Origin of the sequence: Thermanaerosceptrum fracticalcis (assembly GCF_000746025.2) — a bacterium.
Classification (GTDB): domain Bacteria; phylum Bacillota; class Peptococcia; order DRI-13; family DRI-13; genus Thermanaerosceptrum; species Thermanaerosceptrum fracticalcis.
This window is the reverse complement of record NZ_CP045798.1, coordinates 3,531,466-3,589,136: the sequence shown is the minus strand read 5'-3', so window position 1 is coordinate 3,589,136 and position 57,671 is coordinate 3,531,466. Positions and strand designations below refer to the sequence as shown.

Sequence of the window (57,671 nt, the reverse complement as noted above, 5' to 3'; positions counted from 1 at the left end):
CCGGGACATTATAGGCTTCCAGGCCCAGGCGGGCAATTAACCTGTTGCTAGGGATTTTATGCCAGCCCCTGGAGGCTTCCGGTTTTAGTTCGTTGCGTCCGTGGGGGTTTCTGATACCGGCCTTACCCATTTCCTGTTTTAACATGCTGTTGAGCTGCCGGGGAGATAAACCCATGGGACAGGCAAACTTATCACAGGCCCCGCATTCGGAACAGAGAAAAGCCTGGGTAAGCTCCTTGGTCAAAGAACCAGCACCAAGGGCCCGCATAATCTTATGAGGCTCCAGCCCATGGCCTAAAAGATAACGGGGACAAAGATCAGTACAAATCCGGCACTGGCAGCAGGCAGCCCTGGCCCTTAAAATGTTTAGCCGCACACTCTCGTTTTTATGCTGGAGCAAGGGATGGTGGACAGGTAAGACAATGACGCCGCCCGTAGTCTTGGTTACCACATCCCCGGCAGCCACTGCTTTACCCATCATGGGGCCGCCCTCGATTATTCCATATTTTTCTATTAACGATCCCCCCGCCAATTCCAGTAAAGCGCTAATCCTGGTTCCGAGAGGAACGGAGGCAGTCAGGGGTTTTCTCACAGCCCCTGTAACAGTAACGAATTTATGGGTTACGGGCACACCCCGGACAGCCCCTAATACATTGAGCAGGGTTTCCACATTGATCACCACACAACCCACTTTCAGGGGAATCCCGCCCTCCGGTACAATACGGCCTGTGACTTCATGGACCAGTACGTGTTCATCACCTGCGGGATAAAAATCATCCAATAAATGAATCCCGTATACTCCTTCCCTGGGCTGGCAACTCTCCAGGGCGGCGCGCGCCTGTTCATATTTTATCTTAAGGGCGATAATCCCCTTCCGTGCCCCTGTATGCTCAACAACCAGCCGGAGAGCCTGCCAGAGTTCCTGGGCATATTTAGCCAGCATTTGCTGGTTTGCCCTTAATAAGGGCTCGCATTCCGCTCCGTTCACCAGGACATATTCCACACGGGCATTGAGCTTGATGTGGGTGGGAAACCCAGCCCCGCCTGCGCCTACCACTCCGGCCTCTTTAACCTGTGCTAGCAAATCAGTCATACTTGTTCACACCTTTACGCATTATACAATGGATAAGGCATCAACCAGGACACATCTCCTCTGCCTGGTAAAGGTCCGGGCCGAGGTAAGCCCTTCGCCCGTGGGCCCTGCAATAGTGAAGGTGGTAAAGCCTTCGCCTCCAACGCCTATACCGGCATAAGAAGGAGCATTCTTTACAAAGATGGTGGTCTGAATGGCTTTAGCGAAACGGGTCATATGATCCACATTCTTGGAATGCATAATGGCCGTATGCCTATTTCCATGCTCCACCTTGACAGCCAGGGCTATAGCTTCATCAATGTTTTTGACCTGTACCAGCGGTAAGATAGGCATCATCAGCTCTACCATGACAAAAGGATGGTGGGCCTCGACTAGAGCCACAATCCCCCGGATCTCCTCACCTGCCCGGATACCGATTTTCTCCAGGATATACCTGGCATCCTTACCCACATACTGCTTACTGGGCACATATTTGCTCTTACCGGGTTCAACTATTTTTTCCTGGAGGACCAGCTTTTCTAAGTCTCTCAGGTGCGTCCCCTGTATGAGGTAAGCGCCATGTTTCTGCATGTTGGCCAGGAGCAGATCGGCCACACTTCCCACCACAATGATAGACTTTTCGGCAATACAGGGTAAGTTGTTATCAAAAGTCCCGCCATCGACAATGTCTTTGGCCGCCTTCTCGATATCTGCCGTCTCATCAACGACCACGGGGGGATTACCTGCGCCAGCGCCAATGGCTTTTTTCCCCGAGCTCAGCACAGCCCTGACCACATCGGGGCCTCCCGTGGCTACCAGCAGGTTAACCTTGGGATGGTTCATGAGCTCCTGGACCGCTTTCAGACTGGGTTCTTTGATGGTACAGAGGATGTCTTGGGGGCCTCCCCTGGAGATGATGGCTTTATTCAGGATCTCCACCGTTTTTAAAGAAGTATCCCGGGCGCTGGGATGGGGGCAGAAGACTACGGAATTGCCCGCAGCAATCATGCCGATACTGTTGTTGATGATGGTGGCGGCCGGGTTTGTCACCGGGGTAATCGCCCCAATGACCCCAAAAGGCGCCATTTCTACGATAGTTAACCCTCTATCGCCTGTGTAAGCCTCTGTTTTTAAATCTTCTGTTCCCGGCGTTTTCAGGGCTGCGAGCCTATTTTTTATGATTTTGTCGGCGACCCGCCCCATGCCCGTTTCTTTCACCGCCATTTCCGCCAGAAATTCGGCATGGGCTAGGGCCGCTTCCCGCATAGCTGTAATAAATTCTGCCCTTTTTTCTAAGGAAAAGGTCATCAATTGTTTTTGCGCAAGGGAAGCGTCCTCCACCGCCCTGACAATACAATCGAACACGCCGTAGGCGTTAGGAGAAGAAGTCCCACTGCTTTTCAACACTTCCTTTACAACTGCAGCCACAAGCTTTTCCATCTCTACATTGGCCAGGTTCATTTTATTCCTCCTTCCAACAGCCCCAGCGCCTTGGCCAGGGCCGCTTCGGCAACCTGCATATCCTGTTTCACGGTACCGCCTGAAACTCCCAGTCCGCCTATGAGCTCACCATTTTGATAGATGGGATAACCGCCGCCAAAAATAACAATCCTGCCCCTGTTGGTGGCCTCAATGCCATAAAGAGGCTGGCCGGGCAAAGACAAACCTGCCAATTGGTGGGTGGGAAGCTTGACGGCCACCGCCGTATAGGCCTTGTTCACGGCAATGTCGATACTGGCCAGTAAGGCTTCATCCATGCGGTGGACGAGGACCAGGTTCCCGCCTTGATCCACCACAGCCATGACCATAGGCACACCTAGGGATTGGGCGGCTTCTTCAGCAGCCTGGGCCAGTTCTTTGGCTAAGGCCAGTGTTTTATTTTCCAATATACCTGACATTTTTTTGATCACCTCCCTGGTAACCTGCTTAATGAAGGCTTCGTGTTCATCGACACGGGCCATGACAAAGAGTAAGTCGGATAATCTATTCAAATACTTCAAGACAAAAGGATTTACGGCTTCTTCCCTGGCCAAGGCGGTACACAGGCGTTCCGCCCGGCGCACTATGGTCCTGGCCAGGTCAAAAGCGCCTGCCGCTGCCGTTCCCCCCGGAAGCACAAACCCTTTTTGTTTAGGCTTCTTTACTTCCAACTGGTCGATTAACTCTTCCAGCCTGGTCACATCTTCCTCCCCCACAGGTGTAACCGGAACCGTGCTGCCCTCAGCCCGGGCCAGGTCAGCCCCCACCACCAAAAGCCGTTCTTGAATTTCCCGGGCAATGTCCTGCAAAAAAGGGAGGGAGCAGAGACTTCCGGCCAGCCCTAAAGCCGAATTTGCTTCATCTACCGTCCCGTAAGTCTCCACTCTGGGATGATCCTTTTTAACGCGCTTCCCGCCTAAAAGGCTGGTCTGTCCTGCATCTCCGGTCCGAGTGTAAATTTTCACCAAGCGTTCCACCTCCTGGGCCTTTAACCCTGGTGCAGTTCCATGGCGTCCACTATCCCCACCACAGCCGCATCGGCCACGGTGTGGGCTTTAGTGGCATTACGTGCGGAACTGCCTGTGGCTACCAGGACAGTTTCTCCCGCCCCTGCCCCGATGGCATCCACAGCAATAATGGGACCACCTGTTTTTTGCCCCGGTAATAACTCCAGGGGCTGGATTATCAGTAATTTGCTGCCCACCAGGGTCTCATCCTTTTGGGTAGCCACCACATTGCCAATGACTTTAGCAATAAACATCTTTTCACGTCCCTTCCCCGATAAACAACTACTCATGGTAAATAACCAGACCATGAGACTGGATCAGGTCCTGGGCTAAGGGGGTCAGTATAGCGTTGGCAGGAACCCGTAAACTTCCTTGCCGGATGACCTCCTGGGTGATATCCTCCTGGGTGATAACCTCTCTTTTTCCTCCTCCTGCCGGTTTAACCGGCTCTCCGGAGAACGCGAGGGCCCTAGCCCGCTCTGCCAGCTGGCTCACGTCCACTACCTCGATGCCTAAAACCTCCAGTTTTTTTAAATACTCGTTGGCCAACTGCAAGAGCCCCGGGCTGCACCTGTACATACTGAGGCTTTTTCTTTCCTGGTCCTGGAGATTGGCTGCGTTTTTAGCCGCCACCACCGGGGTGCCCGACATCAGGCAGTGCATCACAATATTCAAGATAAGGGTATCAGAGATGCCCACCGCCAGTTTGGCCAGGCTGTTAAAGGTAAGTACGGGAACCGTCACAATCCCTACACCATCCAGTAACTTGTGCAGGGAAACCCTGTTACCCTCTTTAATGACCGGTAGGTCGGAGAAACTGCCAAAGATTTGCTCATCGGGATAAATTTCTGAAGCTGTTCGGGAAAGGACCACTTGAACTTGGGCCCATTGGGCCAGTCTTTCCATTTCCCGGAGGCTTTGCTTAAAACCAATACTTCCACCTGTAAAGAGAGCCAGGAGCCGGGGACGAGAAGAATGGGTTTCCCTACTTCCCTCCTCAGCCTGAAGCTGCTTAAGTACCTCCCGGGTGATAATTTTTACCAAATGATCTATATCCACAGCAGTCAACTCCCTTCCTGCCGTAACAGTAAGATCCCGGTATCGCCGTTTCGCACCCCTGCAGCATTGGCTTCATCCGTATCAATGTGCATCTCCAAACGGTAATTTTCATTAACCCTTGCCAGCACGTTGTCAAAAACCAGGGCCCGGTCACCCTGGATTTTTACCGCAAGCCTGTCACCATCCCGTATCCCCATTCTTTCAGCATCGGCAGGATGAAAGTGGATATGCCGGGCGGCACAGATCACACCTTCTGTGATTTTCAGGCATCCTGCAGGGCCCACCAGCACCAGTCCCGGTGTCCCCTGCAAAAACCCCGAATCCCTAACAGGGGGAAATACCCCCAGAGTAAAACCGTCGGTACGGGATATCTCTACCTGGGTAAGCCTGCGGGCCGGTCCTAAAACCCTAACCTTGGCCAGGGACCCTTTGGGCCCCACCAGGGTTAAGGTTTCGGCGGCAGCAAATTGGCCTGGCTGTAATTCCTTGACGGGAGTCAACTGGTAACCAGGTCCAAAAAGGACTTCTACATGGGCCTGGGAAAGATGAACGTGACGGTTTGATATGCCTATGGAGACCGGGTAGGAAGGGCTGGCAGGGATACATGGTGGGTTAGACGCTAACTTTTCCTGTATCTTTTCTACAACGAGCCGGATCAATTGTTCCTTATCCATCAAGGCCAGCCTCCCTCCTCAGGCTAAGTGAGCTTGGGAAGTATTTTTTCCACATCGGCATGGGGCCGGGGAATAACGTGGACGGAAACAACTTCTCCCACTTTCCGGGCGGCACTGGCACCGGCATCAGTAGCAGCTTTCACCGCTCCTACATCCCCTCTTACCATGACCGTTACCAAACCGGATCCAATCTTTTCATAACCTACCAGGTTAACATTGGCCGCCTTTACCATGGCATCAGCAGCTTCAATGGCCCCTACCAAACCCTTGGTCTCAACTAAACCCAACGCTTCTCCTCTCATGCTTCAGCCTCCTTATCTTTATAATGAAGACAATTCATTTTGGGCTCACCTTTCTTCCGGGGACACAGGGGATCTCCACAGAGATTGCACACCTCCCTGGGTCCTAGGACCCTGTCGGAGGGCTTCTCCCTCCCCCCTTCCCCCGCGGGGATAGTTCCGGCTTGCTCCTCCTCTTTTGCCTCCCCGGCCCAGAAAACAGGCTCTGGGACAGATTCCGGCAATTTTTCTCCTTTCACAGGCACCTCCACCGGAATCTCCGCGGTAGGGGAAACACCGGCAGAACAGCCGGTTGTTTCCGGAGTGGAAGGATAAACCATCTCCTCGGTACTCTGATGGGGACGGGGAATCACATGGGTAGCCCAGACCTTACCTACCTTTTCCGCTGCGGCGGCACCGGCGGCTACAGCAGCTTTAACGGCACCCACATCTCCTGTGAGTTTAACGACTACCAGGCCTCCTCCCCGGGTTAGTTCGTATCCGCTTAACTTTACATTGGCCGATTTCACGGCCGTATCGGCGGCCTCAATGGCTGCAGGCAGGCCGATGGCTTCAATCAGACCTAAGGCCCTGCTCAATATTTCACCTCCTCATTGAAACCTAAATCAGACATCACCCGCATGATTTCCGCAGTGATGCACGTTACAAGGGTTTCCAACTCCCGGGATCTTTCATCTTCCAGAACAAGGGTATTTTTAAAAGGCAGGCCTTTCACCAGCCTGGCCGCGTGGGACCCGTAAACCCGCCATAAAGTCCTGTTGCCCTGCAGTCTGGGAAGATAAAAGAGGGGTTCCTTTTCGGGCAAGCGGTGGAAGTGGATAGCCACGGAACCGTCCTTGCCAATGGCCACCCCTACCCCCAGAGGCGAGGCTTTAGCGCACTGGTAAGCCAGGCGGACAGCGTCCTCTTCCGGAAGCCCTTTTTCTTCCCAAGGTATGTTCTCCTCTTCCATACCTGCCCGCAGTTCCATGGCAATAACGCTGTTTTCCTCACTCTTCCAGGCCCCCAAGCCAATATGGGGCTTTAGGACTCTCTCGCGTATACTCATCTCATTCACCCTTTCCCATCCAAAAAGGAGAGTACCAGGCCTGTGGCTACGGCATTTCTAGGACCTTCCGTCCCCCTGATATTGCCTTGGCCACAAACAATACCATATTCGGCCAGAGCATCGGAAATCATTCCTGGTATCTCAAAATCCAGGGCTGATCCTCCCACCAGGACCACATATTCCAGGTGCCTGATGTTACCGGTAGGGGTAATTTCTTGCAGAGCCCTTAAGGCATTGGTAACAAAGACTTTTTTCTTGGCCTCCCGTCGCACGTTTCTAATTTTTTCCAGAGAATGCTGTGCAGGTATGGGGACCATGTCCTCGCCGTTTCGTATGATTACCACCCTGGCAAAGAGCTGTGGCGGCAGGCTTTTCTCAAAAAACCTCACCGTTCCGTCCTCCAAGCGCAGGTGAAAAAGACTCTCTACTTTACCCAGGGAGTATTTTTTAATTTCTTCAGCCAGATTAAGATCCTCCAGTCCCAATTCCGAATTAATAAGCATGGTCACCATATCGCCCGCCCCCGCCAGGTGCACCGCATGAACCTGGCCATCCCTGGTGATGAGGGCCCCATCACTGGATCCCCCGCCCAAATCCAGAATGGCCAGGGGTTTGGCCGTACCAGGGGTGGTTAAGGCTCCCTGTAAGGCCATATTGGCTTCCACTCCCGCGATGACCGTCTTGACTCCCAGTTCCCGGGTGAGCTGTGCAGCAATTTGCTCCATAGGCAGGCGGTTGGTCTTGACCATAGCCGCCAGACCGATGGCGCTTTCCATGGCAAATTCGCCCGCCACCCCTCCCCGGACCTTTTGGGGGACGATGGTGTCTACCGCCAGGATATCCTGAATTTTCATCTCCGAGCGGTCCTGGCCGGTAAGCGAACTCATGACAGAGCGTACTTTTTCCAGCATGCCCCCTACATTGGTACCCGGTTCACCGTAGACATCAGCCAAGGGAGCCAGTTTCTTGACTGTGGCCATGATGGCCTCACTGCCCTCTTCAATATCCACCGTCTCCTTATGTTTAGTTCCCTGGATGATGAGGGACCCGGCCGGAATTTTCCTCTCTTTGACATCTCCCCGGGGTGTACGGATGACCACGGCCGACCGGTTGCCCATCAAGGCCCGGGCTATAGGTACCACCATCTTCGTTTCTTCAGGGGACAATTTGAAAACTGTAGCAATCCCGTAAGGATTGGCTAAAGTCTGGACGGCCTGACCCGGTTCTGCCACTTCTACAGCGGCAGGCATGCCCAGGGGGACCCGTTCAATCTGGGAGACCTCATCGACCACAGGAATTTTCCCCTTGAGTCTGTTGACAATTAAGACAGCATCATCATTTTGGGCAACAGCTCCCCGGACCTGAATCCCCCGGGCCGTAGCTTCATTGATGAGAGCGGCGGCTTCCTCATAGTCCACTTCGGCGGGAATCACGCAGATAACCTCTTCTCCCTTGTTTTTAGCGGGCAGGTGTTTTATTAATGTGGTTATACCTGTTCCCAGCCCTATACCTCCGGGTGTGGCCGGATTATGGCCTATCATGGTTGACTCGGTAATAATGGTTTCCGTAATGGTTTCCATGGCAACATCGCCGATGACGGGTGTGGCTTCATTTAGCCTGATGAGGCTAAGATCTCTGGCTTGTATCCCCGCTTTCTCCAAAGCCTCCTGAATGGCCATAACCACCCCCGGCAGGTTATCCAGGGTTCCTTTAATTCCCGTGGTTTTCACCGTGGAACTGGCCAGGTAGTTCACCTGTCCCCCGGGATCAATGCTAGCCAAGCATACTTCCGTAGTGGAATTACCGATATCCACACCGGCAATGACTGTCATTCTTTTTCACCTTACTCTGCACGCAGCCTGTTCCGGCGGGCATACACCTCGGCAGCTTCCCTGACAAAGGCTGCATTGATTTTAGCCTGGTATTGGCTTTCCAGTTCATCGGCAATATCCAGGAGTTCCTGTTTGGTAGAACGGTAAGGACGCAGGGCATTATAGATTTCCAAAATACGCTGGTCGGGTACGGCCGTCAATTCTGCAGCCCTGCGCAGGTTGTTGGCAAACTGTACCCTCCCCACCCCTTCGGCAATCTGGGCCTGGATGCGCAGGGTTTCCGGCGTAATCCGCAGGTCTTCGGCTTTGATCTCGTTATTGATGACTTTCTCCAGGGTAATGTCCTTTAAGCCCTTACCCGTGGGAGTCTTAACCAGTTCGGGCCTTTTCACTGCCAGCGGATAGTCTTTCTCCGGGTCCAGGTCCTGGCTCCCGGTGGCCGGACTGGCAGTCGGTGCTGGTGTTACCACCAGGTTTTGTAGTACCTGACGCACTAGATCTTCTATCATCTTTTCCTGTATCATCTCTTCACCCCCCCTTAGTTAAACTCCACGGCTAATTCTACAGGTTTGGCCCCGGGTATTACGTGTTCCGTCTCCTTAATATGGAGCACAGCCGCTTGGGCCTGGTATTTTGGCCGGGCCATCTGGTCATTTCTCACCGGAACGGGGTTAGGTGATTCACCCTTGGCATACTTGGCCGCGTTCTTGCCGATAGCCCGGTAAGTGGCCAGATCCAGCAATGGTGCCTGGGGAAACAGTTCCAGGTTGGAGAGAGGAGCCAGGTCCTTCTGGTGGATCACCGTGGTTCCCTTGGACTGGAGGCCAATGGCAATACCCGACCCGGACAGTTTGGTCCCGTCATGGGCAGCAAAAGCCACATCAGAGGTCCTGAGGACTCTAATCACCCGGGCCCGTAAACCTTCTTCCTCAATGCCCGCAATGATTTCCCGTAACACCTCGGCATGGGGAATGTTCACAATGGTCTTCGTTTGATGAACACCAAAAGCCGGACACAGGGCGATCACGACTTCATCACTCTTCGTACTGGGTTGGGCCGGACCCAGTTCTTTGAGTGTTAACCTCCTAACCCCGGAAACCTTACTTGGTCCTTGTACGGATTGCTGCATGCCTAGGATAACCTTAGCCGCTATTTCTCTAATCAGTTGTTCACTGATTTGCATATATCTCACCCCTTTACCCCGTATTAAACATCAAATTGTTCGGGTCTTAAGGCCGAACCGATATTCTTAATCTCTTCCCATCTTTCCTTGCTAAGGCGGTAACCTGTCCCGGGTCCGCGATAGTCGTTTTTGTCATTGACGGCGCTGATGACATTAAAGTTGGCGTCAACAATGGCAGAAGTATGGAGATAATCGCCGGATACCCGTTGTTTCAGCATTCCTAAAACGTTTTCCGCCACGTCAGTAAAGCCGTGTTTGGCCAGAGCTTTCACAATATCCACACCCGTAATGCCTCGTTTCATCATATCTTCCGCAGCCTTCAGGTCTTCTACCACATTACGTTTGGGCATATCCTTGCTGCCATGGGCATAAGTGGCCGCTTCAATCTCTTCCTCGGTGATGGGGGGAAAACCTAATTCTTTAAAGACAGCCTGTAAAGCCCGCGCCCCTTTATTACGGATGGCGATAACTTCATCTTCCCGCACGGGACGTAAACCGCCATCGACCATCAGGTCCCTCTGCAGGGCCAGGTAATCGTCATAATCATCGGAGTCAAAGTTGGAACCGGCGAACATATTGTCATAGTTAGGTACGGCGCTGTACCCGGAGAAAATGAAATCGGTACCGGGAAGAAACTGCATCATGGTACGGGCGGTACGGCGAATATCCGAATGGGAGAAAGTCTGATCATTACCGGAGGCAACTTCCAAGTCAAGCATGGTGGTAACCAGGTTTTCCGCTAATACGGCCCTGATTCCCGAAGGTACGGCGCCGGGAACGCCGATACAACTAATGGAGCCGTTTTGTAACCCCTGCACCCCGGCAGCCTTGGTAACCAAGATACAACGAATCTCCAGGTATAACATGGATTTCCCTTCTGCGTAACCCATCTGTACTTCAGAACCTGTACCGGAAGTAAACCGCATCTTTAAGCCCCGGGAAGCATAAGCCGAGGCGAGAAAACCTTTGGACCAGGGTGTATCGTCACCGTCCACAAAGACTTGCTCCGTACCATAGACGGAAATAGTCTCGGCATAAGCGGTGATACCCCGCATACCCAGGAGCAGCTCGGTAGCCTCTTCCAGGGCACACTGGATGAGGACCCCGCCGCGGCCAACCTGCCCTCCCACCTGCAGAGACAGGGCATTGAAGGGCGCATACCGCACAATGCCTACAGTCGTTTCCATTTCATCAAAGCCCCGATAGGCTGCTTCAGCAGCATCAGCGGCAATGAGAACGGGGTTATCGGCCACGTTGGTCACATGGCACTGGTTGGACGGGGTTTTTCTGGCCCGCATCTTTTGCAGGGCCATCATCATTTCTACCACATTCAGCTTATCCATGATGGCAGCAATCTTGGCAGGCGTCATCCCCCGCACCAGTTTGACAATTTCTTCCCTGGGACAGCAGACATCACATAATTTTTTGGCAAATTCGGTTTCATCAATAGCCATAGCTTTTTCTGCAATCGATGTATCAATGGCATAATCGGCGATAAACTGGTCAATCATGTCAAACTGCTCTCTGGGCTTTCCATCCAGTTCCACCACCTTCCCGTTCACAATCTTAATGCTGGGTTTGGGGTCGTTGGGGCTGCCCATGGCAATAAGGCCCACTTCCGGCCACTCTTGGACAAACCCGTCCTGGTTTACCGGACGCTGGGCCAAAACTTCAAAGCGTTTAGACCTTTTCATGTGCTTCCCCCTCCTTAGATATATGGAACGGTTACCGGCTGGGCAGGGGCGGCCAGGGTATTCAGCAATTTGAGGCCGATTTCCCTGGCGGCGATCACAGACTGGCGGACAGCCCCCGAATCACCTGTGATCATAATAATAACCTCGTTGGAAAAGCTGGTGCCTTTGGCTGGGCTGGCATAAGCCACCACTTCCACATTGGCCGTTTTCACGGCTGTATCAGCCATGAGCACTCCTATGGCCGCAGGGGCGCCCACAATGAGACCAAAGGCCTTGCCTAAGGGAGCCCCAAAGGCTTTTTCGATGGCATAACTGGCCCGGGCCGTATACTGGAGTTCCAGGTGGCCCGCATCGTTGGCATACACATCGCCAAAAGTCCTGTTTAACTCTTTCAATGTCACTTCCACAGCCCGGCGGGCATCGGATACTTCTTCGGCGCCAAAGATGATGAGGCAGCCATGGCCGGCCCCGCCTTTCGTATCTCTGGCCAGTTCAATGGTGACAATTTCCGTATTGGTGGCTTTTACGGCTTCATCGGCCGCCATAATCTGTGGTCCGGCCCCGGTCCTGGCCCCGATAATGCCAATGGAACGGTATTTTTTATCCAGGTTCATTTTTTCATGGATCGCTGCATCCACATTGGCTATGACCAGACCGATGGTATCTCCAATGGCCGTCCCCACAAACTCGGTGATTCCGCAACCTGCCGCTTTTGGCCCTTTGGCTTCCTCCTTGGGAACATCGGAACGCTTCTTGATTTCCTCCACAACTTTTTCAATCAGTTGGTCAACTTGCATATTTTCCACCTCCGTAATTTATTAACCTAACTTTGGTAATATCTTCTCCACATCCCCATGAGGCCTGGGGATTACATGAACGGAAACCACTTCTCCCACCTTCTTGGCAGCAGCTGCACCTGAATCTGTGGCGGCCTTTACAGCCCCCACGTCGCCACGCACCATAACCGTTACCAGACCCGAGCCAATTTTTTCATACCCCACCAGGCTCACATTAGCCGCCTTGACCATGGCATCGGCGGCCTCGATGGCACCAACCAAACCTTTTGTCTCCACCATGCCTAAAGCCTCAAAACTCATTACTATTCCCCCTTAAGTACTAATATTGGTTTGATAGTGAGCAGGAAACCTGCTCACTATCTAGGTACTTTGTGCCTTATTGGATTTTGTTTTAAACCCTTCAGGCAAAATAACTGAAATGTATCCTAAAAATAAACCTATTAATAATGGTATAGCTGCTTTTAACGGATCCCCTACACCAAAGAATGTGGCACAGGCGGCAAAAGCTGCAGGTGCCGTTGCAAAAGCCGGAATATTCATCATAAAAGTCATTATAAAGGCAATTACGGCAACCAGAACAGCTAACAATACTGTACCCCCGGAAAAAGTGTTATTGACTAGCACACATAGATAGCCAAATATCACACCTGATAGCATGGGGGGAATATTCTTGGTAATTGATTCTTTATTCCCACCCCCCAGGAAAAAGAGAGCCCATCCAATAAAAGCAGGCCACGTCAAAATCCCAAAAACTATTGAGATATAGGTCCATAACCCCGCTAAAACGCCAATAGATAACGATATTGGCATAAACTGCATACCTCAAACCCCCTTAGTTTTTAAAGCTAGGCGTCCAATGGCATCTGCCGTGAGGATAGCAGCGTATACTTTGTCGGCATCCACAGGAAATGGCTCATTATGAATGGTCTCGCCCGGTGCTGTTGCTGCTTCAGCTACCTTACGGATTTCTTCTTTCTTGATCTCTAGAACGCCAATTTGTTCCAGTGTCACGGGCAAACCAACATCAATACAGAAGTTAACTACCTCGTTAATTTCTTCTGTAGACCTTTCTTCCAAAACTAATTGAACTAATGTACCAAAAGCAACCTTTTCACCATGGTAGGCATGATGGGTAGACTCTAAGACAGTCAAACCATTATGTACGGCATGGGCTGCAGCCAAACCGGAACTCTCAAACCCTAAACCACTAAGAAGGGTATTAGCCTCTACAATCTTTTCTACTGCAGGAGTAGCAACACCATTTTCTACCGCTAGCTTTGCTTGCAAGCCATATTCTAAAAGGATATCATAACAAAGCTTAGCCAGTGCTAAAGCTGCTGCGGTAGAATTACCACCTGGGATGTTACCCGCAAAAGCTTTCGCACATGCATCTGCTTCAAACCATGTAGCTAACGCATCTCCCATACCAGAAACTAATAAGCGTACAGGAGCTTCAGCAATAATTGCCGTATCAACTAAAACAAGATCGGGGTTGGTTGGTAAAACCAGGTACTCTTCAAAAACACCATCCTCGGTGTAAATAACTGACAGCGCACTGCAGGGAGCATCTGTAGCAGCAATAGTCGGAATGATAACAACCGGTTTCTTCATATAATAAGCAACAGCCTTGGCTGTATCTAAAGCCTTTCCTCCTCCAACACCGACGATAAAGTCAGCTCCCTCTCCTTCGGCCAGCTCTTTAAGTCTGGTTATTTCTTTTTTACTGCACTCACCGTTAAATTTCTCAAATATTACCTCTACGCCGCTTTGTGCCATACTTTGTTCTATAACGTCCTTAGTGCTGGAAATACCTCTCGTTCCCCCGGTAACTAACCCTTTTTTACCAAGAAGCGCACAATGTTTGCCAAGTTCTTTTAGAGCTCCCGGCCCCTGAACATAACGACTAGGGGCAATCATTACTTTAATCACACTAAACAACCTCCTTTTTTGTTTTTAAAATATTTTGACTTGAAATTACATTCTAGCAGTAATCACCTCCTTTTTACCCTTTTGTATGGTTGTTTCCACTTTTTATAGAATAATCCTTGGCAAATAATTGCGCTCAATTGGTAAATTATTGCCATTACAGCACACAATAAAAAAAATGGCCCTACTTACTTTAGGCCATTTTTTATCCGCCAGTCCCCCGGTGTGTATCCAGTTATTTTTTTGAAAACTTTACAAAAATAATTAGCATTTTGAAAACCAGTTTTTAAAGCTATTTTAGTAATATTCCAGTCCGTTTTGCTTAATAATTCTTTGCTTTTCTCTATACGAACATTAGTAACATATCTTATAAAATTCATCTTAGTCATTATTTTAAATTGGCGACTAAAATAATAAGGACTAAGGTAGATGAGATTCGCAACTTCTTCCAACGTAAGATTTTTCTCCAAATTTTCATGAATATAGTTTAGTGCTTTATTTATCAATTTTCTATTAAAGAAATCTTTCATCTGATGCATTTCTTCAAATATCACGTCAATCTGCTTTAAAGTGAGTCGCTCCAATTCTTCTATTGAATCACATTCAGCTAATTGTACTATCTGTTGAAGGTTTTCCATTTTATTACTAAATCCACGACTCAGTCTTTCATCGACATCTGACAAGAAAAACTGTAAAAGGAATAATTTCATTTCTGTTAGGCTGGAATAATTTTGCCCCTGAGCAAAAAAGCCTTTCATTTTATTTATAGCTTCTTGTTTTTCATGATCAAATATAGCTTTCATTAACTGCTTTTTTTCAAAAGCACTAAAAAATAGAGTTGGTCTATCTTCACTAATATCAGTTACATGAATAATTTGGTTAATATTACCCTTCTTACAAATAAGAGCTCTTTCTGCTTCTATATAGGATTGTGATATTTCCATTATTGATGGATAACGCTTTCCGATTCCTACCGCTACATATATGCTGTAAGTTCTGCTTAATATATCCATTATTTTTTCAGCTAATGCTAGGTCCGCCTCTTTAACAAATTCAGGTAATTCCTCATTCCCATACAGCAAAGCAAATCTGTGATTTCCTAAAAATGCCACTGTAACTAATGTGCCTTCAATTTTTTCTTCAAGTCTGGTAATAATTTGTTGTCTAAGAAATTGTCTCTTTACCTCAGAGATTTGTGCATTTTTTTTATCAATATCCGATATGTCAATTAAAAAAACAGTAGCTGGTACAACTTTTAACTTTAAAAATTCAGCCTTTTTTTTTATTTCATGTATATCTGAAATTTCTCCATAGATAAGATCTAAAAGAAATCCATTTTTAATTGCGGGAAGAAAGGTGGTTAGTTGTCTTCTTAGTAACTCTTCTTCCTCCTCTCTACGTTTTTCTTCTTCTAACGTTTCGATAATCGAATTTAGAGTTTTTAGCAATAATTGCGGTCTAACGGGTTTGAGTAAATATTCTGTGGCAGAAAATTTAACTGCTGCCCTGGCATAATCAAAATGATCGTAGGCAGATAATATAATTATTTTACTTTTAGGTAACAGATTTCTAATTTCTTCACTTGCTTCCACCCCAGATTTTTCAGGCATTTTAATGTCCATAAGAATAATATCTGGTTTTACTGTTACTGCTAACTCCACGGCCTCTGTACCATTCCGTGCTTCTCCCACCACTTCTATCAGGGTTAAATTTTGCTGGATGATTTGCCGTAAAGCCCTTCTTTCCAATTGTTCGTCATCAACAATCAAAAGTTTGTACATGAACTCCTCCCTACTCCAGGAACGGGATAGTCACCGTTACTTTAGTGCCGTGGGTCAAACGGCTTTCAATTTTCAAGCCATACTCTTCGCCAAAGTGGTATTGAATGCGCCGGTGCACGTTGGCAACACCTAATCCCGTGATCTGCCCACTACTGTTCATATCTTTCCGAATCAACAATTTCTCAACCTTTGAACGGGGTATCCCCATGCCCGTATCGCTGATTTCGATCATCACTTGATCGTCAGCACGCCGGGCTGTTATCCTCAAAATACCGCCATCTTTTTTAGGTTCCAGGCCATGAACAATAGCATTTTCCACCAGAGGCTGGAGGGTCATGCTGGGCAGCTTGGTTGTCAAGGTCTGATCATCAATATCAAAGAACACCTTAATCCTGTCACTAAAGCGGGTCTCCTGGATAAGTAAATATTCTTTGATGTATTTGATTTCTTCCTGCAGAGAAATGATCTTATCCGAGTTCTTCAGGCTGTTTCGTAAGAGGTCCGAAAGGGCATAAATCACTTCTTGCGTCTTATTAGCCCCTTCTGTCAGGGCTAACCGGGCAATGGTATTCAAACTGTTAAACAAGAAATGTGGATTTATTTGCGATTGTAAAGCCTTATACTCCGTTTCCCGCAAAATTCTTTCCAATTCCGTCTTTGCTTTCATTTCTGACATCAGCTGTTTTTGGACAATATTGGCGATACCCATCTCCACGATATAATTGGTCATGATAATTAGGAGTTCGGCAGCGGCTTTGATCTTGTTTTCCGTAGTCGTTTCAATTTCTTTAAATCTTTCTAGGAGAATTTCCCTGTCCAGGGCCAAACGTTTGTTTCTTTCCCAAATCACCTGGGGGTTATGCATAGGTGAGTCCGGAAGTAAGATCTGCCCGCATAAGAATACCCCCATATACTGGTTATTGACAATAATGGGGGCCGCCAGATCTGTTAAACCGGTATGGCAGGTATATACCACAGCCTCACGTCTTTGCATAGCCTCTCGGCCACCCTTGGCATCAGAATTCATACAGCATTTCAGGCCTGCAGGACTGGAGCGAATATATTGACAGAACTTACTAAAGTTACTCGGTTTGGTGACAGGTTTACCCTCGGCATTGGTTATGACAGCAGCCAGTCCCGTAACTTCAGCGAACTTATCCTGGATTTCCTGCAGGATTTTGATATTGATGATCTCCTCCAAACGAAAGCTGACAGGATTCACAAAAGTCCCCCCTCACCCAACTTTTGCGAAGTCACTTTTCTACCATAAAAATATCCTTATGTATATTTTACATTTGTAGAGCTTTTACCTGCCTGTGGGTAAATAATTTTGGGTAATTCGTAAAATACTTTCTGCCAGGTTCCTGGCATTATAGAACTGGACCTCTATAAAAATCTGCCAGTAAGTGGATATGGCCAGATGAAACTTGGCCATATCAAGGTTAGGCGGGAAACTGGACAATCCTCCCCTGGCCTGTCATGGCTCTCACCAGGTTTGCTGCCGGCCTTAATCCCCCGAAGGTTAGCAACGGGTAGAAAATGAAATTTTAGTTGGTCCTGTTAGAGCCATTCTTGAAGGTTTAGGACATGCTGTTGCGTATAACCCTGTCACCAACGAGGTACATGTTAATTAGTCAGAATATGCATAACCATACAAGTGATTCACTTAACTGCTTTTCTCAAGTTTTATGAGATTTTTTCACATTTTCTGTGAGACGCTACACCAACGCACCCAGGGTTGAAAGGGGGGAACTAGACGTGTCGGAAAATAAAGTGCTACTGGAAGTTAATAATTTAAAGATAAATAAAGGTTGTTGTTATTTGTCAAGTAATATAATACTATATATTTATAGATGTCTATATGTAAATCCATCATTATTATTTTAAGGAGTGATAAAATGAAGTTTGCCGTTATTGCCGACGTACATTCTAATATCTACGCCCTTAATGCTGCATTGGTAGATATAAAGCAAAGAGGTATTGAAAGAATATACTGCGCCGGCGATCTAGTAGGCTATGCCCCTTTTCCCAATGAAGTCATCCATACTATTAAAAAGGCTAACATCCCCACAGTTATGGGCAATTATGATGAAGCCACGGCCTATTTCAAACCTACCTGCGGCTGTGACTATCCTAATGATAAAGCCGCCGAAATAGGCAACCAATCCATAGCCTGGACTAAAAAACATACATCGGAAGAAAGCAAGGAATTTCTGAAAACACTGCCCTCTAAAATTGAATTTACGGAAAAAGGCAAGAAGGTTTTAATCGTACACGGAAGTCCCAGGCAAATAAATGAATATCTTTATGAGACCAGCCCCCAGGAAGAACTTGAGGAAATTATGAGCCAGGTAGATGCGGATATTCTCATCTGTGGTCATACCCACCTGCCCTATCACAAAGTTATCAACGAAAAACACTTAATCAATGCCGGCAGTGTAGGAAAACCCAAACACGGCGATCCCATGGGTACGTATGTGATCGTTGATATAGGCCAGGATGTACAGGTAGAAATCATTAAATTCCCTTATGACTACGAAACGACGGCCCAAGCTATTGAAGACTCTGAGCTACCCAACGAACTGGCCGCCTTGCTAAGAACAGGGGGAAGATAATATTTCTACATAATGTGTATTTCTTTATTGTTTTTTAAATCTGTATGCTATTTTGACTTATTTTCTCTATTTGAAATTTAGCATCTTCAATAAGCGATCCAGCTTTTTGCTCCGTGTTTCCTTCCCCTTGGCAATTCGATACTTAAAGCCGTTTAAGTCATCTCCCGGGGAGATGTTAACCCGTTTAATGGCCGTTAAAGTGTCCCCATACCGGTTCAGACCGTTCTTCACCGAGAGCTGCATCTTGTATCCGGCTTTCCGGGCCAGTGCTTGCACCTCATGGTTATATGCACCATAAGGATAGGCCAACGCAAAGACTTCCGTACCCAGTCGCTCCTCCAGAAGGTCTTTGGCTTTCTTTAAATCAGCCAGCACCCGTTCCCGGTACTCCTCCTTCGTTTCCCGGCGATTTTCCTCCGGTTTATAAAGGGGAGTGGTGAGTGCTGGTTTCATAATTCTATATTTCTCATCAACAGGACCATAGTAATGCTGGTTAAAGGTATGGGATTGAAAATCAATGAGACCACTGGCCTTCATTTCCTCAATCTGCTTCCAGGTTAAATAGGTGGTAATCTCGGGATTAAAAGGCACCGGATGCTCTTCCTTAATGTAGCTGACAATTAAGTTGATAGTAGCCTTGATATTGTATTTCTTAAGGATGGGGAAAACATATACGTAGTTACTCTCATAGCCATCATCCATGGTAATGACCAGAGTTTTGGGGGGCAGGGCCTGTCCCTTCTCCATGGCCTCTGCCAGGTCCCGTAAAGAAATTACATTATAGTGGTTTTCCACCAGATATCTCATCTGTGTTTCAAATTGTTCAGGGGTCAGCACTGCATTGTTATAATGAATGTTCAAGCCAGGGGGTGCAAAATGATGATATATTAAAACGGGAACGGCAAAACTCTTGCTTGCTCCTTTTTCTTGAGCAAAGGCTCCTGGCCCTGCAACCAGAATTACTCCTATAAAACTTAATACTAAAAATAATTGCAAAATTTTTTGTGCCTTCACGTTTTGCTCTCCTTCTACTGAAATTATCAATCAGCATGAAGGTTTTGCCACAAACGTTCCCTATCGGAGCATAGTTAAACAGACTTGACGAAGTGAGGTAGAAAAATCAGAGGGGCTGACACGAGGTCAGACCCAACCCGAAGCCAGTCCTCGGATGGACTGTTGAGGGTGGTCTGATTTTTCCCGAAACGAGTCTTAGTCTGTTCTATGCGAAGATCGGGTTACGTGGTGGCAAGCCTGAATAAATAATTTCATTATTCTGTTGGTGCTTCTGAATCTTTCCATTCGTCAGTTTTTACAGCGTCGTTAAGAGGGAATAAAGTCCGGTGGCCAGTACTAAAAGGGGCACCCCCCGCTGGAACTGCTGTTGGGGCACGAAAGGAAAAAGGTGCTGTCCTATCCTGCCGCCAAAAAAGGCAAAGGGCAGCAGGGACAGGGCCGTCAACACCGTGAGGGGAGTAATGGCGCCTAAGATAAAAAGCAGGATAAAACTTACGGGATAAACCAAGACAAAATACGCAGCGGTGGTGGCACGAAACTGGTCTTTGGGAAGACCGTGGTTATTAAGAAAAAGAATAATAGGCGGGCCGGGCATACCAATACACCCCGTAAGAAAGCCTGAGGCACTGCCGACCATCCTTTCAATCCAGTGGTTACTTTCACGGCCCAGGCGTATACCGCCCACCAAAATAAGACTTAGGATAATCGTCACAGCACTGATGAAAATCTTCAGGACATGGGTATCACTGTGAAAAAAGATATAAATACCCAAAGGGATACCAAAAGCAGCACCGTAGAACAAATTTTTCACCACGGGCCGCACCACGGATTCCCGTACTTTTAAGGTTAAGAGGACTAGAGAGAAGAAGGAAATGATCACATTTAAGCCCACTGCTGTTTTGGCATCATAGACCATCAATAACATGGGAACAGACAGGAGAGCAAAACCAAAGCCAGTAATAGACTGGAGGGCAGCAGCAAAAAGGACAATGCCCCCGGCTGCCAGCCAGGCGAGGAAACCAGTCATAATATCAGCCTCCAGCAATGATATCTAAAAAACTCTCAGTGTATTATACCATATGTAAAGATTTCATTCTTATGTTCTTGCTGTCCCTGCAATCTTTTTACCTGTTATGCAATCTTTTTTAATCCCTTCGACCCATTTTGATAAAATAAAATGCTAAAAATTTTGCTGATACCTGTTATATATTATTTATTCGCAGGATAACATCATGTAAAATAGATGAGAATGAAGCAAAGCCATGGCGAGTATATGATCAAACAGGGCACCGGCGACAGCATCATTAATATTTCCTCTTCCTCTGCAGGAGGTGGCCGTCTTCCTTGCCTCTGAACAGGCTTCCGGCTTTGTCACGGGATCCCTGATCAAGGTGGATGGCGGCTTTGGTGCTATAGTGAACAGTGTTTTAACTTAAGTTTTTGCGATATACTAAAAAACAGTTGTCTAAAGGGTGAATGAAAAACATGAGCAAACAGCAAATAGGTGTTATCGGCTTAGCCGTGATGGGGAAAAACCTAGCCCTAAATATTGAAAGCAAAGGCTATTCCGTAGCGGTTTTTAACAGGTCAGGGGATAAAACCAGAGAGCTTGTAACGGAAACTATCGGAAAAAGGCTCAAAGGTACCTATACCATTGAGGAATTCCTAGACTCCCTGGAAAAACCCCGTAAGATCGTCATCATGGTAAAAGCCGGGAAACCCACGGACGATGTCATCAACTCCCTCTTGCCCCATTTAGAAGAAGGGGATATCCTCATTGACGGCGGTAATGCCTTTTTCGGCGATACCCGGCGCAGGAACAAAGAGCTGTCGGCGAAAGGGTTCCGTTTTATCGGCACCGGTATCTCCGGTGGTGAAGAGGGCGCTCTTAAAGGACCGGCCATCATGCCTGGAGGACAGGAGGATGCCTATCGGCTGGTGGAACCCATCCTCACGGCTATTTCCGCCAAGGCAAACGGTGAACCCTGCTGTGCTTACATTGGCCCTGACGGGGCAGGGCACTACGTAAAAATGGTCCATAACGGCATCGAATATGGTGATATGCAACTCATCTGCGAGGCCTACCACCTTTTAAAGAGTACTTACAATTTAACGGCCCAGGAGTTTCATGAAATATTTGCAGAATGGAACAAGGGAGAACTGGACAGTTACCTCATCGATATCACAGCCCAGATTTTTAAGAAACTTGACCCGGAAACCGGGGAACTCCTGGTAGATATGATCCTGGATACTGCCGGGCAAAAAGGTACGGGTAAATGGACTAGCCAGAGCGCCCTGGATTTGGGAGTTCCCCTCTCCATCATTACAGAATCGGTTTTTGCCCGTTTTATCTCCGCCATGAAAGAGGAAAGGGTAACAGCAAGTCACATCCTGGCCGGTCCCCCGGCTACTACAAGTCCTGTGGAAGACAAAGCGGCCATGATCGAAGCAGTCCGCCAGGCCCTCTATGCCAGCAAGATTTGTTCTTACGCCCAGGGCTTTGCCCAGTTAAGGGCAGCTTCCAGGGAGTATAACTGGAACCTGAACTACCGGACCATTGCCAAGATCTTCCGGGGCGGCTGCATCATCCGGGCCAGGTTTTTACAGAACATCATGGAGGCCTACGAGAAGAATCCTGATCTGGTCAATCTTCTTTTGGATCCATATTTCCAAAAGATAACAGAGAAGTATCAGGCCAACTGGCGGAAAGTCGCGGCTTTTGCCGTGGAAAGAGGTATACCTGTTCCTGCTTTTGCCAGCGCCCTCGCTTACTACGACAGCTACCGGACAGCAAGGCTTCCTGCCAACCTGCTCCAGGCCCAGCGCGACTTTTTCGGCGCCCATACTTTTGAACGTATCGACAAACCAGGTATTTTTCACGCTGACTGGAGTAAGTAATTAAATAATACTAATTTGGGCCCCGGGGATTATCCCGGGGCCCAAATACTTGGCAAAATACAAAAATTAGACCAGAGTTATACTGCCATATTACGAAGTTTACGAACCCTGTCTTCAATAGGAGGATGTGTACTAAAAAGGTTAACCAATCTTTGAGCATTCAATGGGTTAACAATAAACAGGTGGCTTGCTGCCGGGCTTACATCCATTGGCGCCATTCTTGAAGCCTGTTGCAGTTTGAGTAAAGCGTTAGCCAATCCGTTACTGTTACCCGCAATTTTTGCTCCTGTACCGTCAGCCAGGTATTCCCGTGAACGAGATACTGCCATCTGTACCAGCATGGCGGCAATGGGACCCAAGATAATTAAAGGTAACGCGGCTAAACCGGAACTCTCTTCCTCATCATTGTTACCACCGCCGAAGAGCAAAGCCCATTGTGCCCAGTTGGCTATGGTCGTAATGACACCGGCCATAACCGCCGCAATAGTGCTTATTAAGACATCCCGGTTTTTTATGTGGGCCAACTCATGGGCTATAACACCTTCGAGTTCGTCTCGATTGAGTATATTTAGTAACCCCTGGGTAACTGCCACTGCGGAATGCTCCGGATTACGGCCTGTAGCAAATGCATTAGGCTGGTGTGAAGGAATCAGGTATAACTTAGGCATGGGTAGCCCAGCTCTTGCCGCCAGCATTTCGACCATTGTATATAATTCCGGGTTATCTCGTCTGGAAAATGGTTGTGCGCCCGTCATAGAAAGAACAATCTTATCGCTGAACCAGTAGCTCCCGCCATTCATAACTATAGCTAAAACTAAAGCCACAATCATCCCTGATTGACCGCCCAGGGTACCGCCTATAAGAACTACCAGAACGGTTAATACACTCATTAGGATTAAAGTTTTCATTTGATTTCCAAACCCACTCACGTTACTTCTCTCCTTCACTGAATATGCGTATTTTCAGCTTACCCGGATTCACATTTTAGACTACATGTTCTCCCAGTAACACCATGAGAGTCTGTATCACCTGAAGTCCCTTAGTAACCAATTCCTTGGTTACTAATTCATTTTCATCAGTTGCTTGCCGGGCAGTATACAGTTCAACCATTTTTTTTTGTAGATTATCAAGAAGTTCTTTTATGGAAACGGAAATTTCCATTAAATCGCTGTTTTTATCTTTACATTTGAAAAGCTGACATATCTCGTCCAAAGAAAAGTGTTGTTCTTGTAATCGCTTTACAATCTTTATAGTGGTAAGAGAATCCTCTGTGTATAACCGATGGTTACCAGGTGTTCTTTCAGATTCTAACAAACCAATCTGGGTATAGTAATCTATGGTCCGTGGACTGACTCCGGCTAATTGGGCCAATTCTCCAATTCTCAAATGTTTTATATCGTTCCCAAGCTGATCCCCCTCCAAATCCATGGTTTATAATGGTTTATATAAATAAAATATACAGTAGCACGTTGCGTTAGTCAATAATCAAAGTTTTTTACAAATGTTTTTTACAAAAGTTTTTTGCAAAAGTGTCTTGACAGAGATTTCACTTTAATCTACAATGCATGTGTGACAAGAAGATATCTGTTGAAGGGGAGTAGCTCTACAACAAAGTCGTCAATTCGAGTGTATAACTCCGGCTTTGTTGGCAACGAAAAATTGCTTGCAAGACCTTTGCCAATTATGGTAAAGGTCTTTATTTATTTAATCGACCTTTACCTATTCGGAAGCGGCCAGAGATCATTACAACCAATGCCTGATAAAAGACCTTTAAAATAAATCAGAAGCTCTATAACCAATAATTGCTACAATATACATGTGAAGGAGGTAAAATTTATGCAGAAGAAAAAGTGGTATGCTCTGGATATCGCACAAGTTTCCCATGAACTAAATTCTGACTTAGAGAAGGGACTAGAAAACCAAGAAGTAATCAGCCGTCTCAAAGACCATGGCCCTAATTCTTTGAAGGAACCCCCACCGAGAAGTCTTCTTTCGATGTTTATGGACCAGTTGAAAGAAGTGTTGGTTTTAATTCTGATAGGCGCCGCCGTTATTTCAGGGGCATTAGGCGAATGGGAAGATACTATTGTTATCTTAATCATTGTGGTCTTAAATGCTGCTCTGGGTGTATTTCAGGAGTACAAAGCCGAACAAGCCCTCAAAGCGCTGAAAGCCATGACTAAAGCCTTCGTGAAGGTAAAACGTGATGGTAAAGTTACGCAGACAGAAGTAGAAAACCTGGTTCCCGGTGATGTGATACTTCTGGATGCCGGAGATTCAGTACCTGCCGATGCCAGGCTAATTGAAGCAGCTTCCCTAAGAGTTAACGAAGCGGCCTTAACCGGTGAATCAGTACCTGTTGAAAAAGACCTCAAGATCATTGAAGCAAAAGAGGTTCCTGTAGGAGACCGTAAGAATATGGTCTTTATGGGGACAACGGTTACCGGCGGTCGTGGACAAGCCATGGTAACGGAAACAGGTATGAATACAGAGCTAGGACGAATTGCCCAAATGCTTCAGGAAACACCTCCTGATCCTACGCCTTTACAACAGCAACTGGCTAAATTGGGTAGAACCCTGGGGATTGCTGCCGGCGCCATCGTGGCGGTAGTCTTTTTAACAGGTCTTCTACGCGGTGAAAACCTACTAGAAATGTTTATGACAGCAATTGCTTTGGCCGTGGCGGCCATTCCGGAAGGTTTGCCATCGGTTGTTACAATTGTCTTAGCTCTTGGTGTGACTCGAATGAGTCACAGAAGAGCCATTATAAGAAAACTTCCGGCAGTTGAAACCCTTGGTGTAGCCACTTATATCTGTTCCGACAAAACCGGTACTCTGACTAAAAATGAGATGACCGTGACCGGTCTTTATGTAAATGGCAGTCTTTGGAAGGTTACCGGTACCGGTTACCAGCCGGAGGGTGAGTTTTACAATGTACAAGGTGATAAAATAGCTCCTTTAGCTGAGAAAAATATAGAATTAATGCTCCTGGGAGGAACCCTCAACAGTGATGCCCGGCTGGAATTAACCAGCAAGGGTTATGAGATCATCGGAGACCCTACTGAAGGAGCCTTGGTTGTAGCCGCTATAAAAGCCGAACTTGAGAAGGAAGATGTAGTAAAAAAACATCCCCGGCTCCAGGAGATACCCTTTGATTCAGCCCGTAAGATGATGACCACCTTCCATCAAATGAATGAAGGTATTTATTCCTTTACCAAAGGAGCCCCCGATGTGCTGTTAGCCCGCTGTAAGGAGCTGGTTACACAACAGGGAACTGTAACATTAAACAAGGAAATTCACAAAGAGCTTTTAGAGGTCAATTCCAAGCTGGCTTCGCAGGGACAGCGGGTGCTGGCCTTGGCTATGCGGAAATGGCCTGAAGTTCCAGCAAATCCGACCTCGGAAACGGCTGAGGCCGACCTTACCTTTGTCGGTTTCTTTGCCATCCAGGATCCACCGCGCCCAGAGGCTAAAGAAGCTGTTGCCGTAAGCCGCAGCGCCGGTATCAGAACAGTGATGATTACAGGCGATCACCAGGATACTGCCGTGGCTATTGCTAAGGAACTGGATATATGGCGGCCTGGTGACGGTATCCTTACCGGGATTCAACTGGAACAAATGAGCCTGGAAGAGTTAAAGAAACACGTAAACAATACCACAGTTTATGCAAGAGTATCACCGGAGCATAAACTTAGAATTGTTGACGCCTTAAAGGCAAACGGTCAAGTAGTGGCTATGACCGGTGACGGTGTTAACGATGCACCTGCCCTAAAACGGGCTGACATTGGGGCAGCCATGGGTATCACCGGCACTGAAGTGGCTAAGGAAGCCTCCGATATGGTGCTGTTGGATGACAACTTCGCAACCATTGTCAATGCCGTTGAAGAAGGCAGAACCATTTACAATAACATCAGAAAATCCATTCAATACCTGCTCTCCTGTAATACCGGCGAGATCGTGGCCATATTTTCGTCCATTCTTTTAGGCTTGGGCAGTCCCCTCACCCCTATCCAGATTCTATGGCTCAACCTGGTAACTGATGGACCGCCGGCTCTGGCCCTGGGACTGGAACCTCCCGAAAAAGGGGTCATGAAAAAACAGCCCCGCAGTCCAAAAGAGGGGGTTTTTGCCGGGGGAGTGGGGAAGGATATCCTCATTCAAGGCGCCGCTATCGGTCTTCTGTCCCTGGCCAGTTACTGGATTGCTCTAAAATGGGGAAGGACTTTGGAAGAAGCTCATACTATGGCCTTTGTAACCATGGCTTTCTCCCAGATTGTTCATTCCTTTAATGTACGGAGCCTGGAACAGTCCCTCTTTACGATGGGTATAGGTACCAACCGCAGCTTGGTTGCAGCCTTTGTGTTTTCGATGTTAATGCAGTTGGCTGTGGTCTTTGTTCCGTTCCTAAGAGAAATCTTCGAAACAGCCTTACTTCAACCAAGCGATTGGGGCGTTGCATTAGGCTTAAGCCTGATTCCCCTGGTAATTGCAGAAATCGGTAAATTCCTGAAGAGAAACCATTCTACTGTTGGACGTTTGCAATCATCCAACCAGTGATATTCAAATTATGGCATATAAAATATTTTGGCGAGGAAAATGTCTCCTCGCCTTTTTTACCTTTTTTCTCATAACAACCTTCTGCATACTCATGTCTCTTTTATTTCCTACCATGATTGCACTTCTTTATTACATATAAAAGCTTTGAAATGTACAATAATTATTCCTCTAAATCTGTAAATCTGCAAAAAAAGAATGTAGGTTTTCTCCAAAAATATCAACTGGAAAACTATTTACACCTTTTTTTGGCACTTGTTACCCATGTAATAATGGCATTGTTTTTGCCCTTTTTCGATTTAAAGTATATTAGAGGAAAAAACTTACTTAGTTCAGCACACCCGAAAAAATAACAAAACCCAAACAGACGAAATGAAAAGTTAGTATTATCGAAATAACACGGGTATATGGCCCGGGGCCCCACAGTTTCTTCTCCTTGTTCAGCTTCTCCCAGGCATCATAGCCGATCATCAACGCTGCATGGTAGAGCCCATAAGCAAAGTAATGCCTTTCCAGGCCGTGCCAGACTCCCATGAGGCCGAATAAGGATAGATATCCCACGGAAGAAATGGCGAACTTGCTCTGCAGCCGTTTTTGCCGGGTAAGGGCCATAGCCAGGCGCATATAGACATAATCCCGGAACCAGTATGAAAGGCTCATGTGCCAGCGGTTCCAAAACTCCTTGATATTAGCGCTTAGAAAGGGTCTATTAAAATTCTCCGGTGTTTTTATGGCCAGGATGTTGCTGACACCGATGGCAAAAGCGCTGTACCCGGCAAAGTCAAAGAAGAGGTATAAGCTGTAGGCATACATATAGGAGAAAAAGGAAGCCACTTGCCAGGGCGGTAAAACCACTTTATCCAGCCAGTAGACCTTAATGAGCACAGCGAGAATGAATTTGTATAAAAACCCCTGAAAGATCCTGTTGATACCTACATACAACAATTCCCTGTACTCCCCTGGACCCGGTGTTATGTAAAAATCTTTAGTGAACCGCCGGTAGCGGTCAATGGGTCCTGAACTAAGGGTAGGAAAAAACAGTAAAAAGGCAAGAAAATCCCGAAAGAGGGGCTGGAAAATCAGTCCGTCCCTAATCTCTATCACCATCTGTAGGCATTTGAAGGTCACATAAGATATGCCCAGAAAACCAAAGGGGCTGTGACCCAGAAAAGGAGAAAGTTTAGCCGTTACCAGGGGCAATAAGGACCCAAGGAGAGCTAACCGGTATAGCAGCAGAGAATTATTTTGCTGCCTCACCACACTGTAGCCTTTGATGATCGACCACTGCCAGGCCACATAAAGAGCCAAAAAAAGGGCCTGCTGTGACGAACCTGCAAATATGAGGCTAAGCATGATGACCAAAGCAATAAGAGTATAAAGACGCAAGGACTTTCCCAGGAGGCCCAAAACCACGGCAGGAAGAAGGACAATCAACAAGATCAGAAAGAACTGGAGGTCGGCAAAAGGGATCATGGGGTCAGTTCCTCCAGTAAGGCTCTACGGTCTGCTTTACCATTAGGCGTCATAGGAATACTCTCTTTGATGATAAACCTCCTGGGTATCATGTACTCCGGCAATTTCCGGGCCAGCTCTTTTCTCACGTTTTTTATCAGTTCCTGATGATTCTCCCAGCCGGGGGCCGGTACCAGATAACCCGCCAGGTACTGGCACTTTCCCTCTTTATGGACAGGAACCACTACCGCATTGTTCACACCAGGGAGAGTACGCAGGTTCTTCTCAATATCTTCTAATTCTATGCGGTAACCATGAAGCTTTACTTGAAAATCCAGGCGCCCGCTGTAAAATAACAGCCCCTCTTTTACATAGCCTACATCCCCTGTCTTATAAGCCCTTCTGGTTCCTTCCCTGTCGTTTACGAGATAAAAGGACTTTTGGGTCAAGGCAGGATTATGAAAATAGCCGGGGCTGACACTGACTCCCTGGATAATGATTTCGCCTTTTACGCCTTCCGGTACCGGTTCTCCCTTTTCATCAGCGATCATAATCCGGCAGTCGGACTTGCAGTACCCCACCGGCAGCGGCCGGAATTTTTCAAGAACCTCCCGGTTCACCAGGATAGAAGTTACCGCCACTGTAGCCTCCGTGGGTCCATAGGTGTTAAAAATTCGGGCTTCGGGAAACCTGGCCTGTAGTTTCTCCACAGTTTCATTAGTCAAAACCTCCCCGCAGAAGAGGAAAGTTTTTAAGGTCGGCAACATCTCCCGGTTAAAGCTCCGTTCTAGGAGACACATTTCCATAAAAGAAGGTGTAGATACCCAGACTTCCAAGGGAGCCTGCTTCAGCCAGTAAAAGAGTTCCCGGGGATTTAGAGTCATACTGCGGTCAACACTCCAAATGGTACTACCGCTGGACAGGGCCAGGTAAACATCCATGACGGATAAGTCAAAGGAAAAAGGTGCCTGGTTGAGAAAGACCATATTTTCCCCGATGGACCAGGCCTCTCTTCCCCAGTTGACAAAACTTTTCAGACAGTTTAAGGTAATCTGCACCCCCTTAGGGTCTCCCGTACTGCCTGAAGTATAGATAATATAGTAATTATTCTCATCTCCTACTTCCCAGGCCGGGTCAGGCCGCCTGCCCCTATATTCCTTGATGATGTCCGTAAGTCTTCCATCATAACTTCCTTGACTGTCCAGGACCCTGATTCCCTCATAGCATAGAGACTGGGGAAGGGTTACTGGTGATAGAATGAGCCTGGCCTGGGCATTGGTGATAATCTTCGCAATTCTCTCGGGAGGCAGGGATTCATCCACCGGTATGTAAGCATGTCCTGCTTTCACACAGGCTAAAAAAGAGACCAGCATCTCTTTCTCTTTATGGCCATAAACCACAATAGGAGTACGGTCATTGGGATACTGTTGGGCAATCCAGACGGCCAGGGCATCGGACTGCTCCGCCAGTTCGGCATAGGTTAAAGTTTCCTCCCTATGGATGAAAGCTGTACGCTGGGGATGGGTGGCTGCCCAATAGCTGATCTGACTTAACAAGAGTGCTACCCCCTAAAAATTAGTGTAAATAAAGTTGCCTGCAGTAAAATCATTGAAGCCGTAAATCCATAACAGTCCCAGTAAAATAGCCAGGTAATAGCAGGTTTTCACCACCCACTGAGCTGCAGGCTTATTCCAGACTGCCATGATGGTGTTTATCCAGGACTTCATTGACGTAAACCCATCCTTTCCAGCCTAAATGCATATCATCTCTTAAGAAAAACTTGTCGTATTCGTGCCGGGAAAAATCAGCAATTTTAAAGCCGTAGGAACGGATAAGCTCCCGGGTCTTCTCATAGTGAAGCTGACGGTCTTCTTTGGGAAATCCGATGTAATCATACCAGTACCCATTGACAGGGACCATCACAAAAAGGGGATCCGCTTTCCTTTCCTTTAAAAGCTTTAAAACCAGGGTGAAATCGGCAAATTCTACAGATTCTGCATAGGTAACAGATTGGGCATAGCCCTTAAGGCTCTCCAATTTTCCTTGAAAATGCCGGCGGAAATAATCATCATTAATTCCAAAATCATTATTACTGCAGGCCTGTGCTCCTTCAGCTTCCGCTTTCTTTAGAAGCTCTGGCCAGAATGAACCTGTAACAGTCCTGGGCCCCTCCCTCTCTTCTCCTCTGCTAAGTAAAAGATAAGCAGAACGAAACTCATCTGTCTTTTCTAAAATAAAGAGCTTGAGATAGGCCAGGGATTTGACCAGCTGTTTAAGGACAGGATGAAGATACCCGGGTTCCGCCGCTTCTTTCAAGAGAGTCCCCAGCACCAGGGATTTCCTTGCTTCCGCAAACTCCAGCAGTCTTTGCGCCCCCGCCTTTCTGATCTCATCCTCCAATTCCTCATCTAAAACAAACCTGTAGGCATAAAGGGGTGAAAAATTTCCCCGGAAATAGGACTCAGGGATGCCTTCTCGCTCAAACCATTGAGGTGAGAGGATAAAGACAAGTTTTTTCCCTTCCAGGGATCGGCCTAATGCGGCAAAATTAAGAAAATGGATGATACTTTGGCTACCGCCGCGCCCTACCAGAAAAGGCTGAAAACCTGAGGGTTTATGAGCAAAAATACTGGAAGGGTGATAGTGATCAAAGATGGTTAATTCTGAAGAGCCATAGACAGGCAAAAACTCTTCCGAAGCAAGGGCTTTTTTTTGCAAAACCAGTCCTTTCATTTTCACCGGCGGGTAAAGCACCGGGGCCACTTTCTCCACTGAGGCCTTCTCAAGAAAGGCGGGTATGGCGAGACTTAAGCCAATAAGAAAAATAACAAAAAGGCTTAAGGCCAGGAAAAGGGGGCCAAAACGAGGCTTCATGATTTAGCGCCTTTCCTCAATAAATTTAATTATTTTATGGGGAGTGGCCCACATTTCCCGGTCTATCTCACTAATGGGAATAGCCATATGCAATTCTTCCTCAATGGCCACCAGGAGCTGTACTGTACCAAAAGAGTCCAGCAGTCCTGTTTCATAAAGTTCAACATCCGGATTTTCACGTATCTCTTCACTGCCGCAGACCTGACAGAGGATATCCAGAATTTTCTCTCTCATCACACGTAACCTCCGCTTTGCATATAGAAAAAAAACAGTCCATCGGATACTAGTTTACCAGATAGACTGCGGAAAGCAAATCAGTTTATTCACCGGGATAGTACTGGAAATACCCGTAATATTCCCCCAGCCTGCTCTTACATTCCCCGGGCATTTCTTTTTTAGGCGGGATCCGTCTCCTGCCGGGGAAAAATTCCCTGGCTATCTCCAGGTCCCTGGCTTCTATCAGCAACCTCCCGGGAGGCCTAAACGTCGGCTCCTTTTTCATGAGAAACCACTCTCCTTTTTCGTGGTATGTCCATATTTTACCCGGGGCAGAAAGAAATAATTATTTTTTTATTATTTTATCCATTCCAGGGGGTCACTCTCCAGCAAACGCCAGGGGTTCGTAAAAACGGGGCCTATGCTGATTGTCCAGTGGAGATGGGGACCTGTGGAAAAACCTGTGGACCCGATTTCCCCAATAATATCCCCTTTTTCCACCAGCTGGCCTTCCTTCACCAGCAGGCGGTCCAGATGGGAGTAAGCGCTGAAGATATCCATCCCGTGGTCGATGATGATGGTATTTCCTGTAAGATGGAGGGGCATAGAGAGAGTAACCATACCCCTGTTGGTGGCTTTCACAGGGGTCCCTTTTCTCGCTGCGATATCTATACCGGCATGCCTTCCGGATTCCACATTGTTTATGTAGCGAATAACACCATACTCTGTAGAAATACGTCCTTCCACAGGCTGTAAGAATTTTCCCTGCCATAAGGGCTCGGGGGCGGAAACGGATTTGGCCTTCTCAATAAAGGCGCTGTCCTCTTTCCAGAGCTTCTCATTCCTTATGGCCTGCTGTTGCCTGGTTACTTTTAAGTTTTGGGTAAGAAATTTTTTGGGGAGAACGGTAATCATTTCCCTTTTCTCCCAGACAACCTGCCCTTTTCTGGAAATACTAATATATAGAAAATATTTTCCTGCTGCCGTACGGTAATTCACAGCCGCCAGGGCTACCTGTCCTCTTTTATAATGGGTAAACCCGGGTGGATTCTGTAACAGGCCTGTCGAAAGGGCAATGTGATCGTCCCTGTTTACGTTCTCCACGTAGATGACAAGATAATCCCCTGGACACACTTCCAACGTAGAGAGGCGCAAGACCGGAGTCAGTTCCCGGTTTCCTTCCCTCTTCTTTCCCATAGTTTCTATGTAGCTGCCACTGTAGTTTGTCAAAAATACTGTCACCAGGATAATCAGACACAGTACTATTGCTTTTCTCCCCAATTCCCACCCCACCTTTGAAGGAAACATATCTTTTTGAGGTCTGATATATATACTTATGCTAAAATTAAATAAACCTTGACACAAGCAATTTATGTATATTAATTTATAAGATAAGGAAATGCTAATAGAAAAACTGTGAAGGAACCCAGTAGCCCGTTATGGTGACAACACAGAGAGCAGGCTGGTTGGTGCAAAGCTTGCCGGACATAATGGCGTGAATTACATTCCGGAGTTTCAGCAGAAAGTGCTTGCGGCTGTCACCCGTTATCGTGACTTGAGGCATCGTTAAGATGTAAAGTAAGGTGGTACCACGGGTCTTCTCGTCCTTATAGGATGAAGGACTCTTTTTTTATGACTAGTGATAGAAGGAGTGGAACAAATGGCTAACGTTTACGACATTCTGAGGGAAAGAGGATATATCGAACAGGCAACCCATGAAGAAGAAATCAGGGAACTCCTGGAGAAAGAAACAGTCACCTTTTATATCGGTTTTGACCCTACGGCCGACAGCCTTCATGTGGGTCATTTTATCCAGGTCATGGTGATGATGCATATGCAAAGGGCCGGTCACAGGCCCATCGCCATCATCGGCGGCGGCACAGCTATGGTGGGAGACCCTTCGGGCAAAACAGACATGCGTAAAATGCTGACCAGAGAACTGATTGAAGAAAACGCTCAATCCTTTAAAAAACAGTTTTCCCGCTTTATCGATTTTGGTCCGGGAAAAGCCCTCATGGTCAACAATGCCGACTGGCTCATGAATCTTAATTATATTGAATTCCTGCGCGATATCGGCAAACACTTCTCCGTCAATAGAATGCTTTCAGCTGAATGTTTTAAAAACAGGTTGGAAAGAGGTTTATCCTTCCTGGAATTCAACTACATGCTGATGCAGGCCTACGACTTCCTGGAACTTTATAAGAGGTACAATTGCAAGCTGCAGATGGGCGGCAATGACCAGTGGTCCAACATTATCGCAGGAGTAGAACTCATCCGGCGAGCTGAAGGAGGTTCAGCTTATGGTCTCACCTTCAAACTCCTGACTACCAGTGAAGGTAAAAAAATGGGAAAAACAGAAAGCGGCGCCATCTGGCTCGATCCTGCCAAAACTTCCCCTTATGATTTCTATCAATACTGGCGTAATGTCGATGACAGGGATGTCAAAAACTGCCTGGCCTTATTGACCTTCTTACCCATGGAAGAAGTAAACAGGCTGGGTTCCCTCCAGGATGCTGAAATTAACCGGGCCAAAGAAGTACTGGCTTATGAAGTCACGAAGCTGGTACATGGCGAGGAAGAAGCGGAAAAAGCCCAAAAAGCCGCCAGAGCCCTCTTTGGCAGCGGCGGTGATGCTGCTTCCATACCCTGTACAGAAATCCCTCAAGCCAGGTTTACGGGAGGGATGGATATCCTCACCCTCTTAATGGAAACTGGACTGGCTCCTTCCAAAAGCGAAGGCAGGCGCCTGATCCAGCAGGGTGGTCTGACTGTAAACGAGAACAAGATTGATGATTTCAATCTTGTCATTAACCTTGATGATTTTGCTGACGGTAAACTAATGCTAAGAAAAGGGAAAAAAGTCTATCACCAGGTCAAATTAGTTTAAAGAATGTTTGATGAAAAGCACCAGTTACGCCACTGGTGCTTTAGTCATTTCTAAAAAACTTTTTAGTCTCCTTGCTTTATACCCTCGTTAGTTCTGCCCCCTTGATAAAAACCAGGATTTCATCCAGGCCCTGGTTCATTTTTTCCGTAGTTACAAAGCGGAAAAGGTCTCCTTTCAATTTCAGCCTTTCCGGTACTGTCCGTATAGTAAAGTCCGCCGGAGTGATTTCCTTTTCCACCTCCGCCCACTCCAGGGGAGTAGAAACCGTAGCCCCGGGTTTTGCCCTTACGGAATAAGGTGCCGGCAAGGTTCTACCCCGCCACAACTGGAGATAATCAAAATAGAGATGTTTCCCCCGCTTCTTCACCATCCGTTCAAGGGTGACCTTGCGGGGATTTTTTTCCGCTATGTAACGGGCAATAAAGGTATTGATGAGCCGGGCTTCCTCATAAGTATACCTGGGCTCAATAGGTATATAGACCTGAAGACCAGTGGCCCCGGAGGTCTTAATGACGCTAAAGAGGCCCAGGGAATCGATAACTTCCCTGGATTTGAGGGCTATTTCTCTCACCAGGTCAAAATTATCCGTATCCATAGGGTCCAGGTCCAGGGTAAGCTCTGTGGGATAGTCGGGTTTAACATACTGGTCGAAGGGGACGTGTATTTCCAGAGAAGCCAGGTTGGCCACCCAGACCAGGGTAGCGATGTCGTTTAAGAGTATCCAGTTCTTATCAGAATAAAAGGCTCGCTCCATCCATTCCGGGGCAAAAGGGGGAATCTCTTTCTGATAAAAGGATTTACCATCAATACCGTCAGGAAATCTGATCATGGTCAAGAGGCGGTTTTGTGTATAGGCCAAAAGATAGGGAGAGACACTTATTAAATAATGAATGTAATCGAGTTTCGTGATACCCGATTCCGGCCACAAGATCTTATGAGGGTTGGAAATAGTGAGTTCTTTGCCCTCGATAGTGATTTGCATGCTCTCCATTTTTCTTCCTCCATGGTGGAAAATTTAAATCCCAAAGAGCAGTCCTTAGCTTACACCTAGTATCCCCCTGGAATCTATCCGTGGTATACATATACTTTCTTCCTTACTCCAAACGTTTTTCCAACTATGAAAAAACACAGGAGGCCGATATGCAGTTACAACCCATTATCCCCTTTGAGCCAATGATAACGGAGCAAATCCCCCGGGGAGAACAATGGATTGCACAGGTTAAGTGGGATGGCGTCCGGGTTCTTACTTATTTCGACGGCCAGGAGGTCCGGCTTTTCAACCGGAAACGAAACGAACGAACCATGCAATTCCCTGAGTTTGTTGAGATTAAACGCTACTTAAAAGCCTCATCAGTTATTCTTGATGGCGAAATCATCGCTCTCCATAACGGGAAGCCCTCTTTTCATGAGGTCATGAGACGGGACGGAATTAGAAAACCGGAAAATGTGGAGAAAGCGCGTAAGGAAACACCTGTAACCTATATGCTCTTTGATGTGGTGTATTACAACGGGGTATGGGTCAAAGACCAGTCATTACAAAAGAGACAGGAGATTTTAATGGACATCATTACCCCGCAGGAAAATGTGCAGTTAGTGGAAAACTTCGCTGACGGCGAGAGTTTATTTACCGCTATCAAAGCTAACGGTATGGAAGGAATCGTCTGTAAAGACCTTAACAGCACATATGCCATTAACGGTAAAGATGGCCGGTGGCAAAAGGTAAAGAATTACAGAGACTTAATAGCTGTAGTGGGAGGTGTAACCCTGCGTGACGGGGTTGTTAATGCCCTCTTATTGGGCTTATACGACCATAAGGGCCAGTTATGGTACATCGGACATGCCGGGACCGGAAAGTTAACTCATACTGAATGGAGAAACCTAACAGCGATAATAAAACCTTTGGCCGTAAAGCAGAGCCCCTTTATTAATCAACCTCAACGAATGAAGGAGGCTGTCTGGCTTAAACCTAAAATCACATTGAGAATTAAATTTACTGAATGGACAAAAGGCAGGGTCTTAAGACAGCCAAGCATCCAGGCTTTTGTTGATGTCTCACCGGAGGAGTGTATGTTTCTACAAACCAATTCCTTTACTCAGGCTATATCATATGGTTTTTGAGTGGTATAAAGTAAAACCGGAAGCCTATGCAATTAATAAGACCATCGGCGAGCTACAAATAAGACAGAGGACTGGTGCCATGATTACGCTAAAGCTAGGGAAAGCCCAACCCTAGCTATTTTTCCTTATATGAAAACTAACGTATGATATACCTTATCACCCAAACTGCCAGCAGAACCCAAATAGCGATAATCACAGTAGCCCCCACCCAGTTCTTAGGTTTTTCGCTTAAACTTCCATTTTAAACGGGTTTGTCAGCTTATTCATTGGTCTTGTGGCAGTGTGGCTGGGAACGGTCATCGCCCAGCTTTTGACCAGATAAAGGAGGAAAAGTTATGGTCAAAATTACAGGACAGGCAAAAAAAAATAAGAACCTATATTGGCGAAGCCAGTAAATATAAAGGCAAACTGCTCTATCATGCCATTGTGATGAAGGCTAAGGAGCTGGGGATGACAGGCACCACTGTTTTACGGGGCATTGAAGGTTTTGGACCCAACACCCGCATCAAAACCACCCGTCTTTTAGATTTATCCAACGATTTGCCTATAGTCATAGAAAACATTGACATCGTTGAATATATAGAAAAACTTTTGCCCTATTTGGACTAAGTAGCAAGCCTGACCCTCCAAAATGCAAAAAACCTCATGATACGATATCTCACTGAAGAGATAAAGAATCATGAGGTTTTTATTTATTATGGATTTAAGTTTGGAACTAGCCCGTTCTTCTTTGGTACAGGGCAGGCTGGTCAGACCGCCTTCTGCCTGGGCTCCTATTTGTGCTAATTCTTCCAGGTGTTCTTTTATTCTGGTTTGCTTATTTTTTCAGCCCCATTCCCATGGCTATTCGCCCGCCTTTTCCAGCCAATCTATAGCTCCTTGGGCCAGCAAGGCAGTTCCCCGCCAGAAAACATCCTCGTCTACATCGAACTTGGCATTATGATGGGGATACACAATATTTTTAGCTTCATTTCCCCCTCCCAGGAAGAAGAAGGTGCCGGGCACTCTTTCCAGGAAAAAGGCCATATCTTCCCCGCCCATGGTGGGATAAGGAATTTCTATGATGTCCTTTTCTCCTACGATCTTCTGGGCCGTCTCCACAAAAGATTTGGTAAATTGCCCATCATTGACCAAGGGAGGATAGCCAAAAATATAATTAAATTCATAATCCCCGCGCATTCCTCTGGTAATGCTAGCGACGATTTCCTCTAAACGCCTGGCAATCTTTTCCCGTTCATCCTGCTTAATGGACCGTACAGTACCTTCGAGTTCAACCTCATCAGGAATAATATTATAGGCTCTGCCGCCATGGATTTTACCTATGGTGACTACTGCCGGGTTTACCGGTTTTACCTCCCTGCTGACAATAGTTTGGAGAGCGCTTAAGACCTGACCCGTGATGACGATAGGGTCAACCCCGGTATCCGGCATGGCCCCATGACAGCCCTTACCCTTGATTTTAATGGAAAATTGGTCAAGACAAGCCATTAGATTCCCATAACTTACCCCTATCTGTCCCGTGCCGATTTCCTTAAAGATAGTACCGATATGTAGTCCCAAAACAGCTTCAACCTTTGGGTTTTCCAGGACTCCGTCATCAATCATGGGTTTGGCCCCCCCGGGTCCTTCTTCACCAGGTTGAAAAATAAGTTTTACATTACCCTTTAGCTGGTCACGATGAGCATTGAGGATTTTGGCAGCCCCAAGGAGCATGGCTGTATGCGCGTCATGGCCGCAAGCATGCATATTGCCATTGGTGGAGGCAAAGGGTAACCCTGTTTCTTCCTTGATGGCTAAACCGTCCATATCAGCTCTTAAAGCTATGGTTTTACCTTCGCCTTGTCCTTTAATTAAACCAACTACACCATGCCCGCCCACATTAGTTTTGTATGCGATACCCATTTCTCCTAATTTTGCAGCCACATAAGCGGCGGTTTGCGGTGTTTCTAAGCCTACTTCCGGGATCTGGTGCAGTTCTCTGCGCCAGCTCACTATTTCATTTTGAAGACTTTTAGCCTCATCTACAATATTAAGCATTACATTCACTCCCTATTTGTAATTTTTTAGGCCTTAAGCTGTTGTACCGGCAGACCTTTTAGCCCTCTCATTTAAGATTTTTGCTACCAGAATGGTACCAAAAACTGACGCGATGATCAGGGCCCACGCAGGTAATTTAGTGGTTAGCCGCAAGATAACAGGAATACCGATACCAACAACCCCTAATTTGGGAAACCTGAAAGCAAACTGGCCAAAGACCGCACCAAAAATAGCGGGAACGGTATAAACCTTAAAAGCATTGGCAACCACAGGGGGGAAGAGTTTTATCAAAGCGGTGCCCACAAAAGCGGCTATGGTAACCCCGATTAAGTTCGTAATAATAGACCCGGCAATTCCCAAGGTTGAAATAACCTCAGCCTCTTTAGTACCGGGCTCTGTTTCCGTGACTTCCAGGGCCATGGAAGCACAGGGTAAACGCAGATTAGAAATATTACCTGCTAAAAAGGACATATAAGTTCCAGCCAGACCTAAAACGGCATAATAAGATACAGGTTCAACTACATAAAATGCCCCAAAAAGAGCGGCAATCATCCCCCAGGCTTTTAAGGCTAAAGCCAGGTCCGGAATCACACCATGGACAAAGTAGAGATAACCTACGGGTAAAAAACTCAAGGCTGCCGTAAGTAACAGAGTAAAAACACCAATTTTTATAACCGGTTGTTTCCATATTTTATTAAATTCCTGATTATTCATAGCGAATTGTCACCTCCGTATAACCTAACTAAAAATAATAGCGCTGAACATCCCTACCAGCATAGCTATACCTAAAGAAAATTCCTTGAGCTTAGGATACTTCTGTGTCACTTTTACCATGACTACCATGGACAAAGCCCCGGCTACTACAGCAATTAACTTACCGCCACCTTGTACCACATCAGCGGAATTTAAATAGCCAAAAACGCCCAACATGGCTGCACCACTCAAGAGCCCTAACCACCTGGGGTCACCACCGCCAATTTTCTCCCTTAAAGACTCTAACTTATGGCTAAATAAGCCTACCAGGAGGAGCCAGCCTATACCATTAACAGCCATAGTCCACCAGGATGTGGCCAGTGCTAGCAAATTATAATTTTTTGAACCAAATTCCACACCTAGAGCTTCCGCACCTACTCTGGCCGCCGTTAATTCGGTAGGAGCTGCTCCAATAATCGATAGTCTGAGCCAACTCATAGGGCCACCGATAACTGACATCATCCCAACCATGACGATAAAGATAGCAATAACAGGACCAATGGCTGTCACGAGACCTGTTCTAAAAGCGATATTACATTTCTCCTTTTTCATACCCAGTTTCTCTGCTGTGGAATAAGCAAGTCTGGTATACAAGATGGCCTGAATGGCTACTACCGAAACAACTAAAGCTGCAATAATCCAAACCCCAAATTCATTAGCAATTTTTAAAATTTCTGGCGACAAAATAAACACCTCCATAGATTAAAATAAAATGGGAGAAAAAAGTTTTAAATTTAGAATTGACCACCCCCAATATTCTTAATTTTGTAGATTATTATTTTTTTCCTGTACGAATTATTTTACAATAAATTAATAGTATTCACAATACATAAGTAACATTTTTTGGTAAATCCGCCACCAATACATTTTCCAGGTCTCTCGGCTACAAAAAAAATAAGCCCCGTAAGAGGGGCTGTACTCACGCTATTTATTTGGCGAAAAACAACTGCTGTCCGTTTACTTTGTAACCGTTGATGATGTCCTTCCCTTCCTGGGAAGTGATAAACTCGATTAGAGCAATAGCCCCATTATGGTTAACCTTAGGATGCCTGGTTGGGTTTACGGCAATAATGCCGTAAGGATTAAGAAGTTCCGGTACACCCTCGACCAGAACTACCAGTTTTAGCTTATCTTTCATACTGGCATATGTTCCCCGGTCGGCCAAAGTATACCCTTGTTTTTCGTCAGTCATAATCAGGGTATCTCCCATACCTTTACCAACAGAAAGATACCATTTTCCTTCAGGCTTTACTCCAGACTTAGTCCACAACTCCAGTTCTTTTTTATGGGTGCCGGAATCATCACCGCGGGAGATAAATTCCGTCTTTTTCATTTCAGCAATTCTCGTTAGAGCTTCCACCACCGGAAGCCCTTTTATTTTAGCCGGGTCGTGTTCCGGTCCTACAATCACAAAGTCATTGTGCATGACATCCCGCCGATTGACCCCAAAGCCGTCAGCCACAAACTTGTCTTCCGCAGCCCTGGAGTGAACCAAAACTACGTCGCAGTCCCCCAGTTCCCCTGTTTTCAGGGCCTGACCCGTCCCCTGGGAAAGGACTTTCACTTGGTACCCCGTCTTCTGTTCAAAGACAGGCAGCAGCTTTTCCAGAAGCCCTGAGTCTTTGGTACTGGTGGTAGTGGATAAGACAATGGTCTTGTTTTCTTCTACGGATTTAGGAGCTTCCTGCTTTGGTGCCGTTTTCCCGCAAGCGACCAGGGAAAAAAGAAGAATGACTGTCAGCAAAACACTAAAAACCTTTTTCACCTTTACTCCTCCTCGTAAATAATGATGTTGCTATGGTCTTTTTTGTTGCCCTTTAAGAGTTTGTCGCTCTTCACATTAAATATGACAACAAAAAAGCCCCTTTTCAGGGAAAGGAGCAGAATTAAGGTACAAAAAAACGCCTTCGAAAGAAGACGTTTAGAACCTTAAAAAGCAATCCACTCTGGATCAGCCTTGCGTTCTCCTTTCCACACGGGAGGCACCACCGTTTCCAGTGACACCCTGTCGGCCTGTACTCCATAGACCCCGTCCCCAGGAATCCAGGCTCGGAGATATGTAGTTTATATAGTTATTGTATTTCATCATGGGAATACTTGTCAATCTCTTACTTGTTTCGCCGAGGTATATTATTCGTATAATTTGATTATGCCGGTATAACCTAAACTAAAGATTATATATAGCCTGACTAGAGTCATTTCTAAAATTTGATTATTCCTTTAATAAAGAATATAATTTTTATTGTGCGTTTTATACCTTAGATTTCTGGAGGTTGCTTTAAAGTGGCATCAGAAAGAATCAGCTCAACTTCTACTACCCTGAATCACTGGATGGATTTCCGTTTTAAGCTGTTCCTGGAAGGAATCCTCATCGGTTTTATCGCTGGCTTTGTGATCGTCTTTTACCGGCTCCTACTGGAAAAGGCCGATCTATTCCGTGAAATAGTATACACTAACTTAAAATCAAGTTGGTGACTACCTGATAGTCTTAACCAACGAGGATAAAGAGGTAACCGCCAAAAAAGTTTATCGTTATTAGCCGGAGAATGTAATATTTAAAGGGTTGAGAAATCTCAACCCTTTTTTCATAACCTTCTTAGGACCATCTCCACTCCTTTTGCCCATTCTAATAACCGCTCATCGGCCATAAAAGGAGCGGTAAATTGTAAGCCAAGTGGTAAATTGCTCTCACTCATCCCTGCAGGCAATGTAATTGTGGGCATACCAGCATAAGTCCAGGGTAGATTCATAATGGGATCGCCCGTAGCACTAATACCCTGGGGGGCCGAACCAACGGCAGCAGGACTGAGCCAAAGGTCTATACCGTGTTCAGCCATTAATGCTTCTAATTCTTCCCGCAAAGCAAGTCGTCCGGCGCGGGCTCTCTTCAGTTCTTCTTCCTCAACTTCTTTACCGGTTAAAATAGCGTCCTTTGTTTGAGGGCGATAAAGGTCTTCATATCTGGCAAACCATTCCTCATGAATCTGGGCCAGTTCGGCAAAAGCCATCCGCCTGTGCAGCAGGTTGATCTCCTTAATATTTTCGAAAGCAGGTACCCTCTTAATCTCATAACCTCCCTTTACCAACATCTTCAATTGAGCCTCAAAAGCCTTAAGCCCCTCCTCACTGGCTTGAGCCAGATAAGAACCTTCCGGCACCCCCAGTACCGGCAATTTTGCAATCTCTTCCCCTGGAGCGGCAGGCTCCCAGTCGTAACACAAAATCGAAGCTGCCAGGTTCATCCCCTCTACATCCTGGGTAAAAAGACCCACATGGTCGAGGGAAGGCGAAAAGTAAATGAGCCCTTCACTGGGAATCCTGTCGTAGCTGGGCTTAAAACCCACTATGCCACAGAAAGCAGCGGGACGGATAACCGAGCCAATGGTCTGGGTACCCAGAGCCAGGGGACAAAAACCTGCAGCCACAGCGGCTGCCGAACCACTGCTGGATCCCCCCGGAGTGTGCTCCGGATTATAGGGGTTGCGGGTAGGTCCTGGCGCAAAGAAGGCGAACTCAGTGGTTACAGTTTTTCCCAGGATTAAAGCCCCGGCTTCCCGCAGTCTTTTAACACACTCTGCCTCCGGACCCTCAAACAGTTCCGGAGGGAGCTGGGCACCGGCCCTGGTAGGAAACCCTTTGGTACGGAAAATATCCTTAACGCCCACTAACACCCCGTAGAGGGGAGGCCTTTTATTGGAGTCGGGATACATGTTTTGCAAAGCTTCAGCCTCCTTTAAAAGGCGACTTCGCCGGTCGGGTTCGGGGATCAGGGCCTGAATATGGGGCTCAATGACTTCAATGCGGTCACAAATCTCGTTAACATACTTAAGAAGGTCAAGCTGTCCACTTCTTAATTCAGCCACAGTCCCGGGGAGAGAAGCAGGGGAAATATACATACAGAGTCCTCCTTGTTATCTTTAATAACTATATAATACAGTAATCTTATCCCTTTTACTTCTACACACAAGGTCGTCTTCCTCCCAAATACTAATTTATTCCTTTTACTAACGTCATTATGTGCGAACAAATATAATGCCAACCCCATTAACTGTATAAGGAAATTATGGAGTTATATCAACAACTGTGGCATCAGTTAAAAAGAAATGGAAACAAAAAGGATTTGCTGCCGGTGTCAATCGGGAAATAATTGAACAGGGAGCACAAATGTTAGGCATGGATTTAGATTATATAATTGAAGAAACAATAAACAGGGATGCAAAAAGTAGCGGAGGAAATCGGTTTAAAAGGAAATATATAAATTAAAAATAACCCATTGGGATTTAAGAATCCAATGGGTTATTTTCTTTCCCTATTCCACCTACCCATACCTGAACTGGACCCCAAAGGTTCCCCGGGGATAATTCCACTGGATGGCCCCTTGCTTTTGACAAACCACCCGACAGGTCCCACATTCCAGGCATCCCGCATAATCAAAGGTCATTTCTCCCGCTTCGTTTAAGTTGTATAAAAGGGCAGGACAGGCATAAAGACAGGGCTTTTCCGTACAGGTGCGGCAGATTTCTTTGTTTATAGTGATATGGGCTTCATCATCGTCCACATTGAATTTGTTGAAACCCAGGCGTTCTTCGATGGAGAGTTTCTTCATAGGGCCCTGACCCCCTTTATACCGTCTTTGACCAAATCAAAGATGGATATATTATTCTTCTTGAGTTCGCCCATGACCATGGGTAAAAGATGCTGGGCGGGAGTACCGTATACGGTAAACAGTTTGTAGAGGATGTTGTCGGCTAATTGCGGATAGGTGGTGAAGATCCGGGTGGTCTGTTCCATGAAGGCCGGGGCATTTTTGTAGGTCTCCAGGTCTTTCATAACAAAGCTGTTTTTAAGAAGTTCCTGGTAATGACTTAAGGATGTTTTGGAATAGTCTTCTTTTTCTTTGGCTTTGATGACGGTCTGAGCAGCAGCGATGCCGGAGTAGATGGCTAAATCCATGCCCCTGACCATGTAGCCGGTGTTTAAGACTAAACCTGCGGCATCACCGGCGATTAAAAGCCCGTCTGTATAGAGGGCAGGCAGCATATTTAGGCCGCCTTCGGGTACTAAATGGGCCGAGTATTCGACGACTTTACCCCCGGTTACGAGAGGAGCGATGTTGGGGTGGGTCTTGAATTCTTCGATTAAGTCAGCAATTTTTATTTTGCTTTTTCCTATAGCCCCGGAGGTAATGACGAGACCTATGGAGATGGTGTTTTTGTTGGTGTAGAGGAAACCGCCGCCCTGGATTCCTTGGGTGCACCGGCCCACAAAGAGCTGAGCAGCCCCTTCTTCTCCTGTGAGCTGGAAGCGGTCCTCTATTACTTGTCTTGGCAGTTCGATGACTTCTTTGACGCCTGTGGCCACGTGAATGTCTTTGAGTTCGCCCCTTAGGCCCGCTTTCTGGGCTAAAAGGGAGTTGACTCCGTCGGCGGCGATGACGACGTTGGCCAGCATTTGGTCTTCGCCGGCAATGACGCCAATGATTTTACCCTGGTCATCCCGTAAAAGGTCATCGACTCTGACGCCGGTGGCGATGACGGCCCCGGCTTCTTCGGCTTTAGTGGCCAGCCACTGGTCGAATTGGGCTCTTAGGACTGTAAAGGAGTGGTAGGGTTCCTGGTTGTAGCGCTGGCTCTTGTAGTCCAGGGAAACACTGCCGGAAGGCGTGATCATAGTGATGGTTTCTTTGACAACCCGTCTTTCGACGGGTGCTTCTTCCCAGAAGTTGGGGATTATTTTTTGCAGGGCGTGGGCGTAGAGCCTGCCTCCTGTCATGTTTTTGCTGCCGGCTTGCAGGCCTCTTTCGATGACGAGGACTTCGAGGCCGGCCCGGGCCAGGGTAAGGGCGGCGGCGCTGCCCGCCGGCCCTGCCCCCACGATGATACAGTCAAATCTTTCTTCGCTCATGTTTCATCCCCCTATTTGTTGAGGGCCTTCTTGCAGGCTTCTTCCAGGGCGGGTACGACCTGGTAGAGGTCACCGACGATGTAGTAGTCGGCATTCTGGAAGATGGGCGCATTTTCGTTTTTGTCTACGGCAAAGATGATTTTGGCATCACGGATGCCGGAGATGTGCTGGACTTGCCCGGAAATACCTAAGGAGAGGTAAAGGCCGGGTTTGATGTTTTGACCGGAGATGCCGATGTAACGGTCTTCAGGCAGCCAGTGGAGGTCTTCGGCTACAGGACGGCTGCAGCCTAGTTCTCCCTCTAAGACTTTGGCCAAGTCTTCGGCCAGTTTAAGGTCTTCCTGTTTGGCAAAACCGCGGCCTACACCCACAACGACGGCTGCATCAGCGATATTGACAGCATCTTTGGGCTTAGCGCGTTTTTCCACGACTTTTACCTTAGTACTGGGCTGGCCGGTAAAGGCTTTCACTTCTCCTGTTCTTTCCTCTTGGGCGGGAGCTTCATAGGTCTTGGGAGGAACGGTGACAATTACGGTTTCTTCCTGGGAGATCAAAGTACTGACGGCCAAGCCTCCGTAGACCATTCTTTCTATTTTTACGCCTTCGGCGGTAAATTCTATGTTTTTGCCGTCGGTGGCACAACCCACACCCAGGAGAGCAGCGATTTTAGCAGCCAGGTCTTTGCCTCTTCTGGTAGCTCCTATGAGAATGAGTCTTGGTTTGGCTGTTTTGAGGGCTTTGGCCAAAGACTCAGCATAGTTTTCTAAGGGCATCTCCCCATTTATGTAGTAACATTTGCTGGCACCACTTTTTACTGCCATTTGGGCCTGGGCTTCTGTCCCCGTGAGGACGGTGATAACTTCACCCGCTGTTCCCGAAAGGGTACGGGCTGCCCCTGTCAGTTCCAGGGCCAGTTCTTGTTGTTCGGCTATTACCCAGATGTTCATTGCTTTTCCTCCCTCCTAACCCACGACGCCTTCTTTGATTAGTGCAGCCGCTGCTTTTTCTGCCATTTCGTTTATGCTGTCACCGGTGATTCTCTGCTGTTTCCTGGCCATGACGTAAGCTAAGGTACTGGCTACCTTAAAACGGGGTTTGAGTTCTTCTGGCGTAAGTACCAGTTCCGGAAGTTTAATCTCCTTGACCGGTTTTTTGCTGGCGCCCAGGATCTGTTTAAGGCTGGGAATACGGGCCTTGTTAATGTCGGGCAGAACGGTGACGAGGACAGGATAAGCGGCCTCCACCACTTCGATGCCGTCTTCCAGTTTGCGCTCGGCCACTACTTTATCGGGTAAGACGGTAAGTTTGTTGACAAAGGTAATGGCGGGAATTCCTAAGAGAGCGGCCAACTGGGGGCCTACCTGCTGGTTGTACTGGTCGCTGGAACCTTCGCCGCAGATAATCATTTGATAATCAGGCACCTTGGCCACAGCTTTGGCCAGGACACGGGCGGTGATAAAGGCATCAGCATTGCCTAAAAGCTCATCATTCACATAGATAGCCTGGGCAGGCCCCCGGGAAAGAGCATCTTTTAAGGAAGCCCTGGCTTTTTCCGTACCGGCTGTCAGGGCTATAACCTCTCCTCCCTGAGCTTCACAGATTTTGACCGCTTCTTCAATGGCGTTACGGTCGTATTCGCTGATTTTGTAGTTGACCCGGTCGAATTGGAGCTCCCGGGTCTTTGCATCCACTTTGATGTCGGCTTCATCGATAACCCATTTGTAACAGGCAATTATGTTGGGCATATTCCTCTCCTCCGCAACTAAGTTTTCGGCCAGCCTGGGCTGACCGAAAACCTTTTTTTCTTTTGATTACCGTAAAATATTAGAGGCAATGACCATACGCTGCACTTCTGAAGTTCCTTCGTAGATTTCGGTAATCTTGGCATCCCGCAGATGGCGTTCCACGGGGTAGTTCGTGGTGTAACCGTGACCGCCATGGATCTGTACGGCTTTAATCGTTACCTGCATAGCGGTTTCGGAGGCATGTAATTTAGCCATGGAAGCTTCCTTAGTATGAGGCTGGTCACTACCCTTGAGGAAAGCGGCATGGTAGACCAGGTGACGGGCTGCCTGGATCTGGGTAGCCATGTCGGCCAGCATAAACTGGATGGCCTGGTTGGCGCTGATGGGTTTGCCGAACTGGTGCCTTTCCTTGGCATATTTCAAAGCCGCCTCATAAGCAGCCTGGGCAATACCTAAAGCCTGGGCGGCAACACCAATCCTGCCTCCGTCCAGGGTAGTCATGGCAATCTTAAAGCCTTCACCTTCTTTACCCAGGAGGTTTTCTTTGGGTACTTTGCAATCTTTGAAAATGATTTCGGCGGTTGCAGAACCGTGAATGCCCAACTTGTCTTCAAACTGGCCTACGGCAAAACCGGGAAAGTCCTTTTCCACGATAAAGGCGCTGATACCTTTGACACCTTTGCTCTTGTCTGTCATGGCAAAAACTATGTAAGTGCTGGCATAACCGCCGTTGGTAATAAAACACTTGGAACCGTTGAGAATATAGTAGTCCCCATCGAGTACGGCTACTGTCTGCTGACTGGCGGCATCAGTGCCGGCGTTAGGTTCGGTAAGGCAGAAGGCTCCTAATTTTTCGCCGGTAGCCAGGGGCTTAATATACTTTTCCTTTTGCTCGGGAGTACCGTACTTATAGATAGGCCAGATTCCCAAAGAAGTATGGGTAGCCAGGATAATACCTGTTGAAGCACAGGCTTTAGACAGTTCTTCTACAACCATAATGTAGCTGAGATAGTCCCCGGCAGCGCCGCCATATTCTTCGGGATAAGGAATGCCCATGAGGTTGAGTTCCGCCATTTGCGCCACAATGTCACTGGGGAATTCATGCTTCTTATCAATTTCTGCAGCTCTGGGGGCTACCACTGTCTCGGCAAATTCTTTGGCCATGTTCCTGATAAGGATTTGCTCTTCAGTAAAAGGATACATTAACTTCTTACCTCCTTAAAATTGATGACTATTTGTGGCTTAAACTATTTCTTTTCCAGGTCAGTCACTCCGGCCAAATCCTTGGCAAACTGTTTCTTCTCATCAAGGTTAGCCTGCCTGGCAATCATAACCCTCATGGCTTGCGGGGGACCGGCGCCATGCATGGATTCTGTCCGGTAAGCTACTGCGGCAGCGCCGATGGTAATGTTCTCTACCAGGCGGAGCATTCTCAGGCGGCATTCGGTGGCTAAACCGCTTATTCCCCGAAGGTATTTCTCTATATAATGGGCTGTCTCGGGATTACGGTAGTCATGCTCAGAGGGCAGGGTAACCATGAGACCGCCGGCAATATCTTCGGCAATCCGGGCAATTTCATAGGGGAATCTTGTTACATTCAGCTTACAGACGTTAGCCATCAATAAATCAATCAAGTATGTACCGGAGGCAGTAGGTTTGCCTTCTGTAGAGCAGGCCAGGCCGCACGCGTGAAGCGTTTCATTGAGGTGAATCATTTCCACAATTTTGTCTTTAATATGAGAGGCATTGGCCACACCCTGATAATCGGCAAGATTAGCCACCGCCCCGATGAGGACGTCACCTACCCCTACCTTGCAGCCGCCGTAACTCTGCCGGTGATATCCAGCGAAGCGTTCTACCAGCATACCGGCAAATTTATATTCCTTGTACATGAAGACCCGTTCCCAGGGAACAAAGACATTATCAAAAACGACCAGGCACTCTTGACCGCCGAAACGGGCATTCCCCACATCGATACTGCCGCCTTCCATCTTGCGGGTATCGGAAGCCTGGCGGCCCAGGATATAAGTGATACCTGGGGTATCAGTGGGCACGGCAAAAGATACGGCATAGTCTGCATCTTCCTGGCGCATAGCCATGGTAGGCATTACCAGGATTTCGTGAGAGTTCAAAGCCCCTGTTTGATGACATTTGGCCCCTCGCACAATGATGCCGTCAGCTTTTTTCTCTACGACATGAAGGAAAACATCGGGATCTTCCTGTTCACTGGGACGTTTGCCGCGGTCACCTTTGGGGTCAGTCATAGCGCCATCGCACATCAGGTCATTTTCCTGAAGGTGCAATAAGAACTTGTTGAATCTCTCATGGTAATTAGTACCCATAGCCTTGTCAATCTCAAAAGTAGTACTGCCCAGGGCATTGATGGCATCCATGCCTACACAGCGCTGAAAACAGGTACCTGTCTTTTGCCCTAGGAGACGCTGCATCTTCACTTTTTTTACGAGATCATCCGTACTCTGATGAAGATGGGTAAAGCGGTTAATGCGTTTCCCCGTGAGATGAGAAACAGCCGTCATCAGGTCCTGGTATTGGGGATCCTGGGCCAACTCATAAGTCATGGCTGCGGCATTAAGAGAAGGCCTGATCAGGGGATGTTCGGCAGGACAATCGATTTTCTTGCCCATGGCATAGGCGTTGAGCTTAAGCTTCTTAATACTGTCTATATACTCCTGCGCCGTTTTCACAAAATTCCTCCTTTTTTAAAATTCCGGCAAACCCTACTTTTTTATTTTTTCTTACAAAAATCTAAATCTTAGACTAGTTTTTGCCCAGCTGCAAATGCTGCCTTGTCATCTTCGTGGAATTTTTCGTTCACAAGGCTCAGCAGTTTGGCCAAAATCACCTCAGGTGTAAAGATATCCGTTACCTTACTGAAAGCTCCCAACATAATGACGTTAGTAAGTAAGGTAGACCCCAACTCTTTAGCCGCCTGGGTTGCGTTAACAAAATAGCCGTGGGGACATACCGCTTTCACCGCTGCTTCCAGTTCACTTAAGGGAGGATAAACATCGGCTCCCATGTTGCTGAGAACAGTCTGTACGGGTTCTTGGTTAATAATAAACTTGCCTTTACTGTTTAAGAGTTTGGCATTACGCATGGCTTCCAGGGGTTCAAAACCCAGCAGGATATCGGCCTGACCAACAGGAACCAGGGGAGCATAAATATCACTGTCGGAAATCCTCAGGTGGGATACTACAGAGCCTCCCCTTTGGGCCGCACCTTTCGTTTCAGTACTCAGTACGTTGTACCCCTTATCCATGGCACACTGGGCCAAAACTTCAGAGGCCAGAATGTTTCCTTGTCCGCCTACACCAGCAATTACAATATCAAGCTTCATTATTTCATTGCCCCCCTCGCACATACAGATACGCAGACTCCGCAACCATTACAACTATCCTGGTCGATCCTGGCCTTACCGTCAACGATGGTAATAGCAGGACAGCCAAAATCGGAAACACAAATCTTACAACCGTTACATACCTCATGGTCAACAGTTACTTTTCTCGCTTCAAAGGATACTCTGCCTTCCCGGGAGAACTTGAGGTAACACAACGCACGGGCTATGACAACTTTAACCCCTTCTTCTTTTACTACCTCAGCTAATAGCTTCTTAGTTTCTTCTACGTTATAGGGATTACATATATAGGTTTTGGCCCCCATAACTGCTGCTACAGAGGCAGGATCAATGGCCTGGAATTGTTCGCCTCTGACATTAGTTTCGCTGCCGGGGTGAGGTTGGAAACCGGTCATGGCAGTGGTAGAGTTATCGGCAATAATAACTGTGATATTAGCTTTATTGAAAATAGCGCTGGCCAAACCCGTTAAGCCATTATGGAAGAAGGTAGAGTCACCGATCATGGCTATAACTGGTTTCTCGTATCCACCTGCTTTTATCCCGTAAGCCATGGGGATAGAAGAACCCATACAGTAAATAGTAGACTGAAGGTTCATGGGTTGGAAACTTCCGGCATCGTGACAACCAATATCGCCTGTTACCACAGCGCCAGTCCTGCGTACAACCGACTTTAAGGCATAGAGTAAACCGCGGTGGCTGCAGCCTACACATTGGGTTCTAACACGGGCCGGAATATAAGTGCTCTGGGCTTCCTTAGGCATTGCTTTGTTGGCTTCCGCACTCTCAATAGCTTTCAGAATTAAACCTGTTGAGAGCTCTCCTTCTGCAGGTAAGAAGGTCTTCCTGCCTAAGATTTCCACTTGAATGCCTTTGTCATAACAGATTCCCTTGATGAGGTTTTCCACAACAGGCTCCAGTTCTTCGAATATAACAATCTTCTTATAATTAGAAACAAATTCTATAACCTTTTTCTCGGGTAAAGGAAGTGTGGTGAGTTTCAAAACAGGCAGCTTTTTATCCAAAATACTTTCCGCTTCCTTCAAATAGCTGTAGCCAATACCGCAGCCGACGTAACCCACTTCACCATCGGCTTTTTCAATGTGATTAAAGGGCAGGTTTTCCATAATCTCTTTCAGTTCATTTTGTTTTTGATTCAGCCAGCGGTGACGAATGATGGGGCGTAAAACTCCGCCATGTTCTTTTTCTACCACGGCAGACATTACAAAGCGGCTTCTGTCATTCTTAAACTCCACCGGTTTCTTTTGGTATGTAACATCTTCTTTTTCCACAATACCCCGGGCATGACAGATCCGCATCACGGGACGCAGGGCAAATACTAATTCCGTCTGTTCGGAAAGTTCGAAAGCTTTTTTGGTCATTTCTTTAGCTTCCTGGATAGAAGAAGGATCAAAAACGGGCAAATGGGCATAGTTGTGAATCAAGATACGTGTATCTTCTTCGTTCTGTGAGGAGTTTCCTCCCGGGTCGTCAGCTGAAATTAGCACCAAGCCGCCTCTAACACCCGTAAAGTTAACATGCATCAGAAAGTCAGTGACCACGTTGGTCCCATTATGCTTCATAACGGCCATAGCCCGTTGATTGCATAAGGATGCACCTGTTGCCACCTCAAAAGCATGTTTTTCGTTGGTTGACCATTCGGCGTAGATACCATGACTTAAACTGGCATCGATGATTTCGGAAGCAGGAGTTCCGGGGTAACCTGCCACCACGGAGACCCCAGCTTCTTTCGCCGCCAAAGCTATAGCCTCGTTCCCCATCACAAATTCCTTCGTAGACATGAGACAACTCCTTTCGTTTTGTAGATAAAACTTCTGTTTATTATAATGACTATATGGAAAGATACGTCTAAAAGACCGTATCTCCAAGACAAGGTTTATAAATTTTTTTCCACCAACCCGGGTTTTCTTTAACCGCCGATGCGCTTGGAAATAGCTTCACAGGCTGGAATAAGAATTTCCGTTAAGCCACTGATTTTTTCAGGAGTCATCCAGGTGGTTAAACCTGAGAGACTGACAGCCGCTACAGTCTTACCCGCGTGGTCAAAAATCGGCGCTGCAATACAGGTAATATCCTCCTCATTCTCCTGATTATCCAGAGCATAACCTTTGCGTCTTACCTGCAGCAGTTCATTGAGGAGTGTTTCTTTATCGGTTATGGTATGTTCAGTATTGGCAGCCAGCGGTATTCTTTCCAGAGCATCCACAATCTCGGGAAGACTTTTATAGGCTAAGAGAACCTTACCCAGGGCTGTGCAGTGCAGAGCCAATCTCTTCCCTTTCCAGGAATTAAGCCGGATAGGGCTTGGCGCATCCACTTTTTCAATATATACACCGGCATCTCCTTCCAGAACACCCAGATTACAGGTAAGTCCTGTTTTTTTTGCCAGGTCTTCCATAATGGGTAAAGCTTCTTTAACAAAGTCAACATGCCCCAGGGCCATGGTACCCAGCTCATACAGTTTTAGGCCAAGCTGGAAGCGCCCGGAGACATCTTTACGAATGTAGCCGCGGTTTTCCAGGGTTAAAAGAATACCGTAAGTAGTACTTTTAGCCAGGTCCAGGTCTTGATAAATCTGAGTCAACGAAGCCTGCTGGTTTTTACTGAGGTATTCCAGGATGTCCAGGGTCCTATCCACTGCGGGAACTTGATACGGGATTTTTTTCGTCATATTTCTCCTACTCCGTGTTTCATTTTCTACTTAAATTATATATCAAAGATGAATATTCGGGTAAGTACATTATATTGAACATTAGTGTATTATTTTAAACCCTTAAGTTTATTATAACGTAAATCTTCGTAGTTTCAATGCTTTATTCCGTTGTTGATAAAAAGATATTTACCTTACTCCAACCACTAAGTGTACCTAATCTAATCTACTTTTTGGAAAACTTAATTCCCATCAAATAAAAGAAGGCATCTCCGACACCAGTCAGAGACGCCTCTATTGGCATACTATACCCGATAAAAAAAGGATGGGAATCAGAGAAATTTTTATCCCGTAATCTAACTAATGCTGATGCCGGTGTTGAAAATCCGGTGTATGGGGATAAATATGTCTCATTGCTTCGTGAACATGCCGGTGAGAATGCTCCGCATTACTTTGGCCCGGGTGATAATGTGTATGGTGTCCATCATTGTGACAATGGCGATGTTCATGTTCCACGACTTCGTATAAATGTTCATGGTCATGTTCTTCCTTCAACAGCAAGTAAGCACCCAGAACCATTTACCGTTTATACTGGAGTTTGTATTTTCCACTGTTCTTAAGCCTGTAAGTTTTGTTACCGGCAAATCTGGGTGAATATTTCCAGATAACCGCGACCAGGATAACAACCAGAGTCGAAAAAATTACCCAGAAAGAGCTGTAGGTCATGAAACCCGCCTCCTTCAAAAGTTTATTGGTAACCCCGCAATTCTACTCATAACGCAAGGCCTCAATGGGATTTAGCCTGGCCGCTTTGTTGGCCGGGTAAACACCAAAAACAATTCCTACCAGGACAGCAAAGGAAAAAGCAATAACAATCACAGGCACTGAGAATTTTATAGCTATTGAGGTAAAGACAGAAATCAGCTTGGCAATACCTACTCCCAGGAAAATACCGATAACTCCTCCTACCGAACTGATGACCACTGCCTCTACCAGGAACTGGTAAAGGATGTGCCGTTTTTTAGCGCCAATGGCTTTACGGATGCCAATTTCCCTGGTCCGTTCGGTTACGGTCACCAGCATAATATTCATAATGCCGATTCCCCCAACCAGAAGGGCAATCCCTGCTATGCCCCCTAACATAATAGTGAGCATACTGGTTACCTGGTTAACGGTTTGCAGCATTTCCGTCTGGTTAAAGACGCTGAAATTATCAGGGTCTTTGTACTTGTCCGTGAGAAATTCAGTCAATTTGGCCACAACCTGGTCCACAGTCTCGGGATTTTCCGCCTGGACATAAACACGCCGGATACCCCGGGTACCTACAAAGCGTTCCGCCGAGGTTAAAGGAATGAGGACAGCATCGTCACTGGAGCCTCCAATGGTGCTTCCCTTGGTTTCCAGAACACCGATGACGCGGTAGTTAATACCTCTCAACTTAATATGTTCTCCCAGGGGATTAAACTCACCAAACAGTTCCTTAGCCACATTGGCTCCAATTACAGCCACCTTTTCCCGGAACTCCACATCGATGGCAGTAAGCTCCCGCCCCATGACCACATGGGTATTCCGTACCTCGTGATAGGAATGGTTGGTGCCCTCAATATTAACATCTTTCGTTTTATTGCCAAATTTGGCCTGAACCTGGGTGGAGATACTGGGGGCTACCTTACTTACCCCTTCATAAGCCTCCCACTTTAATACCTCTTCATAGCTCAGATAACCCGTATTTCCCCTACCTCTGATGGACACGGAAAGAAGGTTAGAGCCCATGCTCTGGATGCGTTCCGACACCTGCTGGGTTGATCCTTCAGCCAGGGCTACCAGGATGATGACAGCCGAGACACCAAGAATAACACCCAGCATGGTTAAAAAGGAACGGAGTTTGTTCCCCATGATGCCACTAATACCTAAACGTATAGCCTGCCAAAACTCCATCTCAACCCATCCTTTCGTCACTCACAATGGAGCCGTCCTGTATCCGGATGATTCTCCTGGCTTTTTCGGCTACCTGAGTATCATGGGTGATTAAGACAATGGTATGGCCCTGTTGGTTAAGCTCCCGGAGACTGGCCAGCACCTCTTTACCCGAGACGCTGTCCAGGTTACCTGTGGGCTCATCAGCCAGGATCAGGGGAGGATCACCGGCCAGAGCCCGGGCAATAGCCACCCTCTGCTGCTGCCCCCCCGAGAGTTCACTGGGTTTATGATGAAGACGATTCTCAAGTCCTACTTTGGTCAGGGCGCGTAAAGCCCTTTCCTGCCGCTCTTTAGCATTCATCCCGCGGTAGATCAAGGGAAGTTCCACATTTTCCACGGCCGATAGCTTATGAAGAAGGTTGAATCCCTGAAAGATAAAGCCGATTTTCAGATTACGGATATCAGCCAGTTCATCATCGGAAAGTTTACTGACTTTATGACCGTCCAGCCAGTATTCACCCTGGGTGGGTGTATCCAGACAGCCTATAAGGTTCATGAGCGTCGATTTTCCGGAACCAGACGGTCCTACAATGGCTACAAATTCACCTTCTTCCACGGTAAGGTTTATCTTGTTTAAGGCTATAACCTCTATGGCGCCGGTTTTATAGATTTTACTGATATTACTCATATTTAGCATAGAAACTCTCCTAGCGTTCCGGTGGACGTCCCCCGGCAGGAATAGGTACACCCATTCTGGGAACAGCTGCCCCTGAATTGTTTATAGGCCTTTTTATCTCAGGCAGTAATACTTCCTGTCCTGCCTCCAGGCCCCGGACAATTTCCACGAGATTTTCATTGTGCATTCCAATTTCTACAGGTACTGCATTTTCCGGCATCCCTCTTTGTCCTGTTGTGGCTCCATCCTGCTTTTTCCTGGAGGAATCTTTGAGGAGAACATACTTTTTGCCACGGAAGTCCTGTACTGCAGTAATAGGCAGGACAAGAGCATCCTCCTTTTCTGCTACCACAATTTCCACATCCGCGGTCATTCCCAGCAGTAAACCCTGCCAATTTTTAACTTCTACGGTTACCCAGTAAAAGGCTACACCGTTTTGGACAATACCTTCCTGGGCAATACGCACCACTTCACCTGTGAATTCTTTACCCTTTAGGGCATCGGCCGTAATCTTGGCTTTTTGGCCAATTTTTACTTTCATGATATCCAGCTCATCGACAGTAAATGATACTTGGACACTATCTTGACTTACGATTTTACCTAAGTTTTGATTAGTACTGATAGTGTCACCAACCTGGAGAAATGTATTTTTAGGACCTGTATTATCCACCACACCATGATAGATCCCTGTGAAAGGTGCGGTCAGTACAAGTTCCTGCAGTTTGATGGCACTGTCAGCCTGATTGAGTTCGGCCTCTTTAAGAGAAGCCAATTTGGCCTGATACTGGGCCTCCAGGCCAGGACTGTCCAGGGAAAAGAGCAGAGTATTCTCGGCCACAGTATCATTACCTTGAACATAGATGTCCTTAACTATACCATCGGCAGCAGCTTTCACCTCTAGAGCAGGGGCAGGCTTGAGAACACCCGAGATTTCCCGTTCCCCCTGGACGGTAGTAACGGTTGCCGTCACCAATGTGTCATTCTGTAATACAGACCCACTGTTCAATTTAACCGAAAAACTCACAAGATTCTTACCGTTATTGGTATAAGGAGAACCGCTACCCGTAATAGTACCGCTGAGAGTTTCACCATACTCTAGAAGGGTAATGAATACTTTGTTCCCTGGAAGAATAAGAGATGCAGCCTCACCAGCGGGTATATTGAGATTTGCCTTATCCGAATGAACAAGGGAAAGAATGGCCGTACCCTTGGTCACCCTGTCACCAGGGTTAACTTTGAGGGAAGTTACACGGGCAGGATAGGGAGCCCGGTAATTTAAGTCATCCATCTGTCGTTTAAGCTCATTTAAGTCCGCCTGTGCTTGACCGGCCTGCCCTAAAGATTTGGCAGCCTGAGCCTCAACCAGGGGGCTATCGAGCACCATCACCGCCTGGCCGGCTTCTACCAGATCACCTTCTTTAAAGAGAATTTCCTTTACTGTACTTTCGCCCGGCGCTTTAAAGACGTGTTCCCGTGCCGCAGCCACAGGGCCGCTGCCGTTTACCGTCACCCGAATAGACCCTTTCTCTACTTTCACTGAAGTCTGTGGTACCACACTGGTCACCTTAGTTTTGTTCCAGATCAGATAACCTGAAACGGTTACAATAAATAGAAAAATTAATACAACAGCCAGCTTGCCTTTTCTACTTAGGCTTCTCCAGAAATGGACGGGATTTGGTTTGAACTTGCTCCAGCCAATGACCATGTCATACCTCCTCGAACGGGACTATATTAATTTTCATATAGAAAGCTTAAAATTGCCTTAAAATTTGTCTTACTTTTTAATGTAATTTCAAGGCAAAAAGGCTAGGATTAAATTAGAGGTGATATGATGCGCATATTATTGATCGAAGATGAAGAACGGCTGGCCGAAGCACTGGCCTACCTTCTTAAGAAAAATAAATACGGCGTTGACACCGCCTCAGATGGAGAGATTGGTCAGGCTAAGGCGGAAACAGGAATATATAATCTCATTATCCTGGACCGCATGCTGCCCGGAAAAGATGGGATAGCCATTTTAAAGGAGTTGAGAGCTAAAGGCATGAAGACACCAGTGCTCCTCCTTACGGCCAAAGATTCCATAGAGGACAGGGTAGAAGGCTTAGATGCGGGA

Annotated in this window: 58 protein-coding genes, 1 pseudogene, 1 riboswitch and 1 other annotated feature (2 of these 61 only partly in view); of the genes and pseudogenes, 9 read left to right on the top strand and 50 right to left on the bottom strand. The window is 47.0% G+C overall.

Features of this window, described 5'->3' with window-relative positions; all coding sequences use genetic code 11:
• The 20 genes from BR63_RS18175 to BR63_RS19395 form a co-directional block, all read right to left on the bottom strand.
• Positions 1-1,093, bottom strand: the 5' portion of a protein-coding gene (locus BR63_RS18175) for a 4Fe-4S dicluster domain-containing protein (RefSeq protein ID WP_034420505.1). Its footprint begins 224 nt before the window's first position; only the first 1,093 of its 1,317 coding nucleotides appear in the window; the start codon lies at positions 1,091-1,093; its stop codon lies off the left edge, out of view.
• A gap of 21 nt (positions 1,094-1,114) precedes the next feature.
• Positions 1,115-2,533: an aldehyde dehydrogenase family protein gene (locus tag BR63_RS18170; RefSeq protein ID WP_034420506.1), complete on the bottom strand. Its 1,419-nt coding sequence runs from the start codon at positions 2,531-2,533 to the stop codon at positions 1,115-1,117.
• Positions 2,530-3,516 carry a cob(I)yrinic acid a,c-diamide adenosyltransferase gene (locus BR63_RS18165; protein WP_207724734.1) on the bottom strand — a complete coding sequence of 329 codons (987 nt, stop codon included), beginning with the start codon at positions 3,514-3,516 and terminating at the stop codon, positions 2,530-2,532. The genes BR63_RS18170 and BR63_RS18165 overlap by 4 nt, the downstream gene beginning before the upstream one ends.
• 23 nt (positions 3,517-3,539) lie before the next feature.
• On the bottom strand, positions 3,540-3,812 hold the full coding sequence (locus BR63_RS18160; RefSeq protein WP_034420507.1) for a EutN/CcmL family microcompartment protein: 273 nt from the start codon (positions 3,810-3,812) through the stop codon (positions 3,540-3,542).
• A 28-nt stretch (positions 3,813-3,840) separates the two neighbouring features.
• Complete coding sequence (locus tag BR63_RS18155; protein ID WP_153802016.1) at positions 3,841-4,617, bottom strand: flavoprotein; 777 nt, start codon at positions 4,615-4,617, stop codon at positions 3,841-3,843.
• Between the two features lie 5 nt (positions 4,618-4,622).
• Positions 4,623-5,291, bottom strand: a complete 669-nt coding sequence (locus BR63_RS18150) for a phosphate propanoyltransferase (RefSeq protein ID WP_081908036.1) — start codon at positions 5,289-5,291, stop codon at positions 4,623-4,625.
• A gap of 23 nt (positions 5,292-5,314) precedes the next feature.
• Entirely contained in the window at positions 5,315-5,593 is a 279-nt protein-coding gene (gene pduA, locus BR63_RS18145) for a propanediol utilization microcompartment protein PduA (RefSeq protein WP_034420509.1), read from the bottom strand.
• A complete protein-coding gene (locus BR63_RS19825) occupies positions 5,590-6,168 on the bottom strand; it encodes a BMC domain-containing protein (RefSeq protein ID WP_153802017.1) in 579 nt (192 codons plus the stop codon). Before BR63_RS19825 ends, pduA begins: the two co-directional genes overlap by 4 nt.
• A complete protein-coding gene (locus BR63_RS18135; protein ID WP_081908039.1) occupies positions 6,165-6,638 on the bottom strand; it encodes a glycerol dehydratase reactivase beta/small subunit family protein in 474 nt (157 codons plus the stop codon). The genes BR63_RS19825 and BR63_RS18135 overlap by 4 nt, the downstream gene beginning before the upstream one ends.
• 5 nt (positions 6,639-6,643) lie before the next feature.
• Positions 6,644-8,470, bottom strand: coding sequence for a diol dehydratase reactivase subunit alpha (locus tag BR63_RS18130; protein ID WP_034420511.1), 1,827 nt, complete (start codon positions 8,468-8,470; stop codon positions 6,644-6,646).
• Between the two features lie 11 nt (positions 8,471-8,481).
• Positions 8,482-8,994 carry a diol dehydratase small subunit gene (locus BR63_RS18125; RefSeq protein WP_034420512.1) on the bottom strand — a complete coding sequence of 171 codons (513 nt, stop codon included), beginning with the start codon at positions 8,992-8,994 and terminating at the stop codon, positions 8,482-8,484.
• A 14-nt stretch (positions 8,995-9,008) separates the two neighbouring features.
• A complete protein-coding gene (locus tag BR63_RS18120; RefSeq protein ID WP_034420513.1) occupies positions 9,009-9,653 on the bottom strand; it encodes a propanediol/glycerol family dehydratase medium subunit in 645 nt (214 codons plus the stop codon).
• A gap of 23 nt (positions 9,654-9,676) precedes the next feature.
• A complete protein-coding gene (locus tag BR63_RS18115) occupies positions 9,677-11,347 on the bottom strand; it encodes a propanediol/glycerol family dehydratase large subunit (RefSeq protein ID WP_034420514.1) in 1,671 nt (556 codons plus the stop codon).
• Between the two features lie 14 nt (positions 11,348-11,361).
• Complete coding sequence (pduB, locus tag BR63_RS18110) at positions 11,362-12,144, bottom strand: propanediol utilization microcompartment protein PduB (protein WP_034420515.1); 783 nt, start codon at positions 12,142-12,144, stop codon at positions 11,362-11,364.
• 21 nt (positions 12,145-12,165) lie between these two features.
• Positions 12,166-12,444 (bottom strand): ethanolamine utilization microcompartment protein EutM, encoded by a 279-nt coding sequence (eutM, locus tag BR63_RS18105; protein ID WP_034420516.1) that lies wholly within the window; start codon positions 12,442-12,444, stop codon positions 12,166-12,168.
• 60 nt (positions 12,445-12,504) lie between these two features.
• A complete protein-coding gene (locus BR63_RS18100; protein ID WP_034420517.1) occupies positions 12,505-12,963 on the bottom strand; it encodes a DUF1097 domain-containing protein in 459 nt (152 codons plus the stop codon).
• Positions 12,964-12,966: 3 nt separating this feature from the next.
• Entirely contained in the window at positions 12,967-14,073 is a 1,107-nt protein-coding gene (locus tag BR63_RS18095; protein WP_034420518.1) for a glycerol dehydrogenase, read from the bottom strand.
• 185 nt (positions 14,074-14,258) lie between these two features.
• Positions 14,259-15,851 carry a response regulator gene (locus tag BR63_RS18090; protein ID WP_034420519.1) on the bottom strand — a complete coding sequence of 531 codons (1,593 nt, stop codon included), beginning with the start codon at positions 15,849-15,851 and terminating at the stop codon, positions 14,259-14,261.
• A 10-nt stretch (positions 15,852-15,861) separates the two neighbouring features.
• Complete coding sequence (locus BR63_RS18085) at positions 15,862-17,073, bottom strand: sensor histidine kinase (RefSeq protein ID WP_034420520.1); 1,212 nt, start codon at positions 17,071-17,073, stop codon at positions 15,862-15,864.
• Between the two features lie 84 nt (positions 17,074-17,157).
• Positions 17,158-17,313, bottom strand: coding sequence for a hypothetical protein (locus BR63_RS19395; protein ID WP_153802018.1), 156 nt, complete (start codon positions 17,311-17,313; stop codon positions 17,158-17,160).
• Positions 17,314-17,749: 436 nt separating this feature from the next.
• Between BR63_RS19395 and BR63_RS18080 the strand changes: the two genes are divergently transcribed.
• The gene (locus tag BR63_RS18080) at positions 17,750-18,466 is read left to right on the top strand and encodes a metallophosphoesterase family protein (RefSeq protein ID WP_034420521.1); all 717 of its coding nucleotides are present in this window, start codon (positions 17,750-17,752) and stop codon (positions 18,464-18,466) included.
• Between the two features lie 66 nt (positions 18,467-18,532).
• Here BR63_RS18080 and BR63_RS18075 read toward each other — a convergent pair whose 3' ends face one another.
• Positions 18,533-19,480, bottom strand: a complete 948-nt coding sequence (locus BR63_RS18075; RefSeq protein WP_051965456.1) for a polysaccharide deacetylase family protein — start codon at positions 19,478-19,480, stop codon at positions 18,533-18,535.
• A 295-nt stretch (positions 19,481-19,775) separates the two neighbouring features.
• Positions 19,776-20,507 carry a sulfite exporter TauE/SafE family protein gene (locus tag BR63_RS18070; RefSeq protein ID WP_034420522.1) on the bottom strand — a complete coding sequence of 244 codons (732 nt, stop codon included), beginning with the start codon at positions 20,505-20,507 and terminating at the stop codon, positions 19,776-19,778.
• A 458-nt stretch (positions 20,508-20,965) separates the two neighbouring features.
• On the opposite strand from BR63_RS18070, the gene gndA reads away from it, so the two are divergent.
• Complete coding sequence (gndA, locus tag BR63_RS18065; protein ID WP_081908037.1) at positions 20,966-22,378, top strand: NADP-dependent phosphogluconate dehydrogenase; 1,413 nt, start codon at positions 20,966-20,968, stop codon at positions 22,376-22,378.
• A gap of 77 nt (positions 22,379-22,455) precedes the next feature.
• Here the strand turns inward: gndA and htpX are convergent, their stop codons facing one another.
• Together htpX and BR63_RS18055 are read right to left on the bottom strand one after the other, a co-directional pair.
• Positions 22,456-23,307, bottom strand: a complete 852-nt coding sequence (gene htpX / locus BR63_RS18060) for a zinc metalloprotease HtpX (protein WP_034420524.1) — start codon at positions 23,305-23,307, stop codon at positions 22,456-22,458.
• A gap of 55 nt (positions 23,308-23,362) precedes the next feature.
• On the bottom strand, positions 23,363-23,764 hold the full coding sequence (locus BR63_RS18055; RefSeq protein WP_051965457.1) for a MerR family transcriptional regulator: 402 nt from the start codon (positions 23,762-23,764) through the stop codon (positions 23,363-23,365).
• 450 nt (positions 23,765-24,214) lie between these two features.
• Here BR63_RS18055 and BR63_RS18050 point away from each other — a divergent pair, with 450 nt between their 5' ends.
• On the top strand, positions 24,215-26,935 hold the full coding sequence (locus BR63_RS18050) for a cation-translocating P-type ATPase (protein WP_034420526.1): 2,721 nt from the start codon (positions 24,215-24,217) through the stop codon (positions 26,933-26,935).
• Between the two features lie 324 nt (positions 26,936-27,259).
• On the opposite strand, the gene dltB is transcribed toward BR63_RS18050, so the two are convergent.
• The 7 genes from dltB to BR63_RS18015 all read right to left on the bottom strand — a co-directional run bounded on the left by dltB (position 27,260) and on the right by BR63_RS18015 (position 32,755).
• Positions 27,260-28,405 carry a D-alanyl-lipoteichoic acid biosynthesis protein DltB gene (dltB, locus tag BR63_RS18045; RefSeq protein ID WP_034420527.1) on the bottom strand — a complete coding sequence of 382 codons (1,146 nt, stop codon included), beginning with the start codon at positions 28,403-28,405 and terminating at the stop codon, positions 27,260-27,262.
• Positions 28,402-29,940: a D-alanine--poly(phosphoribitol) ligase subunit DltA gene (gene dltA / locus BR63_RS18040; protein ID WP_034420528.1), complete on the bottom strand. Its 1,539-nt coding sequence runs from the start codon at positions 29,938-29,940 to the stop codon at positions 28,402-28,404. Before dltA ends, dltB begins: the two co-directional genes overlap by 4 nt.
• A 12-nt stretch (positions 29,941-29,952) precedes the next feature.
• Positions 29,953-30,087 (bottom strand): teichoic acid D-Ala incorporation-associated protein DltX, encoded by a 135-nt coding sequence (locus BR63_RS20095; RefSeq protein WP_034420529.1) that lies wholly within the window; start codon positions 30,085-30,087, stop codon positions 29,953-29,955.
• Positions 30,071-31,258 carry a D-alanyl-lipoteichoic acid biosynthesis protein DltD gene (gene dltD / locus BR63_RS18030; protein WP_051965458.1) on the bottom strand — a complete coding sequence of 396 codons (1,188 nt, stop codon included), beginning with the start codon at positions 31,256-31,258 and terminating at the stop codon, positions 30,071-30,073. The genes BR63_RS20095 and dltD overlap by 17 nt, the downstream gene beginning before the upstream one ends.
• A 3-nt stretch (positions 31,259-31,261) precedes the next feature.
• Entirely contained in the window at positions 31,262-31,492 is a 231-nt protein-coding gene (gene dltC, locus BR63_RS18025) for a D-alanine--poly(phosphoribitol) ligase subunit 2 (RefSeq protein WP_034420531.1), read from the bottom strand.
• Positions 31,493-31,577: 85 nt separating this feature from the next.
• On the bottom strand, positions 31,578-31,760 hold the full coding sequence (locus tag BR63_RS18020; protein ID WP_034420532.1) for a hypothetical protein: 183 nt from the start codon (positions 31,758-31,760) through the stop codon (positions 31,578-31,580).
• Between the two features lie 71 nt (positions 31,761-31,831).
• Positions 31,832-32,755 (bottom strand): M23 family metallopeptidase, encoded by a 924-nt coding sequence (locus tag BR63_RS18015; protein ID WP_051965460.1) that lies wholly within the window; start codon positions 32,753-32,755, stop codon positions 31,832-31,834.
• A gap of 126 nt (positions 32,756-32,881) precedes the next feature.
• Positions 32,882-33,086 (top strand) — a binding site (T-box leader).
• Positions 33,087-33,134: 48 nt separating this feature from the next.
• Between BR63_RS18015 and tyrS the strand changes: the two genes are divergently transcribed.
• Positions 33,135-34,361 carry a tyrosine--tRNA ligase gene (gene tyrS, locus BR63_RS18005; RefSeq protein ID WP_034420533.1) on the top strand — a complete coding sequence of 409 codons (1,227 nt, stop codon included), beginning with the start codon at positions 33,135-33,137 and terminating at the stop codon, positions 34,359-34,361.
• 76 nt (positions 34,362-34,437) lie between these two features.
• Here the strand turns inward: tyrS and ligD are convergent, their stop codons facing one another.
• A complete protein-coding gene (gene ligD, locus BR63_RS18000) occupies positions 34,438-35,352 on the bottom strand; it encodes a non-homologous end-joining DNA ligase (RefSeq protein WP_034420534.1) in 915 nt (304 codons plus the stop codon).
• Between the two features lie 149 nt (positions 35,353-35,501).
• Between ligD and BR63_RS17995 the strand changes: the two genes are divergently transcribed.
• Both BR63_RS17995 and BR63_RS19680 read left to right on the top strand, forming a co-directional pair.
• On the top strand, positions 35,502-36,479 hold the full coding sequence (locus tag BR63_RS17995; RefSeq protein WP_051965461.1) for an ATP-dependent DNA ligase: 978 nt from the start codon (positions 35,502-35,504) through the stop codon (positions 36,477-36,479).
• Between the two features lie 282 nt (positions 36,480-36,761).
• The gene (locus BR63_RS19680; RefSeq protein ID WP_243270031.1) at positions 36,762-37,088 is read left to right on the top strand and encodes a DUF190 domain-containing protein; all 327 of its coding nucleotides are present in this window, start codon (positions 36,762-36,764) and stop codon (positions 37,086-37,088) included.
• A 234-nt stretch (positions 37,089-37,322) separates the two neighbouring features.
• On the opposite strand, the gene BR63_RS17985 is transcribed toward BR63_RS19680, so the two are convergent.
• The 4 genes from BR63_RS17985 to BR63_RS17970 all read right to left on the bottom strand — a co-directional run bounded on the left by BR63_RS17985 (position 37,323) and on the right by BR63_RS17970 (position 41,034).
• Entirely contained in the window at positions 37,323-38,516 is a 1,194-nt protein-coding gene (locus BR63_RS17985) for a M20 metallopeptidase family protein (protein ID WP_034420535.1), read from the bottom strand.
• Between the two features lie 33 nt (positions 38,517-38,549).
• On the bottom strand, positions 38,550-39,230 hold the full coding sequence (locus tag BR63_RS17980) for a hypothetical protein (protein WP_034420536.1): 681 nt from the start codon (positions 39,228-39,230) through the stop codon (positions 38,550-38,552).
• Between the two features lie 24 nt (positions 39,231-39,254).
• The gene (locus BR63_RS17975) at positions 39,255-39,953 is read right to left on the bottom strand and encodes a DUF5058 family protein (RefSeq protein WP_034420537.1); all 699 of its coding nucleotides are present in this window, start codon (positions 39,951-39,953) and stop codon (positions 39,255-39,257) included.
• 244 nt (positions 39,954-40,197) lie between these two features.
• Positions 40,198-41,034, bottom strand: coding sequence for an ABC transporter substrate-binding protein (locus BR63_RS17970; protein WP_034420538.1), 837 nt, complete (start codon positions 41,032-41,034; stop codon positions 40,198-40,200).
• A 183-nt stretch (positions 41,035-41,217) separates the two neighbouring features.
• Positions 41,218-41,336, bottom strand: a riboswitch (molybdenum cofactor riboswitch).
• A 216-nt stretch (positions 41,337-41,552) separates the two neighbouring features.
• On the opposite strand from BR63_RS17970, the gene BR63_RS17965 reads away from it, so the two are divergent.
• Positions 41,553-41,744, top strand: a complete 192-nt coding sequence (locus BR63_RS17965) for a hypothetical protein (RefSeq protein ID WP_034420539.1) — start codon at positions 41,553-41,555, stop codon at positions 41,742-41,744.
• Between the two features lie 110 nt (positions 41,745-41,854).
• On the opposite strand, the gene BR63_RS17960 is transcribed toward BR63_RS17965, so the two are convergent.
• Complete coding sequence (locus BR63_RS17960; protein ID WP_051965462.1) at positions 41,855-43,165, bottom strand: amidase; 1,311 nt, start codon at positions 43,163-43,165, stop codon at positions 41,855-41,857.
• A 184-nt stretch (positions 43,166-43,349) separates the two neighbouring features.
• Here BR63_RS17960 and BR63_RS17955 point away from each other — a divergent pair.
• Positions 43,350-43,527, top strand: a pseudogene (locus BR63_RS17955) (hydrolase); the annotation flags it as partial.
• Between the two features lie 60 nt (positions 43,528-43,587).
• Here the strand turns inward: BR63_RS17955 and BR63_RS17950 are convergent.
• From BR63_RS17950 to BR63_RS17890, 13 genes are all read right to left on the bottom strand, one after another.
• Positions 43,588-43,875 carry a ferredoxin family protein gene (locus BR63_RS17950; protein ID WP_034420541.1) on the bottom strand — a complete coding sequence of 96 codons (288 nt, stop codon included), beginning with the start codon at positions 43,873-43,875 and terminating at the stop codon, positions 43,588-43,590.
• Positions 43,872-45,173: an FAD-dependent oxidoreductase gene (locus tag BR63_RS17945; protein ID WP_187142717.1), complete on the bottom strand. Its 1,302-nt coding sequence runs from the start codon at positions 45,171-45,173 to the stop codon at positions 43,872-43,874. Before BR63_RS17945 ends, BR63_RS17950 begins: the two co-directional genes overlap by 4 nt.
• Positions 45,174-45,184: 11 nt before the next feature.
• On the bottom strand, positions 45,185-46,120 hold the full coding sequence (locus BR63_RS17940) for an electron transfer flavoprotein subunit alpha/FixB family protein (RefSeq protein WP_187142715.1): 936 nt from the start codon (positions 46,118-46,120) through the stop codon (positions 45,185-45,187).
• Between the two features lie 15 nt (positions 46,121-46,135).
• Positions 46,136-46,918: an electron transfer flavoprotein subunit beta/FixA family protein gene (locus BR63_RS17935; protein ID WP_034423508.1), complete on the bottom strand. Its 783-nt coding sequence runs from the start codon at positions 46,916-46,918 to the stop codon at positions 46,136-46,138.
• 66 nt (positions 46,919-46,984) lie between these two features.
• Positions 46,985-48,121 carry an acyl-CoA dehydrogenase gene (locus BR63_RS17930; protein WP_034423510.1) on the bottom strand — a complete coding sequence of 379 codons (1,137 nt, stop codon included), beginning with the start codon at positions 48,119-48,121 and terminating at the stop codon, positions 46,985-46,987.
• Positions 48,122-48,165: 44 nt separating this feature from the next.
• On the bottom strand, positions 48,166-49,623 hold the full coding sequence (locus tag BR63_RS17925) for a 4-hydroxyphenylacetate 3-hydroxylase family protein (RefSeq protein ID WP_034423511.1): 1,458 nt from the start codon (positions 49,621-49,623) through the stop codon (positions 48,166-48,168).
• 68 nt (positions 49,624-49,691) lie between these two features.
• Positions 49,692-50,276: an indolepyruvate oxidoreductase subunit beta gene (locus BR63_RS17920; RefSeq protein WP_034423512.1), complete on the bottom strand. Its 585-nt coding sequence runs from the start codon at positions 50,274-50,276 to the stop codon at positions 49,692-49,694.
• Complete coding sequence (locus BR63_RS17915; RefSeq protein WP_034423513.1) at positions 50,276-52,093, bottom strand: thiamine pyrophosphate-dependent enzyme; 1,818 nt, start codon at positions 52,091-52,093, stop codon at positions 50,276-50,278. The genes BR63_RS17920 and BR63_RS17915 overlap by 1 nt, the downstream gene beginning before the upstream one ends.
• A gap of 128 nt (positions 52,094-52,221) precedes the next feature.
• Positions 52,222-52,983 carry an IclR family transcriptional regulator gene (locus tag BR63_RS17910; protein WP_034423515.1) on the bottom strand — a complete coding sequence of 254 codons (762 nt, stop codon included), beginning with the start codon at positions 52,981-52,983 and terminating at the stop codon, positions 52,222-52,224.
• A gap of 558 nt (positions 52,984-53,541) precedes the next feature.
• Positions 53,542-53,688: a hypothetical protein gene (locus tag BR63_RS17905; RefSeq protein WP_153802122.1), complete on the bottom strand. Its 147-nt coding sequence runs from the start codon at positions 53,686-53,688 to the stop codon at positions 53,542-53,544.
• Between the two features lie 42 nt (positions 53,689-53,730).
• Entirely contained in the window at positions 53,731-54,900 is a 1,170-nt protein-coding gene (locus tag BR63_RS17900; protein WP_034423517.1) for an ABC transporter permease, read from the bottom strand.
• A gap of 1 nt (position 54,901) precedes the next feature.
• A complete protein-coding gene (locus BR63_RS17895) occupies positions 54,902-55,579 on the bottom strand; it encodes an ABC transporter ATP-binding protein (protein WP_034423520.1) in 678 nt (225 codons plus the stop codon).
• Between the two features lie 10 nt (positions 55,580-55,589).
• Positions 55,590-57,263: an HlyD family efflux transporter periplasmic adaptor subunit gene (locus BR63_RS17890; RefSeq protein WP_034423522.1), complete on the bottom strand. Its 1,674-nt coding sequence runs from the start codon at positions 57,261-57,263 to the stop codon at positions 55,590-55,592.
• 126 nt (positions 57,264-57,389) lie between these two features.
• Here BR63_RS17890 and BR63_RS17885 point away from each other — a divergent pair, with 126 nt between their 5' ends.
• A protein-coding gene (locus BR63_RS17885) for a response regulator transcription factor (RefSeq protein WP_034423525.1) crosses the window boundary here: on the top strand, positions 57,390-57,671 show its 5' end (the start). Its footprint extends 405 nt past the window's final position; 282 of the gene's 687 nt are visible here — the first part of the coding sequence; its start codon is at positions 57,390-57,392; its stop codon lies beyond the right edge, outside the window.

What these genes read in the sequence shown, in the direction of transcription:
- BR63_RS18120 (WP_034420513.1), bottom strand. Translation starts at nt 9,653, where the DNA reads ATGCAAATCAGTGAACAACTGATTAGAGAAATAGCGGCTAAGGTTATC.
- BR63_RS18100 (WP_034420517.1), bottom strand. Translation starts at nt 12,963, where the DNA reads ATGCAGTTTATGCCAATATCGTTATCTATTGGCGTTTTAGCGGGGTTA.
- BR63_RS17960 (WP_051965462.1), bottom strand. Translation starts at nt 43,165, where the DNA reads ATGTATATTTCCCCTGCTTCTCTCCCCGGGACTGTGGCTGAATTAAGA.
- BR63_RS17985 (WP_034420535.1), bottom strand. Translation starts at nt 38,516, where the DNA reads ATGCTTAATATTGTAGATGAGGCTAAAAGTCTTCAAAATGAAATAGTG.
- dltC (WP_034420531.1), bottom strand. Translation starts at nt 31,492, where the DNA reads ATGAGAGAGAAAATTCTGGATATCCTCTGTCAGGTCTGCGGCAGTGAA.
- BR63_RS18170 (WP_034420506.1), bottom strand. Translation starts at nt 2,533, where the DNA reads ATGAACCTGGCCAATGTAGAGATGGAAAAGCTTGTGGCTGCAGTTGTA.
- BR63_RS17980 (WP_034420536.1), bottom strand. Translation starts at nt 39,230, where the DNA reads ATGAATAATCAGGAATTTAATAAAATATGGAAACAACCGGTTATAAAA.
- BR63_RS20095 (WP_034420529.1), bottom strand. Translation starts at nt 30,087, where the DNA reads ATGGCAGTCTGGAATAAGCCTGCAGCTCAGTGGGTGGTGAAAACCTGC.
- dltD (WP_051965458.1), bottom strand. Translation starts at nt 31,258, where the DNA reads ATGAAGCCTCGTTTTGGCCCCCTTTTCCTGGCCTTAAGCCTTTTTGTT.
- BR63_RS18070 (WP_034420522.1), bottom strand. Translation starts at nt 20,507, where the DNA reads ATGACTGGTTTCCTCGCCTGGCTGGCAGCCGGGGGCATTGTCCTTTTT.
- BR63_RS17905 (WP_153802122.1), bottom strand. Translation starts at nt 53,688, where the DNA reads ATGACCTACAGCTCTTTCTGGGTAATTTTTTCGACTCTGGTTGTTATC.
- BR63_RS18050 (WP_034420526.1), top strand. Translation starts at nt 24,215, where the DNA reads ATGCAGAAGAAAAAGTGGTATGCTCTGGATATCGCACAAGTTTCCCAT.
- BR63_RS17935 (WP_034423508.1), bottom strand. Translation starts at nt 46,918, where the DNA reads ATGCCCAACATAATTGCCTGTTACAAATGGGTTATCGATGAAGCCGAC.
- BR63_RS17945 (WP_187142717.1), bottom strand. Translation starts at nt 45,173, where the DNA reads ATGAGCGAAGAAAGATTTGACTGTATCATCGTGGGGGCAGGGCCGGCG.
- BR63_RS17895 (WP_034423520.1), bottom strand. Translation starts at nt 55,579, where the DNA reads ATGCTAAATATGAGTAATATCAGTAAAATCTATAAAACCGGCGCCATA.
- BR63_RS17995 (WP_051965461.1), top strand. Translation starts at nt 35,502, where the DNA reads ATGCAGTTACAACCCATTATCCCCTTTGAGCCAATGATAACGGAGCAA.
- BR63_RS17950 (WP_034420541.1), bottom strand. Translation starts at nt 43,875, where the DNA reads ATGAAGAAACTCTCCATCGAAGAACGCCTGGGTTTCAACAAATTCAAT.
- BR63_RS18160 (WP_034420507.1), bottom strand. Translation starts at nt 3,812, where the DNA reads ATGTTTATTGCTAAAGTCATTGGCAATGTGGTGGCTACCCAAAAGGAT.
- BR63_RS18090 (WP_034420519.1), bottom strand. Translation starts at nt 15,851, where the DNA reads ATGTACAAACTTTTGATTGTTGATGACGAACAATTGGAAAGAAGGGCT.
- BR63_RS17915 (WP_034423513.1), bottom strand. Translation starts at nt 52,093, where the DNA reads ATGTCTACGAAGGAATTTGTGATGGGGAACGAGGCTATAGCTTTGGCG.
- tyrS (WP_034420533.1), top strand. Translation starts at nt 33,135, where the DNA reads ATGGCTAACGTTTACGACATTCTGAGGGAAAGAGGATATATCGAACAG.
- gndA (WP_081908037.1), top strand. Translation starts at nt 20,966, where the DNA reads ATGAGCAAACAGCAAATAGGTGTTATCGGCTTAGCCGTGATGGGGAAA.
- eutM (WP_034420516.1), bottom strand. Translation starts at nt 12,444, where the DNA reads ATGAGTTTTGAGGCTTTAGGCATGGTGGAGACAAAAGGTTTGGTTGGT.
- BR63_RS18020 (WP_034420532.1), bottom strand. Translation starts at nt 31,760, where the DNA reads ATGAAAAAGGAGCCGACGTTTAGGCCTCCCGGGAGGTTGCTGATAGAA.
- BR63_RS17900 (WP_034423517.1), bottom strand. Translation starts at nt 54,900, where the DNA reads ATGGAGTTTTGGCAGGCTATACGTTTAGGTATTAGTGGCATCATGGGG.
- BR63_RS18115 (WP_034420514.1), bottom strand. Translation starts at nt 11,347, where the DNA reads ATGAAAAGGTCTAAACGCTTTGAAGTTTTGGCCCAGCGTCCGGTAAAC.
- pduA (WP_034420509.1), bottom strand. Translation starts at nt 5,593, where the DNA reads ATGAGAGGAGAAGCGTTGGGTTTAGTTGAGACCAAGGGTTTGGTAGGG.
- BR63_RS17920 (WP_034423512.1), bottom strand. Translation starts at nt 50,276, where the DNA reads ATGAAGCTTGATATTGTAATTGCTGGTGTAGGCGGACAAGGAAACATT.
- BR63_RS18080 (WP_034420521.1), top strand. Translation starts at nt 17,750, where the DNA reads ATGAAGTTTGCCGTTATTGCCGACGTACATTCTAATATCTACGCCCTT.
- BR63_RS18150 (WP_081908036.1), bottom strand. Translation starts at nt 5,291, where the DNA reads ATGGATAAGGAACAATTGATCCGGCTCGTTGTAGAAAAGATACAGGAA.
- ligD (WP_034420534.1), bottom strand. Translation starts at nt 35,352, where the DNA reads ATGGAGAGCATGCAAATCACTATCGAGGGCAAAGAACTCACTATTTCC.
- BR63_RS18125 (WP_034420512.1), bottom strand. Translation starts at nt 8,994, where the DNA reads ATGATACAGGAAAAGATGATAGAAGATCTAGTGCGTCAGGTACTACAA.
- pduB (WP_034420515.1), bottom strand. Translation starts at nt 12,144, where the DNA reads ATGCAAGTTGACCAACTGATTGAAAAAGTTGTGGAGGAAATCAAGAAG.
- BR63_RS17910 (WP_034423515.1), bottom strand. Translation starts at nt 52,983, where the DNA reads ATGACGAAAAAAATCCCGTATCAAGTTCCCGCAGTGGATAGGACCCTG.
- BR63_RS18130 (WP_034420511.1), bottom strand. Translation starts at nt 8,470, where the DNA reads ATGACAGTCATTGCCGGTGTGGATATCGGTAATTCCACTACGGAAGTA.
- BR63_RS17890 (WP_034423522.1), bottom strand. Translation starts at nt 57,263, where the DNA reads ATGGTCATTGGCTGGAGCAAGTTCAAACCAAATCCCGTCCATTTCTGG.
- BR63_RS17930 (WP_034423510.1), bottom strand. Translation starts at nt 48,121, where the DNA reads ATGTATCCTTTTACTGAAGAGCAAATCCTTATCAGGAACATGGCCAAA.
- BR63_RS17940 (WP_187142715.1), bottom strand. Translation starts at nt 46,120, where the DNA reads ATGAACATCTGGGTAATAGCCGAACAACAAGAACTGGCCCTGGAACTG.
- BR63_RS18135 (WP_081908039.1), bottom strand. Translation starts at nt 6,638, where the DNA reads ATGAGTATACGCGAGAGAGTCCTAAAGCCCCATATTGGCTTGGGGGCC.
- dltB (WP_034420527.1), bottom strand. Translation starts at nt 28,405, where the DNA reads ATGATCCCTTTTGCCGACCTCCAGTTCTTTCTGATCTTGTTGATTGTC.